The following is a 56,257-nucleotide window of genomic DNA, read 5'->3' as shown; positions in this document are numbered from 1 at the left end:
TTCGGATGCCGACGTCGGGCTGCACGCGCTCACCGACGCCATCCTGGGCGCTCTCTGCGCCGGGGACATCGGCAGCCACTTCCCGCCCAGCGACCCGCAATGGCGCGGCGCCGACAGCGCGCTGTTCCTGAAACACGCGGCGGAGCTGGTGACGGCGCGCGGCGGGCGGATCGCCCATGTCGACGTGACGATCATCTGCGAGCGCCCGAAGGTCGGCCCGCACCGCGAGGCGATGACCGCGCGCGTTGCCGAAATTCTGGGCATGCCGGTGGACCGGGTCAGCGTGAAGGCGACGACGACGGAGCGGCTGGGCTTCACCGGGCGCGGCGAGGGCATCGCGGCGCAGGCGGTGGCGACGGTCCGCCTTCCGGGATAGGTGTTCTCAACCCTCATCCCTCTGGGGAGAGGGGATTCCGCAAGACGACGAAAGGGACCCCGCATGTTTCCCGATCACATCCGCGAACTCGCCGCCAAGCTCCTCGCCGAGTATGAACTGGCCGGCTACACGGTGGCGACCGCCGAGTCCTGCACGGGCGGCCTCATCGCCGGGGCGCTGACCGACATCGCGGGGTCGTCCAAGGTCGTTGACCGCGGCTTCGTCACCTACTCCAACGTCGCCAAGTCCGAGATGCTCGGCGTGCCGCCCAGCCTGATCTATGCCCACGGCGCGGTCAGCCCGGAGGTGGCGGTCGCGATGGCGGTGGGCGCCCTGGCGAAGTCGAAGGCCGACGTGACGGTGGCGGTGACCGGTGTCGCCGGTCCCGGTGGCGGGACGCCGGAGAAGCCGGTCGGACGCGTCTACATCGCCACCGCGGTCCGCCGCGGGGCCGCCAAGCACAAGGAATACACCTTCCCCGGCGACCGCGAGGCGGTGCGGCTGGCGACCGTGCAGACCGCGTTGGAGCGGCTGCGCACCGCCCGCCCGGAAACCGCGATTCGCTGAGGGAGCGCCGGCCTCAGGCCGTCCGCGCCGCGGCGGGCCGGGTGGCGCCCGCACCGTAGAGCTGGTTGGCGCGGGTCTCGAAGGCCTGCACCATGCGGCGCACCGCCTCGTTGAACAGAACGCCCATGATCTTCTGCAGCATCTTCGAACGGAACTCGAAGTCCACGTAGAAGTCGACGCAGACGCCGCCCTCGTGCGGGGTGAAGATCCAGTGGTTGTTCAGATACTGGAACGGCCCCTCGGTGTACTGGACGTTGATGCGGCGGTTCGCCTCGTCCAGTTCCACGCGCGAGGTGAAGCGTTCGCGGACCATCTTGAAGCCGATCACGAGGTCCGCGAACATCACGTCGCCTTCGCGGCGGCGGATGCGGGCGGCGAGGCACCAGGGCAGGAATTCCGGGTACTTCTCCACATCGGCGACCAGCCGGTACATCTGCTCCGGCGTGTAGGGAAGAACCTTCTTTTCCGCGTGCGTCGGCATACCCGCTCCGTTTCTCTTTCGGCCGCCTCTCAGCCCGCCGCCCTTCAGCCCGCCGCCTTTCAGCCCGCCGTTGCCGCGAGCTTGCGGAGGCGAGCCTCCCGCAGCTTCGCGAAGTCCGCCCCCGCGTGATAGCTGGAGCGGGTCAGCGGCGTCGAGGCCACCATCAGGAAACCCTTGCCGCGGCCAAGTGTTGCGTAGCTCTGGAATTCTTCCGGAGTCACGAACCGGTCCACCGCCGCGTGCTTGGGCGTCGGCTGGAGGTACTGGCCGATCGTCATGAAGTCAACATCGGCGGCGCGCAGGTCGTCCATCACCTGCCCGACCTCCTCGCGCGTCTCGCCCAGGCCCACCATGATTCCCGACTTGGTGAACATCGACGGGTCCAGCTCCTTCACCCGCGCCAGCAGCTGCAGCGAGGTGAAGTAACGGGCGCCCGGACGGATCGTCGGGTAGAGGCGCGGTGCGGTTTCCAGATTGTGGTTGAAGACGTCCGGCTTCGCCTCGACCACCACCTCCACGGCGCCCTTCTTCTTCTGGAAGTCGGGGGTCAGGATCTCGATGGTGGTGTCCGGCGACGCGGCGCGGATGGCGCGGATGGTCCGGGCGAAATGCTCGGCCCCGCCGTCCTCCAGGTCATCGCGGTCCACCGAGGTGACGACGACGTGGCTCAGCTTCAGCTGGGCCACTGCCTCCCCCACATTGTCCGGCTCGTGCGGGTCGAGCTGGTCGGGACGCCCGGTACCGACGTTGCAGAAGGCGCAGCCGCGGGTGCAGACGGAACCGAGGATCATGAAGGTCGCGTGCTTGTGCTTCCAGCACTCCCCGATGTTCGGGCAGGCGGCCTCCTCGCACACGGTGTTGAGCTTGAGCCCGCGCATCAGGTTGCGCGTCTCGTTGTATTCCTGGCTGGTCGGCGCCTTGACGCGAATCCAGCCCGGTTTGCGCTGGATCGGGTTGTCGGGCTTGTGGGCCTTTTCGGGATGGCGAAGCTTCTCGGGGTGATCGGCCACGGTCATGGTCTGAAGTGCTCCCACGGGCTGCCCGGTGGCAGCGCCGATGCTGAACGGTAACGCGCCGCCAACCGCACAAGGGGCGGCGCCGGGGACGGCGCTGGGCCGGCGGACGCGGTCCCGCCGGATAGGCCGGAATGACCGACCGGTCAAGTCTGATTATCGGCCGAAACGAAACAACACCGCCAAAAGGATGACGGAGTCGGAATCGTTGCTCCCCCGCCCCGGAGGGCGAGGGAGGAAACGACCGTCGATCAGACTCCACCCGGTCGATCAGGCCGGCCACTTAGAAGTGGATGGCCCGGCCGTAGGCATCAAGAACCGACTCGTGCATCATTTCCGACAGGGTCGGATGCGGGAACACGGTCTGCATCAGCTCCTGCTCGGTGGTCTCCATGGTCTTGGCGACCGTGTAGCCCTGGATCAGCTCCGTCACCTCGGCGCCGACCATGTGGGCACCCAGCAGCTCGCCGGTCTTGGCGTCGAACACGGTCTTCACCATGCCGTCCGCCTCGCCCAGCGCGATGGCCTTGCCGTTGCCGATGAAGGGGAAGCGGCCGACGCGGACTTCGTAGCCCGCCTCCTTCGCCTTCTTCTCGGTCAGACCGACCGACGCGATCTGCGGGTGCGAGTAGGTGCAGCCCGGGATGTTGCGGACGTCCAGCGCGTGCGGGTGCTTGCCGGCGATGTGCTCGACGGCGATGACGCCCTCGTGGCTGGCCTTGTGGGCGAGCCAGGGAGCCCCCGTCACGTCGCCGATGGCGTAGACGCCCGGCTCGTCGGTCTGGCAGTTGGCGTTGGTCTTGATGTGGCCGCGGTCGGTCTGGACCTTGGTGTTCTCCAGGCCCAGATTTTCCGTGTTCGGCGCGATGCCGACGGCGAGGATCACGCGGTCGACCGTGATGTCCTCGGTCTTGCCGTTGGCTTCCACCGCCACCGTCACGCTGTCGGCCCCCTTGCGCAGGTTGCCGGCCTTGCCGTTGGTGATGATGCGCATGCCCTGCTTTTCGAACTGCTTGCGGGCGAAGGTCGAGATTTCCTCGTCCTCGACCGGCAGGATGCGGTCCATCACCTCGACCACCGTCACCTTGGCGCCCAGCTCGTTGTAGAAGCTGGCGAACTCGATGCCGATGGCGCCGGAGCCGATGACCAGCAGCGACTTCGGCGTCGTGTTCGGGGTCATCGCCTTGCGGTAGGTCCAGACGAGGTTGCCGTCGTCCTCCAGACCCGGCAGGGTGCGGGCGCGGGCGCCCGTGGCGATGATGATGTTCTTCGCCCCGAAGGTGCCGACCGCAGCACCGCCCTTGGTCACGGCCACCTGCCCCTTGCCGAGCAGCTTGGCCTCGCCCTCGATGACGGCGACCTTGTTCTTCTTCAGCAGGTGCTTGACGCCGCCGTTGAGCTGCCCCGCCACCTTGCGGGACCGCTGAACGACCTTGTCCAGGTCGAAGGACGGGTTCTGGATGACCAGCCCGTACTCCGCGGCGTGCTTGGCGTTGCGCAGCACCTCGGCGGAGCGCAGGAGCGCCTTGGTCGGGATGCAGCCCCAGTTGAGGCAGATGCCGCCGAGGTTCTCACGCTCCACCACCGCGGTGCTGAGGCCGAGCTGGGCGGCGCGGATCGCCGCCACATAGCCGCCCGGACCGCCGCCGATGACGATGAGATCGTAGTTCATGTCAGCCATGGTCCGCGCCCCCTTACAGCAGCATGCTCAGCGGGTCCTCGATCAGCTTCTTGAAAGCCGCGAGGAATTCCGCACCCTGCGCGCCGTCGGCGACGCGGTGGTCCACGGTGACCGAGACGGTCATCACGGTGGCGATGGCGAGCGCGCCGTTCTTCACGACCGGACGCTGCTCGCCGGCGCCGACCGCCATGATGCAGGCCTGCGGCGGGTTGATGATCGCCGCGAACTCCCGGATGCCGTACATGCCGAGGTTGGAGATCGAGAAGGTGCCGCCCTGATACTCCTCCGGCTTCAGCTTGCCGTCGCGGGCGCGCTCCGCCAGACCCTTCATCTCGTTGGAGATCTCGGCCAGACCCTTGGTCTCCGCCTTCTTGACGATGGGCGTGATCAGGCCGGTCGGGGTGGCCACGGCGACCGAGATGTCGACGTGGTCATAACGGAGGATGGCCTCCTCCGACCAGGCGGCGTTGATGTTCGGGAACTTCTTCAGCGTCAGCGCGGCGGCGCGGATGATGAAGTCGTTGACCGACAGCTTGTAGTCCTTGGAGCGGGCGTTAAGGTCGGAGCGGACCTTCAGCAGCGCGTCCAGCTCGCAGTCGATGGCCAGGAAGTAGTCCGGCACCGTCTGCTGCACCTCGGTCAGACGACGGGAGATCGTCTTGCGCATGGAGCTGTTCGGCTGCGCCTTGTAGCGCATGCCCAGCTTGTCCGACAGGTCCTTGGCGTCGATGCCCGCGGCCTTCGGGGTCGGAGCGGCGGCGGCCGGAGCAGCCGCCGGGGCCGCGGCGGGAGCCTGGGCGGCGGCCTGCGGAGCGGCCTTGGCGGTGCCGCCGGCCTTCGCGGCCTCGATGTCGGCCTTGACGATGCGGCCGTTCGGGCCGGTGCCCTTGACGGCCTTCAGGTCGAGACCGGCCTGCTCGGCCAGACGGCGGGCCAGCGGGCTGGCGAACACGCGGCCACCGCCATGGGCGGGAGCGGCGGCCTGCGGAGCCGGGGCCGGGGCGGCCGCCGGAGCGGAGGCGGCCGGGGCCGGAGCCGCGGCGGCCGCCGCCGCCGGGGCGGGAGCCGGGGCAGCGGCCTTGCTCAGCGCGCTGTCGTCCTCGCCCTCTTCCAGCAGCACGGCGATCGGGGTGTTCACCGCGACGCCCTGCGTGCCGGCCTGCACGAGGATCTTGCCGAGACGGCCTTCGTCGGCCGCCTCGACTTCCATGGTGGCCTTGTCGGTTTCGATCTCGGCGATCACGTCGCCGGACTTCACCGCGTCGCCTTCCTTCTTCAGCCACTTGGCGAGGTTGCCCTCGGTCATGGTCGGAGAGAGGGCGGGCATGAGAATCTGGATGGTCATTCGCTCGCCCTCCTTACTTGCGGTAGCAGGCCTTCTTCGCCGCTTCCGCAATGCGGTCGGGCGAAGGAAGGACGAGCTTTTCCAGGTTCGCCGCGTACGGCATCGGCACGTCGAGGCCGGTCACGCGGATCACCGGGGCGTCCAGATAGTCGAAGGCCTGCTCCATCATCAGGGCCGACAGCTCGGCGCCGATGCCGCAGGTCGGCCAGGCCTCCTCGACGGTGACGAGGCGGTTGGTCTTCTTGACCGAGTTGACGATGGTCTCGGTGTCGAGCGGACGGATCGTGCGCAGGTCGATGACCTCGGCGCTGATCCCGTCCTTCTCCAGCAGCTCGGCGGCGGCGAGGGCGTAGCTGACCATCAGCGAATGGGCGGTGATGGTCACGTCCGTGCCGGCGCGGCGGATCTTGGCGCGGCCGATCGGAACGATGAAGTCCTCGCTCTCCGGCACCTCGAAGGACTGGCCGTAGAGGATCTCGTTCTCGAGGAAGATGACCGGGTTCGGATCGCGGATGGCCGACTTCATCAGGCCCTTGAAGTCCGACGCGCTGTAGGGGGCGACGACCTTCAGGCCAGGCACGCTGGCGTACCAGGGGGTGAAGTCCTGGCTGTGCTGCGCGGCGACGCGGGCGGCCGCACCGTTCGGGCCGCGGAACACGATCGGGCAGCCCATCTGGCCGCCGGACATGTACAGCGTCTTGGCGGCGGAGTTCACGATGTGGTCGATCGCCTGCATCGCGAAGTTGAAGGTCATGAACTCGACGATCGGGCGCAGGCCGCGGAAGGCCGCACCGACGCCCAGGCCGGCGAAGCCGATCTCGGTGATCGGCGTGTCGATGACGCGGTCGGCGCCGAACTCCTGGAGCAGGCCCTGCGACACCTTGTAGGCGCCCTGGTACTGCGCGACCTCCTCACCCATCAGGAAGACGGTCGGGTCGCGGCGCATCTCCTCGGCCATGGCGTCGCGCAGCGCTTCGCGGACGGTCTTCTTCACCGTCTTGTCGAAGAACTTGTCCTCGTCCGAGGCCGGCGGCGCGGCGGCCGGACCCGAGGCCGGACCGACCGGCAGGGTGGCCGGGGCGTGCGCGCCCGTGTCCTGCACCACCGGCTCGGCGGCGACCTTCGGCGCCGGCGCCGGGGAGCCGGACACGGCGTCGGTCACGCTCTCGCCCTCGCCGAGGATCACGGCGATGGGGGTGTTCACGGCGACGTTCTCGGTGCCCTCGGCGACCAGGATCTTGCCGATGCGGCCTTCGTCGACCGCCTCGACCTCCATGGTCGCCTTGTCGGTCTCGATCTCGGCGAGCACGTCGCCGGACTTGACCTCGTCACCTTCTTTTTTGACCCATTTCGCCAGCTTGCCCTCGGTCATGGTGGGCGACAGCGCCGGCATCAGCACTTCGATCGGCATTCCTCAACCTCCGGCGGCGCGGGTTCACCGGGAGGCGAAGCCTCCGGCCCTCGGCGCCGCTCCTGCTTATCGTTGTCGTCAGGCTTCGACCAGGACGTCCGTCCACAGCTCCGCCGGATCGGGCTCGGGGCTCTGCTGCGCGAATTCGGCAGCCTCGGTCACCACGGCCTTGACCTCGCGGTCGATCTCTTTGAGCTGGTCCTCGGTCACGTAAGCGCCTTCCAGCAGGACGCGCTTCAGGTTGTCGATCGGATCGGACTCGCTCCGCATCTTCTCGACCTCCTCCTTAGTCCGGTACTTGGCCGGGTCGGACATCGAGTGGCCGCGGTAGCGGTAGGTCTTCATCTCGAGGATGACCGGGCCGTTGCCGGCGCGGATGTACTCCACCCACTTGTCGGCGGCCTCGCGGACCTCGAGGACGTCCATGCCGTTGACCTGATGGCCGGGAATGCCATAGGCCGCGCCGCGCTGGTGCAGCTCGCCCGCCGAGGCGCGCTCCTGCGAGGTGCCCATGGCGTACTTGTTGTTCTCGATCACGTAGAGCACCGGCAGCTTCCACAGAGCCGCCATGTTGAAGCTCTCGTAAACCTGACCCTGGTTGATGGCGCCGTCGCCGCAATAGACCGCGGACAGGCCGTCATCCTTGTTGTACTTGTGCGAGAAGGCGAGGCCGGTGCCCAGCGGGACCTGCGCGCCGACGATGCCGTGGCCGCCGTAGAAGTTCTTCTCGCGGCTGAACATGTGCATCGAGCCGCCCTTGCCCTTGGAGTAGCCTCCACGGCGGCCGGTCAGCTCGGCCATCACACCCTTCGGGTCCATGCCGCAGGCCAGCATGTGGCCATGGTCACGGTAGCTGGTGATGACGTCGTCGTTGTCCTTCAGCGCGGCCTGGATGCCGACCACGACGGCTTCCTGGCCGATGTAGAGGTGGCAGAAACCGCCGATGAGGCCCATGCCGTACAGCTGGCCCGCCTTCTCCTCGAAGCGGCGGATCAGCAGCATCTCGCGGTAGTACTTGATCAAGTCCTCGGTCGAAGCGGCCTGCTTCGAAGCGGAGTCAGTCTGCGCCTTCGGACGGCGTCGTGACGCGGCCATGTTTCCTCCCCAGGGTTTATGCAGCGACGGCAAGCGAACAGCCAGGGCTGCAGCACGTTGCGAGGGTACATCCCACTTATGAGGGTGCATCCCCCTCGCACCGGAAGCGGATGCGGGGCGCACAGTACACGACAAGCGCACGAGACGCAAATATCTGTTTTTAAACGCGAAATTCGGCGTTAACCGGCTTTCGGTTAATTCACTGATATGACCTACTTCTCAGCGCTAGCATCACCTTCGGCCTGCGCCGGAGGGAGTGCGATTATGACGTCGCGGGGGCCGGAAAGGTTCAACATCGTGCGCGCACGCTCGTCCAGCATGTCGCGGTCCAGGTGGTCGCTGCGCATCAGTTGCGCGCGGCGGTCCATCCGCTCGCGCTCCGCCTTCACCTGATCCAGGACGGATTCCGCCGTGGCGATCTCCGCCTTCAGGTGGTTCATGGCGAGCAGCCCGCGGTCCCCCTGGACGGCGTAATAGACGAAGTAGGCGACGACGCAGGAGCCGATGGCCGGCCCGATGGCCTGGCGAAGGGCGCTTTTCGCGGCGCGTTTCAGCGAGTCGGTGAGGTTCTGGAGCATGGTCATGGCGGCATGATGGAATCACACGCGATTCCTTCGGTCAAACGGAAAAGAAGCAATCCGAAAGAATTCACCGCGCCATGCTCTTTGTACCGCCGAGTAATAGGCGGCTTACACCCCCAAAGGAAGGTGACACAGGGCGCAACCTTCGAAAGAAGGCGGATTGCGCTTCACTCCGGCGGAACCTCGCGCGGGCGGCGGTCCTCGCCGATGGCGACGTAGGTGAAGACGCCCTCGGTCACCTTGATCGCCTCCCCCGCGCTTCGCTGGCGGCGCACCCAGGTCTCGACCCGCACGCGGATGGAGGTTCGGCCCACCTTCGTCACATGGGCGAAGCAGCTCACCTCGTCGCCGACATAGACCGGCTTGTGGAAGGTCATCGCCTCGATCCCCACCGTCGCCACGCGCCCGCCGGCCCGCCGCAGGGCGGCGACGCCGCCGGCCAGATCCATCTGGGACAGCAGCCAGCCGCCGAAGATGTCGCCGTTGGGGTTGGTGTCCGCCGGCATGGCGATGGTGCGCAACGCCGGACCACCCTCCATGTCGGGGTGAGCCGGGATCTGCTCGGTGGGAGTGCTGTCGCTCATCGTGCCTCCGCCCTCGTTCATTCAGGGGTCGAAAAAGCGCATCACAAAATATGGTGCGGGGAGTATATAGGAGCCACCGCATGCGCTTGCGCAGCCCTGACGAAATTCCTATAACTGGGGCCATGAGCGATCTTTTCGAGAACACGGCGCGCAAGGCCGAGACCTACTCCGCCCAGGACATCGAGGTTCTGGAGGGGCTTGAGCCCGTCCGCCGGCGCCCCGGCATGTACATCGGCGGCACCGACGACCGTGCGCTGCATCATCTGGTGGCCGAGGTTCTGGACAACGCCATGGACGAGGCGGTGGCCGGACACGCCAGCCGCATCGACCTGGAGCTGACCGCCGACGGCACGGTGGTGGTGCGCGACAACGGGCGCGGCATCCCGATCGACGACCACCCGAAATACCCGGGCAAGTCGGCGCTGGAGGTCATCCTCACCACCCTGCATTCGGGCGGCAAATTCTCCAACAAGGTCTACCAGACCTCCGGCGGCCTGCACGGCGTCGGCCTGTCGGTGGTGAACGCCCTGTCCGACCGGCTGGCGGTCGAGGTGGCGCGCGACCGCCAGCTCTACGTGCAGCACTACAGCCGCGGCCTGCCCCAGGGACCGCTGACCCGCCAGGGCGCGGCCAATCGCCGCGGCACGACCATCCGCTTCCACGCCGACCCCGAGATCTTCGGCGAGACCGCCCATTTCGAGCCGCACCGGCTCTACCGGCTGGCCCGCTCCAAGGCCTACCTGTACCGGGGCGTGGAGATCCGCTGGAGCTGCGACCCGACGCTGCTGGCGCCGGACAGCACCACCCCGGCGCAGGAGACGCTGCATTTCCCCGGCGGCCTGCTCGACTATCTCAACGCCGCCCTGAAGGAACGCCGGACGCTGACCCGCCTGCCCTTCTCGGGCGCGCTGGACTTCCCGAACCAGCAGGGCCGCGTGGAATGGGCCATCGCCTGGCCGGAGGATGACGAGGGCTTCTCGCACACCTACTGCAACACCGTGCCCACCCCGCAGGGCGGCACCCACGAGGCCGGCCTGCGCGCCGCGCTGACCCGCGGCCTGAAGGGCTATGGCGAGCTGACCAGCAACAAGCGCGCCGCCCAGGTCACCGCGGACGACGTGATGGGCGACGCCTGCATCCTGCTGTCGGTGTTCATCCGCGAGCCGCATTTCCAGGGCCAGACCAAGGAGAAGCTGGTGACGGCGGAAGCCCACCGGCTGGTCGAGGCGGCGATCAAGGACCATTTCGACCACTGGCTGTCCGGCGACCCCTCCTCGTCCAAGGCCCTGCTGGAACGGCTGATCGAGAAGGCGGAGGAGCGCGCCAAGCGCAAGCAGTCCAAGGAGTTGGGACGCAAGTCCGCGACCCGCCGCCTGCGTTTGCCCGGCAAGCTGGCCGACTGCTCCCGCAACTCGCCGGAGGGCACGGAAATCTTCCTGGTCGAGGGCGACTCCGCGGGCGGCTCCGCCAAGCAGGCGCGCAACCGCGAGACCCAGGCCATCCTGCCGCTGCGCGGCAAGATCCTGAACGTCGCCTCGGCCTCCTCCGACAAGATGAAGGCCAACCAGGAACTCAACGACCTCACCCAGGCGCTGGGCTGCGGGATCGGGAAGGACTTCTCCAGCGACAAGCTGCGCTACGAGCGGGTCATCATCATGACCGACGCCGACGTGGACGGCGCGCACATCGCCTCGCTGCTGATGACCTTCTTCTACCGGGAGATGGGCGGGCTGATCCAGAACGGACACCTGTATCTGGCCCTGCCGCCGCTCTACCGCATCAGCCACGGCGCCAAGTCGGTCTACGCCCGCGACGACGCGCACAAGGACCAGCTCCTGAACAAGACCTTCAAGGGCAAGAAGGTGGAGATCAGCCGGTTCAAGGGCCTGGGCGAGATGATGCCGGCCCAGCTCCGCGAGACGACCATGGACCCGGCCAAGCGCACGCTGCTGCGCGTCGTCGTGCCCAACAGCGCCGACCCGGAGCAGGCGGAGGACGTGAAGGCCACGAAGACCCGCGTGGAGGAGCTGATGGGCCGCCGTCCGGAGCTGCGCTTCCAGTTCATCCAGGAAAACGCGAAGTTCGTCCGGGTCGACGACATCGACGTGTAACCCGTGGCGCTGTACGCTCGTCGGCGTGCACACCAACGCCGCGGGACCCCGGACGAATGACCTCGACGCTCGCCCTGTACCAGACGGACCTCTTCCGCCCGACCTACCGCCCGTGGAAGGGCGAGCGCTGGGAGCTTCTGCTCGCCCCGATGCTGATCTGCAAGGGCTACTGGAGCGAGGCGATGCTGGTCACCGACATGGCCGGGCTGATCCGCCATGACGGGCCGGCGTCACGCACCTGGATGTCGATGACCCCCATGGAAATCGAAAGCCAGGAAATCGGCTGCCGCTTCGCGACGGGGCACACGGTGGTGATGGGCCTCGGCATGGGCTGGGCCGCCGCCAACGCCGCCCTGCGGCCGGAAGTCACGCGCGTCACCGTCGTCGAACTCGACCCCGAAGTGATCGCGGTGAACGCCACCATGGACGTGTTCGGCCAGCTTCCGCCGGAGGCCGCCGCCAAGGTGACGGTGGTCCTGGGCGACGCCCTCGCCCACACGCCCGACGAACCGGCGGACACCCTCATGGCCGACATCTGGCAGCCGCTCTATGGGGACGACCGGTTGGAGCAGGTCCGCCGCATGCGGGCCAACACCGGCGCCGCCCGGGTCTATTACTGGGGCCAGGAGATGGACATCGCCCACCGCGCCCGCCGGCTCGGCCTGCCTCTGGACGCCGCCTCGGTGGCCCGCATCGTCGGGGAAATGGGCCTGCCGCTGATCGGCCCGGCGGAGGTCGCCAATTATCCGGACCTGATCGAGCGCGCCGCCAGCAACTGGCTGCGCACCGATTGGACGCCGCCGGGATACGCCGTCGGCTGAGCCGTGGCTCTTCCGGGGGCGCGGGCTTGCCGGTGCCGAAGCGGCATCCCATCATTGCTCACCCCACGTCCACTCAGCAGCCCAGGCGAGCCATGACCTTCCTGTCCCGTGCCAGCGTTCTCGCCCTCTGCGCGATGGCGGCGGCCTGCACCAACGAACGCGTGGTGGCCGACCTGCCCGTCCCCGCCTACACGCTGAGCGAGGTGTCCTACGCGGCCTCCAACCGCGACCTGCGGGTGGTGATCCTCGGCAACCCCTTTGGCATGGACCCGCAGACCTTCGGGCCGCTGGTGACCGCCAACATGCAGAACCGCATTTCCGGCGTGCGCACCAACTTCACCACCACGCCGAACCAGACGGCGCGGCCGGACTACCGGGTCGTCCTGGCCTTCAACCCCGCCGAGACGACCCTGAACTCGTACCTGTGCAGCGGCCAGCCCCTGCGCACCAGCCCGCCGGGCGGCCCCATCGTGGTCCAGGGGGCCTTCTGCCGCGGCGGCGGTGCGCTGTCCTCGGCCACCGGCTGGCTCGACCGGCCGCAGGGACCGAACGACCCGGATTTCCGGTCGCTCATCAGCGACATGACCTTCGCCCTTTTTCCGGCCCGCCGCGCCGACCTGGACGGCTGCGGCGGGGGTCCTGACTGCTGAGGCGGGGGTCCTGACTGCTGAGGCGGGGGGCGGCGCTCAGGCGTAGAGAAGCCACTGCCGCAGGAGGGCGGTGACCGCCTGCGGCTGTTCCATGGCCGACAGATGGCCGCAATCCTCGATCAGGGCGAGGCGGGCGCCGGGGATGCCTTCGGCGATCTCCTCGTGCAGCGCGGGTGGCGTGATGGCGTCCTGCCGCCCGCACAGCACCAGCGTCGGGCAGGCGATGGCCCCCAGACCAGGGCGGCTGTCCGGGCGGTTCATGATGGCGGTCTGCTGGCGCGCATAGCCGTCCGGCCCGACCCGTTGGGCCTGGGCCTGCACCGACTCGACCAGGGCGGTTTCCGAGCTGCGGTCGGGATGGACGAGGCGCGGCATGCCGGCGGCCACCACCTGTCGCAACCGCCCCTGCCCCACCAGACGAACGGCGTCCTGGCGCGTGGCGGTCTGTTCCGGCGTGTCCGGACGCGCGCTGGTGTCGAGCAGGGCGAGCTTCGCCACCCGCTGCGGCGCCTGCCGCAGAATCTCGAAGGCGACGTAGCCCCCCATCGACAATCCGGCGAGGGCGAACCGGTCGGGCGCCCGCGCCAGCACGGCGGCTGCCAGGGCGGACATGGAGTCATGACCGGTCAGGTCGCCGACGGTCGGCTCCGCCACCTCGGCGAGATGGCGGCTCTGGTGCTCCCACAGCGCGGCGTCCAGCGGCATGCCGGGCAGCAGGATCAGGGGAATCCGGTCGCTCATCCCTCTTCCTCTCCTCATTTGGTTTTCAGTTCTGGTTTTCTTGTCCGGATCAGCGAATCAGCTCCAGCACCGTCTTGAAGGCGGGAATGTCCGACCGCTCCATCCATTCGAACAGGACCATCTCCGTGCTGACGATGGTCGCCCCGGCGGCGCGCATGCGGGCGATGCCGAGCTCCGCGTTGGCGGGCGTGCGGGACGACACGGCGTCGGCCACCAGCACCACCTCGAACCCCAGACCGACCAGCGAGAGCGCCGTCTGCATCACGCAGACATGGGCCTCCGACCCGGCCAGAACGACCTGCCGGCGGCCGATCCGCTCCAGCCGTTCCAGGAAAGCCGGCTCCCGCGCGGCGGAGAAGCTGATCTTCTCCACCACCCCGTCCGCCGGCAGCAAGGCACGCAGGGAGGCGGCGGTCGGGCCGAGCCCCTTGGGATACTGTTCGGTGGCGAAGGCGGGGACGCCAAGCAGCGCGGCGGCCTTCAGCAGGGTGGCCGCGTTGCGCTCCACCCGCGCGGACTCGGCGATGGCCGGCATCAGTTTCTCCTGGATATCGACCACCACCAGGACGGAACTTGCGGAGGACAGTAGCATCGGAGGGCTGCCTTTTTTCTTGGTCCGGTTCGGACGGCGAAGAGGCCGAAACCGGCCTCCCAGCCGCCGCGGACCCCGGATTTCCGCGGTTTTCGCGGGCTTTTCACAGCCTAGCCGAGCGGACGCGACCCGCCAAGCGGCCCGTCCGGAGCCACGCGATGCGTGATTTCATCACAAGGTCTATTGACAGCGCCCTTTGACTTCATATTCTGCCGCACCATCTACTCGTCGGGCCGTATCGGCACGATTTTCGCACTCCAGACAGAAACAGGTTGGATGCTCTTTTCGGAACTTGGGCTTGGACCTGACGTCCTGCGGGCAATCGAGGACAAAGGTTACACCCAGCCGACGCCAATTCAGGAACAGGCCATTCCCTGGGTCCTGCAAGGCCGCGACGTGCTCGGCTGCGCGCAAACCGGCACCGGGAAGACGGCCAGCTTCACCTTGCCGATGATCAGCATCCTGGCCTCGGGCCGGGCCCGGGCGCGCATGCCCCGGTCGCTCATCCTCGAGCCGACTCGGGAGCTGGCTGCCCAGGTCGCCGAGAGCTTCGAGACCTACGGCAAGCACCACAAGCTCAGCATGGCGCTCCTGATCGGCGGCGAGACCTTCACCGAGCAGGTGAAGCGGCTGGACCGCGGGGTGGACGTGCTGATCGCGACGCCGGGCCGCCTGATCGACCTGTTCGAGCGCGGCAACATCATGCTCAACGACATCAAGGTCTTCGTCATCGACGAGGCGGACCGGATGCTCGACATGGGCTTCATCCCGGACATCGAGCGGATCGTCAGCAAGCTGCCCAAGCTGCGGCAGACGCTGTTCTTCTCCGCCACCATGCCGCCGGAGATCCGCCGTCTGGCCGACGCCTTCCTGTCGAACCCGAAGGAAGTGACCGTCGCCCCGCCCGCCTCCCCGTCGGAGACGGTGACCCAGGCCATGGTCCTGGTGCACGAGGAGGACAAGCGCAAGGCGCTGCGCCACCTGCTGCGCACCGAGGACGTCAAGAACGCCTTCATCTTCTGCAACCGCAAGCGCGACGTCGCCATCCTGCAGAAGTCGCTGGAGAGCCACGGCTTCAACGCCGGCGCGCTGCACGGCGACATGGTGCAGTCGAAGCGGATGGAGACGCTGGAGGCCTTCAAGAAGGGCGAGATCACGCTGCTCGTCTGTTCCGACGTGGCTGCTCGCGGCCTGGACGTTCAGGGGCTCAGCCACGTCTTCAATTTCGACGTGCCGATCAGCGCCGAAGACTATGTCCACCGCATCGGACGCACCGGCCGGGCCGGTCGCTCGGGACGTGCCTTCACGCTCGCCAGCCCGCTGGACGGCAAGCAGGTTTCGGCCATCGGCCGTCTCATCAAGCGGGAGATTCCGTTGATCGCGATTGACGGCCTCGAGTCGGCCGAGTTCCTCAGCGAGGACGAGGCGCGCCGTGGCCGCAGCCGTGGCCGTGGCAAGGACAAGGAGCGCGGCGACCGCGCGCCGCGCGAGCAGCGCGCCGAGCGCCCGGAACGCGAGGACCGGGCGCCCCGTGAGGAGCGTCAGGCCCGCGAAGAGCGGCAGCCGCGTGAGGAGCGTCAACCGCGCGAGGAGCGGCCAAGCCGCGACGATCGCCCGGTCCGCGAGGAGCGGCAGCCCCGTGAGGAGCGTCAGCCGCGCGAGTCGCTGGCCGCTGCCGAGAGCCGCCGCCAGGAGCCGCGTCGCGATCGTGACCGCGATCGCCGCCGTCGCCGCGACGAGGACGAGGACGACACACCCGTGATCGGCTTCGGCGATCATATGCCGGCCTTCATGCTCCGCTCCGCGCGGCGCCCCGCCCCGGCCGAATCCGCCGAGCAATCCTCGCAGGAGGGCTGACCGCCATGCAGACCATCTTCGTCATGGTCAAGTGCGAGCTGGGCAAGGCCTATCAGGTGGCCGATCAGGCCGTTCAGGACATCGAGCAGGTGTCGGAGGTCCACTCGATCTCCGGCCAGTATGATCTGCTGATGAAGTGCTATCTGCCCCAGGATCTGGACATCGGCCGATTCGTGACCGAAAACATCCAGACCCTGACCGGGGTGCGCGACACCTTCACGCTCATCGCCTACAAGGCGTTCGCCTGAGGGTCGGGCGGCCGGACGGCCGCCTGGAAAGGGCTCGAACAAGGGGCTGTCCGCCTGTCGCGGGCGGTCCCTTTTTTCATGATTTATCCAGCCGGCAACAGACGTCGGACAATTCGCGAGACATGCCGCGAAACCGTTGACTTGGCCGGTTGGTTACCTCAAACGTTCCGCATGTCCCAGCTCCCGTCCCGACATGCCCGGCGCGCCCGCGCCACCAGCCCGAAGATGCACCGCCCGTTGGACCGCCGGTCGCTGGTCCTGCGATCCGGCATCGTCGCCCTGATGGCCGCCTGCGGCGTCGTCCTGGCCGATCTGGCCGACGCGCAGCAGCCTCCCCCTCCGGCCGCGCAGGCGAACGCCGCGCCGCCCGCCGGGGCGGAGCAGGGAGGACGCCTCGAAGTCGTCGTTCCGTCGCCGGGACCGTCGAACGGCAAGCCGCAGGACCCTCCGGTCCTTCTGGGAGCGGACACGGTCACCTTCGACGAGGCGAACAGCCTCGTGACGGCCTCGGGCAACGTCGAGCTGTCGCAGGGCGCGCGGACGGTCCACGCCGACGCCATCACCTACAACCAGAAGACCAAGGTGGTGATCGCCTCCGGCAACGTCCGTCTGGTCGAGCCCTCGGGCGACATCCTGTTCTCCAACTACGCGGAACTGACCGACGACATGCGCGATGCGTTCGTCGAGAACGTCCGCGTGCTGATGACCGACAACAGCCGCATGGCCGGCACCGAGGGCGAGCGGCGCGGCGGGCGGCTGATCCGCCTGAACCGCGCCGTCTACAGCCCCTGCGAACTCTGCCAGTCCGATCCGACCCGCGCGCCGGTCTGGCAGATCCGCGCCGCCCGCGTGGTGCAGGACAACGAGGACCACGAGGTCCGCTACCGCGACGCCTTCATGGAAATGTTCGGCGTCCCGTTCTTCTACACCCCTTACCTCTCCCACCCCGATCCGACGGTGGACCGGCGCTCGGGCTTCCTGACGCCCAGCTTCCGGAACAACTCGACCCTCGGTTTCGGCGTCATTTCCCACTATTACTGGGACATCGCGCCGGATCAGGATGCGACGTTCGACGTCGGCGGCTACTCCAACCAAGGCCTCTTCCTGGGCGGCCAGTACCGCAAGCGCTTCGAGAACGGACGGCTGCAGCTCGACGTGTCGGGCACGCAGGGGGAGATCCCCAACGGCACGCTGAAGGGCGCCGACGACCGGCGCTGGCGCGGCCACGCCTTCGCCAGCGGCCTGTTCGACATCGACGAGACGTGGCGCTGGGGCTTCAATCTAAAGCGGGCCAGCGACGAGCTGTATCTGCGCCGCTACTTCAACATCCGCGACGAGGTGCTGACCAGCCGGGCCTTCGTCGAAGGCTTCAACGGGCGCAACTACGCGGCGGTCAACGCCTACAGCTTCCAGGACCTGCGCTGGGGCAACCCGGTGCAGGAGCCCTACGTGCTGCCCGAGGCGCGCTACAACGCGCTGGGCGAGCCGGGCAGCCTGATGGGCGGGCGCTGGTCTCTGGACAGCAGCCTGCTGGCGATCGCCCGGCCGGGCAGCGGCGGTCCCGACACCCAGCGGCTGGCCATGCAGCCGGGATGGCAGCGGGACATCTATTCCAACCTCGGCTTCGTCACCACGGTCGAAGGCAGCGTCCTGCTGGCCGGCTACACCGCCCAGCGGTTCGACCCGAACGATCCGGCAGGCACCGGCAACGACAGCGTGCAGCGCCTGCGCTTCTTCCCGCAGGCCACGACGACGGTCCGCTACCCCTTCGTCCGCTATGGCGAGAACAACTTCCAGACCATCGAGCCCATCGGGCAGGTCAGCCTGTCGCCGAAGGTGGACAATGATCCGGCCTTCCCGAACGAGGACAGCCTCGACGTCGAGTTCGACGAGATCAACCTGCTGATGCCCAACCGCTTTACCGGCATCGATCGTCTGGATGGCGGCCTGCGCGCCACCTATGGCCTGCGCACCACGTTCCAGGGCTACAAGACGGGGTCGGCAAGCCTGTTCGTCGGCCAGAGCTTCCGCGCCGACGATACCGAGAACTTCCGCGGCGGGTCGGGCCTCGACAAGAAGTCGTCGGATTATGTCGGCCGTCTCGATCTGCGCCCGGCGGACTGGCTGGACCTGAACTACGGCTTCCGCATCGACCACGACACGCTGAAGCCGCGCCGCCATTCGGTCAACGCATCGGCCGGCGTGCCGCTGCTGCGGCTCTACAGCACCTACACCTACGTCGACCAGACGGAAAACCCCTACGTCGTGGAACGGAACGAGGTCGAGCAGGCCAGCCTCACCCTGGCGTCGCAGTTCTCGCAGCACTGGTCGCTCAGCCTGTCCCACTCCCAGGCGTTCCGCCCCGATGCTGGGCCGCGCTCCAGCGCCGGCGTCATCCGCTATCAGGACGAATGCCTGATCTTCGAGACCATCGCCCAGCGCGACTACACCACCATCCAGAACGGCGAACAGGAAGGAAACACCATCTTCTTCCGCTTCGTGTTCAAGAACGTGGGCGAGTTCCGCACGCCGGGGATCAGCGCCGGATTCCTCGGCCCGTCCGGGGCCAGCAACTGACCGGGGGCGGCGTCTGCCGCCAAGGTCAAGGGGTTGCATCGGGCGTCCGATCTGGGTAGCCATAGCACCCTCTTCTTCCGCTCGGGTTTGCTGCACATGGCCTTGGGACGCTACGACTACGAACGCCGTTATCGCCGCCGCTTCTGGGCGGGGTTTGCGAAGTTCGGTCTGTTCGCCGCCGTTCTCCTCGGTGTCGGTCTGTTCGCCTACCAGATGGGCATCGAGCAGTTGAAGGGCCGCGACGTCACCTTGCGGGAGGAAATCTCCACCCTGTCGCGCCAGAAGGCGGAGTTGGAGCTGCTGGCCAGCCAGATGCAGCACGCCGCCCGCACGGCGGAGGCCCGCGCGGCGGAGCTGGAGGGCCGGCTCCAGCGCGAGGTGCCGTCGGGCGATCTCGCGCGGCTGGCCGGACTGGTGTCGGAACGGCTGAAGGGGGGCATGGACCCCAACCGCCTCGCCTTCGTGATCGCCCAGGTCCAGGCGGTGCGCAACTGCCAGCCGGCGGAAACCAAGCGATTCGCCCTGGCCACCCCCCTCCTGAAATCGGGCAACCGCAGCACCAGCTTCAACAACGGCGCGGTGACCGTCAGCGGCGAGGGCCAATCCTCGCGCAACGCCCAGGGCAACGCCGAGAGCTGGTTCGACCCGGCGCAGCCGGTGACCATCAAGATCGCCGGCATGGGCGGCAAGGAAACGGTCGCCAAGGGCGTTCTGCCCCTGCACCAGACGGTGGTGCTCGACAACACCGAGTATCGATTCACCTTCGCGCCCGGCGCCCGCTCCTTCGTGGAGGTGACCGCCGACCGCTGCCCCTTCCCTTAATCCTCGTCCGGAACGGCAAAGGCGCGGGGCGGCTTTCCGGCGGTATGGATGTGCCACATCGTTGCGTAGGCGCTCTCCAGGGCGCGGGCGAGGCGGTCGGTGTCGAACAGCGGCGCGCGGCCCCGTTCCGCGGCGAGACGCGCTTTCAACCGGGCGAGGCCGTCCGGATCGTGGGCCAGCCGCAGGGCCATGGCCTCGTAATCGGCAAGGGACCGGACGGCCAGTTCGGGCAGTCCGGCGGCGCGCAGCAGGCTCGCTCCGACACGGGACGCGAATCCCTCCCCCGGCGCCGTCAGAACCGGCAGGCCTGCCCACAGCGCGTCGCTGGCCGTGGTGTGGGCGCCGACCGGCGTGGTGTCCAGGAACAGGTCGGCCAGACGGTAGCGCGCCAGATGCTCCGCCGGAGGGCGCCGGGGGGCGAAGGCCAGCCGGTCCGCCGCAACGCCCCGGTTTGCCGCCTCCCGCCGCAGGTTCGCGCTCGCCTCCGGGTGGCTGTCGAGCAGCCAGAGCACGCTGTCCGGCACGGCGTGCAGCAGGCGGCACCACAGGTCGAACAGGGCGGGCGTGATCTTGTAGGCGGCGTTGAAGCAGCAGAAGACCATGGCCCGCTCCGGCAGGCCGCAGGCGGCGCGGGAGGGAGGCGGGCCGATCGGCCGGTTGCGGTCGTTTGGCTGGTAGCAGACCGGAAGCTGGACGATGCGCTCCGCGTAGAAGGGCTGATGGTCGAGCGGCGTGACCAGCGGGTCGCCGATCACGTAATCGATGAACCCCGCTCCCATCGTCCCGGGATAGCCCAGCCACTGCACTTGCACCGGAGCGGGCCGGTGGGCGGCGATCTCCGGCCGGGCGTGCTGGGTGTAGCCCTTGAGGTCCACCAGGATGTCGACTCCGTCCGCCCGGATGCGCGCCGCAGCGTCGGCGTGGGAGCAGCCGGTGAGGTCCACGAAACGGTCGAATCCGGCGGCCAGCCGGCGCCGCATCGGGCCCCCGTCGTCCGGGCCATAGCTGTAGCCGATGACCTCCACCCGGCTCCGGTCGTGACGCTCGATCAACTCGGCGATGAGGGCGGCGGTGGCGTGCTCGTGATAGTCGGCGGACAGATAGCCGACGCGCAGGCGGGTGCGCGGTCCGGAGTCGTGGCGGACCGGCGTAGGGGCGATGGCCCGGGTCCGCCAGTCCGCGTAGCGTCGGGCGCAGGCCAGTTCCGCCGCCGGACCGGCCCCCTCGCCGAGGAAGATCCAGGGATGGACCTGCCGCGTCGCGCCATCGCGCACCAGGGCGGCCAGTTGCGCGGAGCGCTCCGCCAGGCCGTCCCACCGGCAGAGATGCCGCATCTGCTGGACGAGCTGGGCCAGCACGCCGCCCGCGTCGGGCAAACCGAGCGCCAAAGCGCGTGCGAAGGCCGGCAGACTGTCCGCCGGACGTCCGGCCTCCTTCACCACCAGCGCGAGATTCGCGTGGGCCTCAGCCAGATCGGGACGCAGGACCAGGGCGTTGCGGTAACAGCCGGCGGCGGCCTCCGCCTGCCCCCGCTCCTGAACCACCGCACCGAGGTTGAGCCAGCCGGGAACCAGCGTGGGGTCGAGCGACACGGCGCGGCGCAGCGCCGTCTCCGCCGCTTCCCGGCGGCCCAGCGCGCGGAGCAGGACGCCCTGGTTGCAGGGGGCCGGGGCGAAGCGCGGCATCAGCCTCGCGGCCTCGCCATAGGCCTCCGCCGCCTCCGCGATGCGGCCCAGCGCCTGGAGCGTCAGGCCCAGATTGAACTGGTTGCCGCCGAAATCCGGCAGCCAGGACAGGGCGGCGCGGTGGTGCGCCTCGGCGTCGGCCGCCCGCCCCTGCCGCCGCAGCGCCTCACCGAAGGCGGAGCGGGCCACCGCCTCCTCCGGCGTGCCGGGCTCGCCCAGTACGTCGAGCGCGGCGAACAGGCCGGCCAGAGCCGTGGAATCGCCGGGCGTGGCGGCCAGCGCCCTGCGGAACTCCCCGATCCGGGCGCGGAGGTCGGCGGTCATGCCCCTTGGCAGCCTACTTGCGGACCCAACGCCCGCCCGACAGCACATACTGGCCGGCGGGGGTCCGCTCGATCAGCTGCTTTCCGGCCAGGGCCTGGACCTGATCCACCGAGGTGCCGTTGCTTCCGGCGATCTCGCGGTAGCGGGCGATGCGCTGCGCGTTGACCTGCTCCGCGAGTTGGGCCGCGGCGGCCGGCGCGCCGGGGACCGCCCCGACCAGCCCGTCCGGACGTTCGCCGATCTGCCCGGCGGCCTTGGCGGCGCCCAGGGCGTCCTGGGCCGGCGCCATCGCCGGAGCCGACAGGGCAAACGCCAGGACCAGCCCGGCGGCGGCAAACATGCGCTTCATGGCTTCCTCCCTCCCTTCGCACCACCCGAGGCGTCCTGGGCCGGCGGCAGGCCGAACAGCGCCGGATCGTCCGCGATGGCCTTCTCCAGGTCGCGTTCGACCTTCACCCGGACTTCCTGTTCGATGCGGATGTTCAGGTTGATCTCGATGGGCTTGTCGGGCGCCTCGACCTTGACGGTCGGGGTGCAGGCGCCCAGTCCGGCCCCCAACCCAGCGATCAGTGCGGCGGTCAGGACGCGCCGGCTTCGAACCGTGTGTCTCATGGATTCTTTCGTTGGAACTCCGTCATGCGGTCGCGCACCGTCTCGGGAATGCGGTAGGTGTCCAGGCTCTGCCGCAGAATCCGGTCGAGCGCGCCGCTCACCTTAAGGTTAAGCGCGACCGGATAGCCATCGTAGAATGCCGGGTTGGACCCGCGGATGGCGATTCCGACCGCCAGCTCTCCGCCGGCCTGCCCCTCGACGGTGGCGCTCAGCGTGTCGTAGCGGAAATCGGTCAGCGCGCCCATCAGGAGCGACGTCGGGCTGCCCTCCTCCCCCTTCAGGAAGCCCGGCGGGTTCGCGGGGTCGTAGCGCAGCGTGCCGGGACCATCGGCCTCCAGCAGCCCGCCGTCCAGATGGACGGAGTTCGCCTCGATGCGCACCGGCAGGCGTCCGCTGACCGTTCCGCTCGCCTCCAGCCCGTCCACCGCGACCATCGCCAGCATGGGGCCGAGATGGACGCCCTCCGCCCGCAGCGTCACCGTCCCCCGCGGCGCCGTCGGGTCGATGGCGAAGGGGTCCGCCCGCAGCACCCCGCCGGCCCAATGCCATTCGGCGCGCTCCACGCTCAGCCGGCCCTTCGTCCCGTAGCCGAAGCGGAGGGTGCCGTCGGTCAGCGGCAGCCCGACGTCGAGCAGCTTCACCGCCAGCGTCTGGCCGGGCGCGATCACCGGCGGAAACAGGCTGGGAAGGGACAGCACCCCGTTGATCCCGCTGGCCGAGACCGGCCCGAATTGCCCGGCGAGGTCGGCGAGCAGCAGATCGCCCTGGGCTTTCAGCGCCGTGCCGTCCCAGGTGAGACGGGCCTTGGCCGTCAGGCTGCCCACCGTCTCGGCGATGGTGCCGGCGCCGGTCCAGTGGGTCAGGACCGGCAGCCCCTTGGCCGGCGCGGTCAGCGTCGCCTGCCCGCGGTGGAGCGCGCCATCGCGGGTCATGGTCAGGCGCAGCGTTCCGCCGGCCGTGCCCTTCGGTGTCGCCAAGGTCACCGCGGCGTCGCCGAGCTGGATGGTGTCGATGGGGATCGCGACCGCGTCTTGGCCCGCGTTTTGGCTGGCCGCGCCTCCGTTGCCCGCCGTCCCTGCGGAGCCGGTCACCGGGTAGCCGGCGATGCGCGGGCCGCCGTCCTTGGCCACGTCCAGCCTCAAACGGACATCCGCAAGGTCGAGGCGCTCGATTCGCCTTTCCAGAAGGGCATCCAGAGGGTGACGGACGATAACGGTTCCCCCAACCGTCCCCTGGCGGTCCAGACGGACCAGGGCGCGGGTCCGCTCCATTGACAGATCGGTCACCGTCACGGCGGCGTCCGGAAAGCCGGCGCGGCGCAGCGCCTGCGTGGCGGCGGTGCCGGCCAGATCGGTCCGGTGCTCGACGAGCAGGGCGACAGCCCCGCCGATCAGCGCCAGCTTGACCAGCACCAGACATCGCCTCAACCACCGCAAGCTTCGCTGCCGCACGCCCCGCCCCTCGCCGTCGAATTCGCCATCGGTCTCTTTCGGGTATGAACACCCGAAGGGCAGTCTATCGTCCATCGCGGGCGCGGCGCGACCGTGCAGAGCTGCGATAACGGTTGGTCGGCGGTTGGTCGGCGGTGGGCCAAGAGTCGAATATCCGCCGATGAAGGCAGCCCCGCAGGGCGTCTTTGCATCCGCGTCGGTTTCCCCTATGGTCGCGTCCGCGGAATCGGCACATCGGAGTGTTTCGCATGTTGCGGTGGACGCGCATTCTCATGGCGGCACTGTTCGCCACTTTCATCTTCGCTCAGGGGGAGGCCAAGGCCTTGGATCCGGAAAACACCCTCTATCTCGACGTCAAGGACGGCCGCGTGGTCATCGAACTGCGCCCCGACCTGGCACCGAACCATGTCGCCCGCATCAAGGAACTGACCCGTCAGGGCTTCTACAACGGCGTCGTCTTCCACCGCGTGATCGACGGCTTCATGGCCCAGACCGGCGATCCGACCGGCACCGGCACCGGCGGCTCCGGCAAGAAGCTGAAGGCCGAGTTCAGCAACGAGCCGCATGTCCGCGGCACGCTGTCGATGGCCCGCACGCCGGACCCGGACAGCGCCGACAGCCAGTTCTTCATCTGCTTCGCCCCGGCCCCGTTCCTGGACAAGCAGTACACCGTCTGGGGCAAGGTCGTCGAAGGCATGGAATTCGTCGACAAGATCAAGAAGGGCAGCCAGTCCCGCAACGGGCAGGTCAGCGACCCGGACAAGATCGTCAAGATGCAGGTTGCCGCCGACGCCAAGTAACGGCGGCGGGGCGGGATCGCCGATCGCGGCGGTCCCGTTCAGGCGATTGGGGCGGTGAAACCGCGCGCCGCCCCGTTTCCTGCCGCACCGCTTCCGGCCTTCACGGCCCGTTCATCGCCGCGGTCAGCGCCACCAGGAGATCCCGCATGCTGCGGGGCCGATCCTGCCAGCGCATCGACAGGCCGCCCAGCAGCACCTTCTCGAATCCCGGCGGCACCGTGGCGCCGCCTTCGGCCAGACGGGGCACCCGGTCGTTCATGAAGCGGCTGGTCGCGTCGGGCGGTGTCTTACCGGTCAGGGCGTAGTAGACGGTGGCGCACAGCGCGTAGACGTCCGTCCAAGGCCCCTGCTTCCCATCCGGCGCGTACTGCTCGGGCGGCGCATAGCCCGGCTTCAGGATCACCGTCAGGTCGGCGCTCTTGCCCGCGGCGTGGCGCGCGGCCCCGAAATCCAGCAGCTTGCGCTCACCGGAGCTGGTGAGGAAGATGTTGTCCGGGCTGATGTCGCGGTGGATCAGTCCCTGTTCGTGCACGGCGTGCAGCGCCTTGATGATCGGCGACAGCAGCGTCAGCGTCTGCCGCGCCACGAGCCGCCCGCCGCTTTCGGCGACATGCCGCTTCAGGGTCCGTCCGTCGAGCAGTTCCATGACAAGGTAGGCGGTCTCGTTCTCCTCGAAGAAATCCTGAACGCTGACGATCTCCTTCACCTCGCGCAGGCGGGCGAGCATCCGCGCCTCCTCCAGGAACTTCGCCAGTCCGGCGGCAAAGCCCCGCGCGTGCTCGTCGGAAAAGGGAACGACTCCCGGCGATCCCGGGACGCGGGACACCAGATTGGCCGGATAGAACTCCTTCACCGCCACCTTGATCTGAAGCCGTTCGTCCCAGCCGAGGTAGGTGGCTCCGAATCCCCCCTGCCCCAGGATCCGGCCGACAAGATAGCGCCCCAGCAGCCGCGTTCCCGGAAGGAGATGGATGCCGGCCCGGTTCTGGACGCGGACCGGATACCCGCAATCCCGGCACGTCTCACGCGGAGCCTTCGGCCCGAAGCAGGCCGGGCACAGGCCCGACGCGGCCGCGATCACCGGCGCCTCCACCGTCACCGCGGCGGCACCGACCGGAGGAGCGATGCCGCGGGCCGGCGGCGCGACGACGGTCGGCAGCGCCGTCGCACCACAGGGTTGGAAGGCGGCGCCCGGCCCCGACTGGCCGGCCAGCGCCTGAGGAACCGGTGACGGCTTGGCCGGGGGCAACGGCATCTGGCTCAGCCGGTCCAGCAGTTCGTAGAGGCGCCGGACCTCCGCCTGGGCGATGTCGTCGCTTTGGGCGGCGGCCAGCTCGGCCTGGAACTGCGGCTGTCGGACCGTCTCCAGGATATGCTGACGCAGGACCGAAAGCGCCCCGTCATCGCCGACCAGACCGCAGCAGGCCAGTTCCGCCAGCCGGATGATGCGGCGGCGCGGCAGCGGCTCGATCTGGCGCAGCCGCTGGACGAGCCGGCCCCGGCGGACGAATTCGTCGACCACCGAGGCCGCTCGGGCGGCGATCCGCTCCCGGTCGTGGTCCGGCAGGGCCGACCCCCGAATGGCCTCCACGGCGCCGGTCAGGGCCTGCCGGACCAGCGCCGTGTCGGGCGTCTGGAGCACCATGTTCTCCACCAGCAGCTCGTTCTTGAGCGCGGCGTCCAGCGCGTCCACGATCTCGCCCTTGTGCCGCTCCGCGGCGGCCACCGCGGAGACCGCGGTCAGATAATGGATTCGGCAGATCAGGTCCGCCTGCGTTTCGCTGAGCCCGACGATGGAGCGGCGGTAGGCGCTCGCCCCGCCCTGCTCCAGCCGGCGGGAGTAGCGGACGGTCAGGGCGTCGGCCATGGCGCCCCCGCCGGTCAGCCCCGCCGGGGACAGCAGATGTCCCATCAGCGTGCGCAGCAGGTCGGATTCCTGCTCCGCCGTGCCGCGGCCGAGCGCTTGCGGCGCGCGGAGCTGGCGCCGGATGCGCTCCAGCACCATGCCGCGCGCGGCGGGCAGACGGCCCTGGCGGAACAGGCCGTTGAGGACGCCCAGCCGGTTCGGCCCGAACGCGTCCATCGGCACGCGCCCGAACAGAAGGTTGCACAGCGTCACCATCGGCGCCCCGCCGGCCGGCGTGTTCCCGAACAGCTCCTGGGTGGCGGCGGGCGAGGCCAGCACGTCGCCGATCAGCTCATCCAGAGCCACGGACAGCGCATCCTGCCGCTCCGCCGGGAAAAGCTGGATCAGCGCGTCGAGCTTCGACGTCCAGGTCCGGCATTCCTCCAGCTCCATGGAGAGCGCCGCCCGCAGGTCGAACCCGGCGTCGCCGGTCGGCGACTTTCCCGGCGCGGCGCGCAGGATCGAGTCGATGAGGGCCCGCCCCCGCGCCTGCCCGGAAAAGGCGGTCTGGGCGGCGCGCGCCTTCGCCGATGTTTCGGCAACCGCGTTGTCCAGCGCGCGGCGGCGGGCCTTGGCCTCCTGACCGGGAAGGCGGGCCTGCACGGTGGCGATCCGCCCCAGGGCGGATTCCATCAGCGTGGTCTTGACCTGAAGCGCCTTCAGATGCCGGCTGTTGTGGATCAGCTCGGTCGGGGTCAGCACGAGTCCGTCGAGATGCGCACGCAGGACGACGCCGATGACCATCCGCGCCGGCCCCCCATGATGGTCGGCGAGCGTGTGGCACAGCGCCGCCTCGTCGAGCGTGCCGACGGGGCCGGGTGCCCCTGCGGAGGCGGGCGTCCTGGAGGCGGGCATTGACACGGGCGGCCTTTGGGCGGGATCGGCACGGCGGCGGATGGCGTGGACGGTCCGCCATGATCAGGGCGATCCGGTAAACAGCCGGTATACGGGGGGAAAAATGGCCGAACGGTCCGGTTGCGCGACGATCCGGACCGCTTGCGCAAAGGTGGGACAAGGGCCCATCGGGCGTGGTTCGTGACACACTTTTGCGCGCAGCACCGCCCTTCCCTTCCCCTGCGGGCTGTGCGATACCCAAACCGATCCGGCGTCCGACACCGTCGGCGGGAAACCCAGATGGAGCAGGTCGAGTTGGACCAGGGAGTCGGCGCCCCCACCCTCACGCTGCGTCGCAGCGCTGCGAACGGTTCCCTGGAGTGCAGGCTGTGCCCTGGGCGCGGCGGCGTCGTGACCAGCCTCGCCTGGCAGGGCGCGGACGGCACCATCGACCTCCTGCGCCCGGCCTCCGACTGGGCGCTGCGGCACGGCTCGGCCAACGATATGGGCTGCTTTCCCCTGGTGCCTTTTTCCAACCGCATCGCCGGGGGCGAGTTCGCCTTCGACGGGCGGCGGGTGCGGCTGCCGCTCGACGGGGACGGCAACCCTCACGTCATCCACGGCCATGGCTGGCGCGCCGACTGGACGATTGAGGAGGCCACCGACTCGGCCGCGCGCATGGTTTTCCGGCACCGCGCCGACGCTTGGCCCTGGCGCTACCGCGCGACCCAGACCGTGGCGCTGGAGGAGGATGGGGCCAGCCTGACCCTGTCCCTCGCCAACGAGGACGACCGGCCGATGCCCGCCGGCATCGGACTGCACCCCTACTTCCCGAAGCCGCCGGGCACCCGGCTGACCGCCCGCGTCGGCGGCGTCTGGCTGAACGGCCCGACCATCCTTCCGGTGGAGCGGGCCGCGGTGCCGCCCCGCTGGGACTTCACGGACGGGATCGTCATGGACCGGACCGTCCTGGACAACGGCTTCACCGGCTGGGATGGAGCGGCGGCGCTGGATTGGCCGACACTCGGCCGGCGGCTGTCGATCGAGACGGAGGGGCCGTTCGGTCATCTCATCGTCTACGCCCCGCCGGACGCGGACTATCTCTGCGTCGAGCCGGTGTCCCACATGACCGACGCGGTCAACCGCCCGGAGGAGTCCGACGCCGGCCTGCGCCGTCTCGAACCGGGCGAGGAACTGAGCGGAACCCTGCGCCTGCGCCTGGAACCGCTCGCCCGTTGAAAACCGTCAGCTGAAAACCGGAAGCTGACAGCCGGAATCCGGCGTTACCGGCAGCGGACGAAGGTGGCGCCGAAGTCCGGTTGATCCAGGGTCAGGAACAGACGGTCCAGCCGCGGCGCGTCGGCGGCGTCAAGACGCAGCGTGCCCTCCGGCAACCCTTCCTCTCCGCCGAAGGACAGCCCCTCCGCCACGTCGCCCTCGCCGGGCGCCAGCGGGCCTTCCAGGGGAAAGGCGGCGATGCGCGGATCATGCAGGCTGAAGGCACCGTCGCTGGTGATCTCCAGGTAGGAGGTCCGGCAATCGTCGATCGGCGTGCGGGTGGCCGGATCGGCCTTGGCCCAGCGGCCGGTCAGCGCCGGCACATTCGCCTTGCGCTTCGCCGCGCCCGGCTTCGTCTGGCCCTGGCCGCTGGCTGGAACCGGGCGTTGCGGGGCGGCCGCCGAAATGGTCAGGGGCTCGTCGGCCACCGGGACGCGGCGGGCGGCCAGTTCCAATTCCAGCGCCTTGGTGCGCTCGGCCATCTGGCGTGCCAGACAGGCGGCGCGCTCCTTGACCTTCTTCGCGTCGGCGAGATCGGCCTCCGCCACCGGACAGGCGCCGTCCCGCCGTTGGACCCAGGCGCGCTGGCCAGCGGCGACCGCCTCCTCCCCGGCCTTCCCGGCCTCGTCGGTCAGCATCCGCAACGCCGATTCGAGCTTCTCGGCGGTGGCGGCCAGGGATGCATCCCGGCAGAGCAGCAGGGCGATGGGGGTTTCACCGGCGCAGTCCGCAGGCTTGGCGTCCTCCCCGCTGGTGTCCGCCGCCATGGCCGTTCCGGCCATCAGCATGCCCGCCAGAAGAATCGCTGCCCGCATCGCACAAATCCCTTACGCCGGAAACGCTTCCAGGACGGCCTTCACCTGCCGCTGGAAATCCTGGTCGCTGCGATAGCGCGTAAGGACCGTCTTGTCACGCTGAACCAGGAAAAAGATGTCCTCCCGGCTGGGCAGGGACCGCGGGTTGGGCTTGTCCAGCAGTTCCCCGTTCCAGCCGATCCGCGCCATGAAGTAGACGGCACGGGAATTCAGCATGAACAGCTTGTTGTCCGGCGCCAGCTTCTCCCGGCGCAGCAGCGCATACAGGTAATAGTTTCGCCCGTGAAAATAGTTGACGTAGATTGCCTGCAGCGCGGCGAAGCGCTCGTCGGGGCTGGTGTATTTCTTGATCTGCCGTTCCAGCTTGAATCCTGCAAAGAAGTACTCCCGCGCCTCGTTCTCGAAAGAGAAGGCGGAGCCGCGGATCTGGGTGAGTTGCTCCCCGTACTTGCGCAGGACGCGCCCCATCAGCAGTTCGAGGAATCGCCGTTCCGCCGCAAGCTCGTCCGGAGTCTGCAGGATCATCTCGAAGACATGACGCAGGTGATAGGGGTGCCGGACCACGATGACCGGAACGCTCGACGCCGGACGCTTTTCCGATCCCCCCCGTTCGCCGAGAAGGGTCGCCGACGGCGACACCGACGCGATCACCGAGGAGATGGTGTCCTGCATCTTCCAGCGCCGCTTCACCTGCGCGGATTGCTTGCCGATGTGAAAGCGGGCCAGCCGGCGCTGCCACCGGCTGCGCCACGTCTCCTTCGGCGCCTTGTGAGTCGGCAGGTTGGCGACGACCAGCGGGTTGCCGAGAATATCCGGCGGAGGCGGCAGCGGGTTGAAGTTGAAGTATTTTCCGGTGACGACGCCGCGCGTGGCACCGCCGGGCGCTCCATCGCCCGCCGGAGCACCGCCACCCATCGACAGGCCCGCCAGCGTCGCCATTTCCGATGCACACCCTGCCTGCGTCGCTCCCTTCCGGCGGACGGTGCCGGCGGACAGGGATCGGGTCTTTATAAAGCGGGCGGAGCGGTGATGAAAGACGCAACCGATCCACTCTGACATTGCATGTTTTTTGTGCAACCAGTTCGTGCCGCGTTTGCGAAGGCGCTCTGGTCTGCGCGAACTCTTCGATGGTACTATGCCCTTGTCCGTGCGGCGGAGAGCCGCAGGGGACCGGCCAGCGCAGACAACGGGTGGAACTTCATGGCGATCCACGTCGCTCTCAACCACAAGACCGTCTACCGTTACGACCGTTTGGTCAATCTGGGACCACAGATCGTCCGGCTCCGCCCGGCCCCCCACTGCCGCACCCCGATCCTCAGCTATTCGCTGCGCGTCACCCCGAAGCATCATTTCCTGAACTGGCAGCAGGACCCGCAGTCCAATTATCAGGCCCGCTTCGTCTTCCCGGAAAAGACCCGCGAATTCGTGGTCGAGGTCGACCTCGTCGCGGAGATCGCGGCGATCAACCCCTTCGACTTCTTCCTGGAGGAGAAGGCCCAGACGATCCCCTTCGCCTACGAACCCTGGCTGGAGCGCGAGCTGCGCCCCTACCTGGAGGTGGAGGAACCGGGGCCGCTGCTGGCCGACTACATGACCGGCATTTCGCGGGAGCCGGCGGCGTCCATCAACTTCCTGGTGGACGTCAACCAGCGGCTCCAGAAGGACATCGGCTACGTCATCCGCCTGGAGCCCGGCATCCAGACCTGCGAGGAGACGCTGGGCAAGCGCACCGGCTCCTGCCGCGATTCGGCGTGGCTGCTGGTGCAGATCCTGCGTCACCTGGGCCTCGCCGCGCGGTTCGTCTCCGGCTACCTGATCCAGCTCACCGCCGACCAGAAGGCGCTCGACGGCCCGTCCGGTCCCGAGGAGGACTTCACCGACCTGCACGCCTGGACCGAGGTGTTCCTGCCCGGTGCCGGCTGGGTCGGCCTCGACCCCACCTCCGGCCTGCTGGCCGGCGAAGGGCACATCCCGCTGGCCTGCACGCCGGACGCCTCCTCCGCCGCCCCCATCTCCGGCCTCATCGACGAGTGCGAGGTGGAGTTCGGGCATGAGATGTCGGTCACCCGCATCTACGAGGCGCCGCGAGTCACCAAGCCCTACACCCCCCGGCAGTGGGCGGAGATCGAGGCGCTGGGCCACCGCGTCGACGAGGAGCTGACCGCCCGCGACGTCCGCCTGACCATGGGCGGCGAGCCGACCTTCGTGTCCATCGACGACATGGACGGGGCGGAGTGGAACACCACGGCGCTCGGGCCCAACAAGCGCAAGATGGCCGCCGACCTCGTGCACCGGCTGGCCAACCGCTTCGCGCCGGGCGGGCTGCTGCATTTCGGCCAAGGAAAATGGTATCCGGGCGAATCGCTGCCGCGCTGGGCGATGACCGTCTACTGGCGCCGCGACGGCGAGGCGCTGTGGGCGAACAGCGACCTGCTGGCCCGCGAGGACACCGACTACGGCCACACGGCGGAGGACGCCGGCGCCTTCCTGGTCACGCTGGCCAAGAAGCTGGGGCTCGACCCGGCGCTGGTCCTCGCCGCCTACGAGGACCCGTGGCACTACCTGCGCCGCGAATCGCTGCTGCCGGTCAACGTCGATCCGCTGGACAGCAAGCTGGAGGACAAGGAGGAGCGCGCGCGCCTCGCCCATGTCTTCACCCGCGGCCTGAACGAGCCGGTGGGCTTCGCCCTTCCGATCAACCGCAAGGTGACCCAGCAGGGGCCGGTGTGGCTGTCCAGCGCGTGGCCGCTGCGCCAGGAACGGCTGCTGCTGATGCCGGGCGACAGCCCGGTCGGCTTCCGCCTGCCGCTCGGTTCCCTGCCTTGGGTGTCGCCGCAGGACTATCCCTATTCCTGGGAGACCGACCCGTTCGAGGAGCGGGCGCCGCTGCCGCCGAACCGGGTGCCGCTGCGCCAGCACGCCTTGCGCGAGGAGGCCGAACGCCACGACTCCTCCCGGCGGAACGAGCGCGTCCAGCGCGCCATGGCCGAGGTGCGCAGCGAGATGCCGGAGCACGGCAAGTCGGCGTGGTGGGTGGTCCGCACCGCCCTGACCTGCGAGGCGCGCAACGGCCGCATCCACCTGTTCCTGCCGCCGATGAACACGCTGGAGGACTATCTGGCGATGCTCGCGGAGATCGAGGCGACGGCGCTCGAACTGGACATGCCGGTGGTGATCGAGGGCTACCAGCCGCCGAAGGACCCGCGCCTGAACTCGCTGGCCGTCACCCCCGACCCCGGCGTGATCGAGGTGAACATCCACCCCTCCCACACTTGGGACGAGCTGGTCCGCAACACGCTGGAGCTTTACGAGGACGCCCGCCAGTCGCGGCTGGGCGCCGAGAAGTTCATGATCGACGGGCGCCACTGCGGCACCGGCGGCGGCAACCATGTGGTGATGGGCGGCGCCACCGCGGCGGACAGCCCCTTCCTGCGGCGGCCCGACATGCTGCGCAGCCTGATCACCTTCTGGCAGAATCACCCGTCGCTGTCCTACGCCTTCTCCGGCCTGTTCGTCGGCCCGACCAGCCAGGCGCCGCGGGTGGACGAGGCCCGCGACGACGCGCTCTACGAGCTGGAGATCGCCTTCAACCAGATCGACAAGGCCGCCGCGACGGGCAACTGCCCGCCCTGGATGGTCGACCGCGTGCTGCGCAACCTGCTGACCGACGTGCAGGGCAACACCCACCGCGCCGAGTTCTGCATCGACAAGCTCTATTCCCCGGACAGCTCCACCGGGCGGCTCGGGCTGGTCGAGTTCCGCGCCTTCGAGATGCCGCCCCACGCGGAGATGAGCCTGACCCAGCAGCTTCTGCTGCGCGCCCTGGTCGCGCGCTTCTGGAAGGCCCCCTACAAGGGCAAGCTGGTGCGCTGGGGGACGGAGCTTCACGACCGCTTCATGCTGCCCTACTTCGTGCAGCAGGATCTGGCGGACGTCGTCGCCGACCTGCGCGACCACGGCTATCCCATCGAGGAGCGCTGGTTCGACCCGCACATGAACTTCCGCTTCCCGGTCTACGGCCACGTCAACCAGCGCGGCATCGCGCTGGAGCTGCGCATGGCGCTGGAGCCCTGGAACGTGCTGGGCGAGGAGCCGGGCGGCGGCGGCACCGTGCGCTACGTCGACAGCTCGGTCGAGCGGGTGCAGGTGCGGGTCACCGGCCTGACCGACGCGCGCTACGCCATCACCTGCAACGGCCGCCGCGTGCCGCTGATCCCCACCGGGACGGAGGGCGAATTCGTGGCCGGCGTGCGATACCGGGCGTGGCAGCCGCCGTCCTGCCTGCACCCGACCATCCCGGTGCACACGCCGCTGGTCTTCGACATCCTGGACCAGTGGGCGGGCCGCTCCATCGGCGGCTGCACCTACCACGTCATGCATCCGGGCGGGCGCAACTACGACACCTTCCCGGTCAACGCCAACGAGGCGGAGGGCCGGCGCCTCGCCCGCTTCTTCCCCTTCGGCCACACACCCGGCCCGATGGACACGCCGGCGGAGGAGCGCAACCCGCAGTTCCCGATGACTCTGGACCTGCGGCGGGGCTGAACCGGCATCACCGCCACCCGGCCGGAATACGCCTTTCGGCCGGGTGGCGCCGATGCGCCGCTTGCATCGGCGGGACCGGGCGTTCACACTCGCTGTGCATTGCACCGCTGTGAACCCACGATCCGACCTTGGCCGACCGCGAATCCCCCTTTCTTGACCCTGGCGCGCCCCCTCTTCCGGGGCTGCGTCCGGTGCCGTTCCTCCAGGGATCGCTGTTCGGCGAGGCTGACGCCATGGGCTATGGCCGCGGCGAGGTCTATGACGAGATGGTCACCGGGCAGGGCCGCCTGCGCCCGCACTGGCAGACCTTCATGGGCACGCTGGGCCCCCTCGACCCGGAGCTGATGGCCGAGCGGTGGGAGGAGGCGCGGCGCCTGCTGCACCAGAACGGCGTCACCTACAACATCTACGGCGATCCCAAGGGAATGGAGCGGCCCTGGCCGCTCGACATGGTGCCGCTGCTGATCCCCTCGCACGAGTGGAAGGCGGTCGAATCGGGTCTGATCCAGCGCGCCACGCTGCTGAACGCGGTGCTGGCCGACATCTACGGGCCGCAGACCCTGACGCGCGGCGGCCGGCTGTCCCCGGCGGTGATCCACGCCGATCCCGGATTCCGCCGCGCCGTGCACGGCATTCCGGTGCCCAACGACATCCACCTGCATTTCTACGCGGCGGATCTCGCCCGCGCGCCGGACGGGCGCTGGTGGGTGCTGTCCGACCGCACCCAGGCGCCGAGCGGCAGCGGCTACGCGCTGGAGAACCGGGCGGTGCTGGCGAAGGTCCTGCCGGACAGCTTCCGCCATTGCCAGGTGGAGCATCTGTCGCCCTTCTTCGAGGCGTACAAGGAAACGCTGCTGTCGCTGAGCCCGCGCCGCGACCAGCCGCGCATCGTCCTGCTGACGCCCGGCCCCTACAACGAAACCTATTTCGAGCACGTCTATCTGGCCCGCTATCTCGGCATCACGCTGGTGGAGGGTGCGGACCTGACCGTGCGCGACCGTCAGGTCTATCTGAAGACCCTGTCGGGGCTGGAGCCGGTGGACGTCATCCTGCGCCGCCTGGACGCCGACTTCGCCGACCCGCTGGAGCTGCGCGCCGACAGCTCGCTGGGCGTGGCGGGGCTGATCGAGGCGGTGCGCGCCGGCAACGTGGTGGTCGCCAACTCCCTCGGCTCCGGATTCCTGGAATCCATGGCGGTCAAGCCGTCGCTGCCCATGCTCTGCCGCCATCTGCTCGGCGAGGAGCTGAAGATGCCGGGCGTCGCCGTCTGGTGGTGCGGCAACGACGACGAGCGCGCCTACGTCATCGAGCATCTGGACGGGCTGGTGGTCAAGCCGGCCTTCCCGTCCCTGTCCTTCGAGCCGATCTTCGGCGCCGACCTGTCGTCGGCGGACCGCGCCGCCCTGGTCGAGCGCATCAAGGCCCGCCCCTGGTGCTACGTCGCGCAGGAGCGTCTGGCCCTGTCCACCGCGCCGGTCTGGCAGGGCGGGCGGCTGCAGCCGCGCCCGCTGGTGCTGCGCGTCTTCCTCTGCGCCCGTCCGGACGGCAGCTACACCGTCATGCCCGGCGGGCTCACCCGCGTGTCCACCGAATCCGGCAAGCTGGTCGTCTCCATGCAGCGGGGCGGCGGCAGCAAGGACACCTGGATCCTGTCCGGACGCCGGGCCGAAACCACACCGGCGATGCCGCGCCCGCAACCGGCCCAGGAGCCCCAGCCGGCGCCCAAGGCGGCCTCCGCCGACCTGCCCAGCCGGGTGGCCGACAGCCTCTATTGGCTGGGCCGTTACGCGGAGCGGTCGGAGGGCACGGTGCGCCTGCTGCGCTCCACCCATTCCCGCCTGACCGACGGCAACGTGCCGGGCGCGTCGCTGCAGCTCCGCCCGCTGCTCCATCTGATGGCCTGGGAGGGCATGATCCCCTGGGACCTGACGCGCGTCACCGCGCTCGGCGGCGGGCGGGCGCTGCGGACGGCGCTCTACAGCTCCGTCGTCGACCCGGACCACCCCAACAGCCTGCGCGCCCAGGTGCAGCGGGTGCACCGCACCGCCTACTCGGTGCGCGACCGCCTGTCGCTCGACATGTGGCGGGTGGTCACGATGCTGGAGCGGCAGAGCCAGCCGCCGGCGCACAAGCTCGACGCCGCCGCCATGCTGCTGCGGCTGGACGACCTGATGACCAGCCTCGCCGCCATCGCCGGGCTGGAGCAGGAGAGCATGACGCGCGGCCAGGGCTGGCGCTTCCTCGACATCGGGCGCCGCATCGAACGGGCGCTCCACATCATTTCCGTGATGCGCGGCACCCAGGTCCACGCGCTCGACCGCCAGGACGAGCCCGTCCAGGTGGCGACGCTGAGCGTGCTGCTGGAGCTGGGGGAAAGCGTGATGACCTACCGGTCGCGCTACCTGACCAGCGTGCGCCGCCGCCCGGTGCTGGAGCTGCTGCTGGCCGACGAGTCGAATCCACGCGCCCTGGATTTCCAACTGGCGGCGCTGGAACGGCATGTGGCGGCCCTGCCCGGCGGTTCGCAGGCCGTGCCGGGCGACACGGCGACCTCGGCGCGCTCGATTCTCGGCGCCGCCCGCGCCTCGCTCCGCGCCTCGGACGCTCTGGACTCCGGGGCCACCCTGCACACGCTGCTCGACTCGCTCGCCCTGTCGCTGCCCGAGATTTCCAACCTCCTGACCCACGCCTATTTCAGCCATGCCTTTGCCCGACCGGCCTGACCTCTCCCCGGCCGTGGCCGGCGCGGCCCCCGCTGACGATCCCTCCGGCGACCGTTTCGGCGTGCGCTTCCGCGTGCGCCACACGACCCGCTACGACTATGCGGAGGACGTGTCGGTGTCGCACCATCTGCTGCACCTGACGGCCCGTCCGCACCCGCGGCAGCGCGTCCACCACAGCGCGCTGACCATCCTGCCGGCGCCGGCGGTGCAGTCGTCCCACACCGACTATTTCGGCAACACCGTGACCTACGTCGCGATGCAGGAGCCGCACCGGCAGCTGGTCGTCACCGCGGAGAGCGAGGTCGAGGTCGGCCCGCCGCCGCTGCTGGACGCCACCGCGACGCCGTCCTGGGAGCATGTGCGGGATTCGCTGGGCGGTCTGAGCGGGCCGGAGGACGGGGCGGAGGTGGTCCAGTACCGCTTCGACAGCACGCTGGCGGCGGCCAGCCCGACGCTGCACGATTACGCCGCGCGGTCCTTCACGCCCGGCCGGCCGGCGGCGGAGGCCGCGCTGGACCTGATGCGGCGCATCCACGACGACTTCACCTTCGACCCCGCCGCGACGACGATCGCCACCCCGCTGGCCGAGGTGATGCGGCACCGCCGCGGCGTCTGCCAGGACTTCGCCCACATCGTGGTCGGCTGCGTCCGGGCGATGGGGCTGCCGGCCCGCTACGTCTCCGGCTATCTGCGCACCCTGCCCCCGCCGGGCCGGCCGCGGCTGATCGGCGCCGACGTCAGCCACGCCTGGGCCTCCGTCTGGTGCGGCGCCGAGGCCGGCTGGATCGACGTCTGCCCGACCAACGCGCGCCGCGCCGACCAGGACTTCATCACCATCGCCTGGGGCCGCGACTACGACGACGTCAGCCCCGCCCGCGGCGTCCTGATGGGGGCCGCCGGCCACACATTGTCCGTCAGCGTCGATGTCGAGCCGCTGAACGGGTTCGGGGCGCCTTCCTTCCCCTGACAGGGATCGAGTCCTCGCGTTGAGCCCCCACCCCGGCCCTCCCCCGCTTTTGCAGGGGAGGGTGCCTTCTGTGAAGCGGCGGCAGTCCCCTCCCCTGCGTTAGCGGGGGAGGGTTAGGGTGGGGGCACAACGCAACCACTCGCCAAGCACCTCTGCCTTCCCGTCCGGTTGGTCACTCCGCCGGCTGGGGATGGCCCGTCGGGTGGCTGGCGGAGCCGTCCATCGCCGGTAGGGGTTTCTTCTTGGCGATGTAGCTGTAGACCGTCGGCACCACGAACAGCGTCAGGAAGGTGCCCAGCAGCATGCCGCCGACGATCACCGCGCCGATGGCCTGACGGCTCTCCGCGCCCGCCCCGTGGGCGTTGGCGAGCGGCACGGCGCCCAGCACCATGGCGCCCGTGGTCATCAGGATCGGGCGCAGGCGCAGCACGGCGGCCTCCTCCACCGCCTTGCGGATGTCCACCCCCTCGCGCTGGAGCTGGTTGGCGAACTCCACGATCAGGATGCCGTGCTTGGTGATCAGGCCGACGAGCGTCACCAAGCCGATCTGGCTGTAGACGTTCATCGTCCCGCCGGTGAAATGCAGGGCGGCCAGCGCGCCGGTCATCGACAGCGGCACCGTCAGCATGATCACGAAGGGGTCGATGAAGCTCTCGAACTGCGCCGCCAGCACCAGATAGATGAAGGCCAGCGCCAGGATGAAGACGAAGTACAGGCCCGTCGCCGATTCCCGGAACTCGCGGCTCTGTCCCGCGTAGTCGGTCTGGGCGGTGGCCGGCAGCACGCGGTTCGCCGCGGCCTGGAGGTAGCCCAGCGCCTCGCCCAGCGAGGTGCCCGGCGCCAGCGTGGCGGTGATGGTGACGGAGCGCAGCTTGTTGAAGTGGTTCAGCTCCTTGGGCGCCACCCGCTCCTCGATGTGGACGAGGTTGGCGAGCGAGATCATCGCCCCGGCGCTGGTGGCGACCCCGGCCTCCGCCGCCGCGGTCGGCGTGCCGCGCACGTAGATGGAGGCGATGTCGTCCGGGTTGCGGCGGTCGACGTCGCCGACCTGGACCACCACGTCGTACTGCTTGCCCTCCTTCTTGAAGCGGGTGACCTGCCGCCCGCCGAGCAGGGTTTCCAGCGTGCGGCCCACCGTCTCCACATCCACGCCGAGGTCGGCGGCCTTGTCGCGGTCGATGGTGATGCGCAGCTCCGGCTTGTTCAGCTTCAGGTCGGTGTCGAGGTTGGTCAGGCCGGGGAACTTGCGCGCCTCCGCCATCAGCCCGTCGACCATCTTCTGAAGCTCGTCGTAGGGCAGCGAGCTTTGGATGACGAAGTTGACCGGCTTGTCCACCGGGCTCTGGCCCAGCGACGGCGGATTGGTGACGAAGGCCAGGATGCCGGGAATGCCGAACATCTTGGGGAAGAGCTGGGCGGTGATCGCCTGCTGCTTCACGTCGCGCTCGTCCCAGTCGATCAGGCGGACGAAGGAAATGCCCTGGTTGACCACCGGGAAGCCGACCACGACGAAGAACTTCTCGACGATGGGGATCTGGCGGAACAGGTCCTCCATGCGCTTGGCGTAGCTTTCCGTGTAGTCGAGCGTCGAGCCTTCCGGGGCGATGGCGATGCCGACGATGGTGCCGCGGTCCTCGACCGGCGCCAGCTCCGATTTCAGCCCGGTGAACAGCGTGTAGCTGAGCCCAGCGACCACGGCGCCGACCAGCAGCACCAGCGGGCGCGCCTTCAGCGACAGCCGCAGGATGGCCCGATAGCCGTTGGTCAGCCCGTTCAGCAGCCGTTCGATGGCGTTGTAGAGCGCGTTGTGCTTCGTCTGGTGCTTCAGCAGCTTGGAGCACATCATCGGCGACAGGGTCAGGGCGACGAAGCCCGACACGATCACCGCCCCGGCCAGCGTCAGAGCGAATTCGGAGAAGAGGCGGCCGGTGCGCCCGGTCATGAAGCCGATGGGCGCGTAGACCGCGGCCAGCGTGATGGTCATCGCGATGACGGCGAAGCCGATCTCCTTCGACCCCTGCAACGCCGCCTGGAAAGGCGGCACGCCCTCCTCGATGTGGCGGTAGATGTTCTCCAGCATCACGATGGCGTCGTCCACGACGAGGCCGATGGCCAGCACCATGGAGAGCAGCGTCAGCGTGTTGACCGAGAAGCCGAAGGCGTACATCAGCGCGAAGCCGCCGATCAGCGACACCGGGATGGTCACCAGTGGCACCAGCGTGGCGCGGAAGCTGCGCAGGAAGACGAAGATGACCAGCACCACCAGGACGATGGCTTCGAAGATCGTGCTGAACACCGCATCGATGGACTTGGCGATGAAGACGGAGCTGTCATAGCCGACATCCACCCCCATGCCCTCCGGCAGAGCGGCGCGGATCTTCGGCAACGCCTCGTTCACCGCCTTGGAGACGTCCAGCGGGTTGGCAGTGGACTGCTTCACCACGCCGATGGCGACGGCGCCGCGCCCGTTGAAGCGGGCGCTGACCCGCTCGTCCCGCGCCCCCAGCTCGGCCCGGCCGACGTCCTTCAGCCGGACGAGATAGCCGCCGTCGTCGCGCAGGATGATGCGGTCGAACTCCTCCGGCGTGCGCAGGTCTGTCTCGGAGACGACGGTGAACTCCCGCGCCTTGCTCTCCACGCGGCCCGCCGGAATCTCGACGTTCTGCTTGCGCAGCGCGTTCTCCACGTCCTGCGGGGTGACGCGGTAGGCGGCCATGCGCTGCGGGTCGAGCCACAGGCGCATCGCGAAACGCCGCTCGCCGAAGATGCGCACCTGGGCCACGCCGGGCAGGTTCTGCAAGCGGTCCTTGACGTAGCGGTCGGCGAAGTCCGTCACGTCCAGCGGCGAATGGCGGTCGGAGGAGAAGGCCAGATAGATGATCGGCTGCGCGTCGGCCTCCACCTTCGCGATCACCGGCTCGTCGATCTCGTTGGGAAGCTGGGCGCGCACCCGGCCGACGCGGTCGCGCACGTCGCTGGCCGCCGTGTCGACGTTGCGGTCCAGCCGGAAGCGCAGGGTGATCTGGCTCTTCTCCGCGCGGCTGATCGAGGACATCACGTCGATGCCCTCGATGCCCGACAGCGAGTCCTCCAGGATCTGGGTGACCTGGCTTTCGATGATCTCGGCCGACGCGCCCTTGTAGGTGGTCTCCACCGTGACGACGGGCTCGTCGATCTTCGGATACTCGCGCACGGACAGGCGCTGGTAGGACACGATGCCGATCAGCATGAGCGCGAGGCTCATGACCGTCGCCAGGACGGGCCGGCGGATGGAGATGTCGGAGAGGACCATCGGCTCAGCTCCCCGCCGGCTTGTTGTTGACGACCACCACCGGGGCGCCGTCGCGGATCTTCAGCTGGCCGGCGGTCACCACCACGTCGCCGGGCTGCAGGCCGGCGGTGATCTCCACCTCCGCGTTGCGGCGCTCGCCCAGCGTGACCGTGGTCTGCACCGCCTTGCCCTCCACCACCTTGAAGACGAATTGCCGGTTGCCGAAGGCGCTCACCGCCTGCTCGGGCACCAGCACGGCGTTCGGGGTCTGGTCCAGCGTCAGGGCCACCCGGGCGAACAGTCCGGGGCGCAGCGTGCCGTCCCTGTTGGGGACGCGGGCGCGGATCACCACCGCGCGGCCGTTCACGTCCACCAGCGGGTCGATGGCGTAGACCGTGCCGTCGAAGGTCCGCCCGCCGAAGGAATCCACGGCGACCTTCAGGGTCTGGCCGGTGCGGACGGTCGGCAGATACAGCTCCGGCACCCGGAAATCGAGCTTCAGCGTGTCGATGGCCTCCAGGTTCACGATGTCCTTGCCGGCCGCCACCACATCACCCACCGAGACCTTGCGCAGGCCCAGCACGCCGTCGAAGGGCGCGGTCAGGGTCAGCTTCTCCAACTGCGCCTTGGCGAGCTGCACCGCCGCCTCGTCGGACTGGAGCTTGGCGAGCGCCTGTTCGCGGTTGCGGGCCGGGCCGGTGCGCTGGCGGTACAGCTCCTCGGCGCGGGACAGCTCGGCGCGGGAAAAGGCGATGCTCGCCTGCGCCTGGGCCAGCGTGGCGCGGGCGATGGAATCGTCCAGCCGGATCAGCACCGATCCCTTCTTCACCGCCTGCCCTTCCTGGAAGGCGATCTCGGAGACCTTGCCCGCCACCTCGGGCCGGATGACCACCGATTCGCTGGACAGCAGCGAGCCGACCGCGGTGACCTGGCGCGACACGGTGCCGACCTTGACCGGCGAGGCCTCCACCGGCATCGGCGGCGTGCCGCCCGCCGCGGGAGCGCCGGCGGACGAGCCGCCGGGGGACGGAACCTTGCCGGCGAGCAGCGTGTTGATGGTTCCGCCCTGCTTGACGAAGTACCAGTAGGCGCCGCCGCCGAGAGCGACCAGGACCAGAAGGGCGACGATGCGAAGCGTGTGACGCATGGATACGGAACCCGCACAGGCCCGCCGGCCCGCCGGACGGGCGCGCGGGGCGTTTCGTGTCAACCGGGCCGCTGTGAAGGGCGGACGGTAAACTGAACTATATCGTTCAGTTCAGTTCCGGAGTCGAGACGGTTGCAAGGGTTCAGGAGCGGGACGGCGGCGGTTCGGGTTGCACAACCCGGCCCTTTTCCATGTCCAGCCGCGCGCCATCGGGAAGAATCACCGTCAAATCAGCGGGTTGACCGGGACCGACCGTGCCGCAGCCACCGCGCGGACGGACCGGCCCGCCATCGAGGCAGAGGCCCGGTGCGCAACAGGGCGACTCGCCCGCCGGTAGAACCGCCCGAATCCGATCGCCTTCGATGCGAAGATCGGCCAGCAGGGCGCCATCCGCGCCGGGCGGCGGTGTGCCCTCGCCGAGGTCCGGGGATTCGATGCGGGCGCGCTTCAGCCAGAACTTCCCGGACGCCAGCAAACGTGCGAGCAGGCAGGAGGAGGTGGACGCGCTCATTCCCCGATCCGATGCTGTGGCGGCAAGGCTGTCGTTCGGCCGATGATCCAGCCTGTCACGGAAGCGTAAAGGAAGTTTTGCTCCTGTTGGACTCTTGAAGACATCCGGGAAATCGGCGATGTGACAATCCTTGGTCCTACGACCCTCGCGTCCCAAGGGGTGCCCGATGCTGATCGCCCAGATGTCCGACCTGCATGTGACGGCCCCCGGCACCGCCCCGACGACCGGTTACGACACGAACGCCCGGCTCGCCGCCGCGGTGGCCCATCTGAACGCGCTGGTTCCGCGCCCCGATCTCGTCCTCATCACCGGCGACCTCGTCAACGGGCCGAAGCCCGGCGAGTACGAGGCGCTGTCCGCTCTGCTGCAACCGCTCGCCATTCCCGTCCGCGTTCTGCCGGGCAACCATGACGACCGTGAGGGGCTGCGCCGGGCCTTCGCCGGCGCCGGCTGGATGCCCTTGGAGGGACCCTTCATCCAGCACGCGGTGGAGGAGTTTCCGGTCCGCATCCTGATGCTCGACTCGGTCATTCCCGGCCGGGCGCTGGGTGGCCTGTGTGCCGACCGGCTGTCCTGGCTGGCGGAGCGTCTGGCCGAGCAGCCGGAGCGGCCGACCGTTCTGGCGCTGCACCACCCGCCCTTCGACACCGGGCTGGCCTTCCTGGACACGCTGCGCTGCCTGGAGGGCGCGGAGGAACTGGGGTGGCTGGTGCAGAGCCGTCCCAATGTGCGGGCCGTGCTGTGCGGCCACACCCACCGCCAGACCGCCGTCGCCTGGAACGGGGCGCACGGCTATGTCGCCCCGTCCGTCGCCTATCAGATCGCGCTCGATCTGGCGCCGGAACCGCCCTACCGCTGGACCGACGAGCCGTCCGCGCTCGCCCTTCACATGTTCCGCCCGGACGGCACGGTCGTCACGCATCTCAGCGTGATCGGCGACTATCCGGGCAGGGAGTTTTCCCGCAAGGCCAGGAATTCCTGAAAGTTGGCGCAGCGTCCGGCGGCCTGAGCGGCCATGTAGGCGGCGTTGAGGGCGCGCTTGGCGTCCAGGGCGGCGGCGAAGCGACGGCGCAGCGCCGCGTCGGCGATCCGCAGCCCGTCGCCGCCCAAACGGTCGAGAACATGGCGGTAGCAGAGGTCCGCCCGCGCGCCGCTGTCGGCGGAGCAGGTGATCGACCCCTCGCGCTGCCGGTATTCGTACAGCGGCTCCAGCACGAGCGGCAGACGGCCCACCCGGTCGAGGACCTGGACGTTGAAGACCACGTCGTCGCAGAAATCGACGCCCTGCTCCCAACCGGGGACGAGGTCGCGGCGGACCACGAAGAACATCGGGATGGAGGTTTCCAGGAAGGCCGCCGCGTCCAGCGTGGCAGTCCCGGCGCCGGGCGGGAACAGGGTGGAGAGCGGCGAACCGTCGCCATCGCGCATAACCGCCACATTGTCCGCCGCCGCCCCCTGCGCCGCCGCCAGCGGGGCCAGCCGCGCCAGCCGGTCGGGTTCGAACCGGTCGTCGGCGTCCAGCGGCGCGATCAGCGGCCGACGCGCGCAGCGCAGACCGGCGTTGCGCGCCGCCGGTGCGCCGGACCCGACGCGGCCGGTTCCGGTGAAGGTCAGGCGCGAATCGGCGATGCCCGCACCCTCCAGAAGCGCGCGGTAGTCGGTGCCGTCGTCGCTGACCACCACCGCCTCCCAATCGGGAACGCTCTGCGCCAGGAGGCTGGACACGGCGCGGACGATGGTGTCCTGCGCCCGGTAGGCCGGAATGATGACCGAGACGCCGATCCCGCTGCCCTCGTCCATGCACCGCCCTCCGATTGTGCAAGGGTCAGTGTGCCGCTCCTTTCCGGAAGTGCGCAAGCGGCGATCCGCACCGATGCGGCCAGCCTGAGCGTGACTATGACGGCGCCGGGGTGGGATTTGGCGTCGCGGCCCGTTGAACAAGGAACCGATACGGGCTATGTGGAGAAACGAGTGGCGTGGTTCGGTCCCCATCCGACATCCCAGGCCCCCGCAAGCCAAAGCCCCCCGGTAGACACGCCGACCTCAGGGAGTTCAAAAACGATGGCGCAAGACGGATACACCCGCTTCGACGACGAACCCGAGCAGGAGCCGGACGAGAAGTCGAAGGAAAGCGCCCCGCCGCCGTTCGCTGCCGTGCAGTCGAACCTGTTCAAGGCGCGCACGGTGCTGATCTTCGGGCAGATCGACATGAAGCTGGCGCAGGCCGTCTCGGCCCAGCTGCTGGCGCTGGCCCACGAGAGCAACGACGACATCACGGTCGTGGTGAACTCCCCCGGCGGCCACGTCGAGGCGGGCGACACCATTCACGACATGATCCGCTTCGTGAAGCCGCGCGTGAAGATGCTGGGCACCGGCTGGGTCGCCAGCGCCGGCTGCCACATCTTCCTGGCCGCGAAGAAGGAAGACCGCTACTGCCTGCCGAACACCCGCTTCCTGATCCACCAGCCGCTGGGCGGCACCGGTGGCCGGGCGACGGACATCGCCATCGAGGCGAAGGAAATCATCCGCATGCGTGAGCGGCTGAACCGCATCATCGCGCGCGAGACCGGCCAGCCGGTGGAGAAGGTGTCCAAGGACACCGACCGGAACTACTGGATGCTGGCCGACGAAGCCCGCGAGTACGGCATCGTCAGCCACATCATCGACACCTTCGACGAGCTGAAGTAAGCGGTCCTCCGGAACGCACAAAGCCCCTCTCCAGCGAGAGGGGCTTTTTTTATGGCTGCGGTCCGGCCTGAGCGATCAAGCCATTCGGATCAGCCACTTACACGACGATGTTCAGATTCTGCCCACGCGTGGCCGTGACGTTGCCGCCGGCCGAGGAACCGTCCGAACCACCTTGCAGCAGCGTGGCGATCGCCTGATCCTGCTGCTGAGCGGTCTGGTTCAGCGTCTTCACGCCGAAATCGATCTGTCCCTGCGCCTGCCGCAAACCGATCGCGGCGCCAAGCGTGGAGGATGAAACATCGAGAGCCATCGAAGGATGCCTTCAAAAGAATCCGCGGTCGAACGGAAGCCCGCCCGCGTCGCGCCGGTCAGATGACCACGTTGACGGAAGCGGACCCCGCCGAGGGGGCTGCGGCCGCATGGGTCGTCATCGGCGTCGAGGCTACCACCGGCGACGCCTGCGGGGAAGGTCCCTGTGACGCGGTGGAGCGGCCCGCACCGCCCCCGGAATGGCCCGCGACCCAGCGGTGCAGGGGGGCCCCGTTGCTGGAGCTTCCACTCGCCCCGGCGCCGTTCTGCTGGTCCTGCCCGTCCGAACCGCCGACCAGAAGCTCAAGGGACGCCTTGCCGCTCTTCCGGTCCTTCTGCGCTTCGCGGTACTGCCGCAACGCCGCCTCGGTCGGAATCTGGTCGAGGGTCGCCCCATCCTCCGGGCTGCGGAACAGCAGCACCAGCCGCGACGCGTCGGCGTCGTAACGATACGCCGTCTTCGTGTAGCGTCCGGACAGGGGTTCGGACTGCCCGCTGACGGGGTCCTTCGCGGATGGAGTCCCGGTGTCGGCCCCGGTTTCAACAGCGTCGCTGTTGCGGGCCGTCATGAAGGCCAACGGCCTTGCAGCCGTTGCGGTGGCGATGGCCACGTTCATGACATTACACCGATGATTGGACAATCCAGATCATATATTGCAGCCGCACTCGTGCATTGTAAAGGGTTCGTTCACCTTTTTTCGGGCTATGCCAAAGGACGAAATCCCACAGGCTGTTTCCGGCACCAAAGCTTCGCATTCCAGGACCATCGGTGCCATCGCCCACCCTTCTCACAGCCGTGACGCTTGCGGAAGGACGCCGGGACGCTTAAGCCTGTATGCATGGTTACGATCGCGGAAGCGCTGACGCTCGCCCTGGACCATCATCTGGCCGGCCGACTGGACGAGGCCCAACAGCTCTACAACCGCATCCTGGATGTGGAACCGGATCAGCCGGACGCCCTGCATTTCCTGGGTGTCCTGGCTGGTCAGGTGGGAGAGCGGGCGCTCGGACTGCAGCTCATCGCCCGCGCCATCGCCCAGCGGCCCGAGGCGGCGGACATGCACGCCAACAGCGGCAACATCCGCCGTTCCTCCGGGCAACCGGCGGCGGCGGTGGAGCATTACCGGCGCGCCGTCTCCCTCCAGCCCGATTTCGCGGAAGCCTGGACCGACATGGCGAACGCGCTGCGCGGCCTGGGCCGCACCGCCGGGGCCATCACCGCCCTGGAGCGCGCCGTCGCCTCCGCGCCCGCCCTCACCATCGCGGTGGAGCGGTTGGGCGCGCTGCGGCACGAGGAGGGCCGTCTTCTGGTCGAGCAGGGGCGCGGCACCGAATCCCTCCGCCCGCTGGCCCGGGCCGCGGACCTGCTGCCGCTGGACGCCGACGTGGCCTTTCTCTACGGCAACGCCCTGTTCGCGATGGGACTGCGGGAGGATTCCACCCTCGCCTACCGCAACGCCCTGTCCATCACGCCGGATTTCCCGTCCGCCGCCTTCAATCTGGGTGTCGCTCTGGGGGGCGTGGACCGGCTGGAGGACTCCGCCCGCGCGCTGGAACGGGCCGCCCGCCTGGACCCCCGCCATCTCGACGCCATCGACCGGCTGGTCGTCGCCCTCGCCCTTCTCGGCCGGGACGACGAGGCCGCCGTCTGGGGCGAGCGCGCGTTGGACCTGAAGGACCGGACGGCCATGGACACGGCCCCCGCCCTGCCGCCTCTGCCCGCCCAGCCGCGCGGGGCGGAACGGCGACGGCGCAACATCATCGCCTTCAGCCTGTGGAGCGGCCAGCCGGCCGGCGCCCACGACCCGGTGGAGATTCTGCGGCAAACCCTGGCGCTGCATCCGGGCTGGACCTGCCGGGTTCATCACGACGGCACCCTTGCCGCCGACCGGTTGGCCGAACTGGCCGCGACGGGGGCGGACCTCGTGGCGGTGGCCTCCGACGCGCCGACCGGCGGTCCCTATTGGCGTCTGTCCGCCGCCGACGATCCCACGGTGGCGCGGTTCCTCTGCCGGGATTGGGACGCCCTGCCCTCCGCCGAGGGGAAGGCCGCCGTCGATGCCTGGGTCGGCTCCGGCCTGCCCTTCCACGTCTTGCGCGACGGGGTGCTGCACACCGAGGTGATGTCGGGCGGGCACTGGGGCGGTGTCGCCGGGCTGCTGCCCGACCTGCTGCCGCTCGCCGAGCGCCACGCCGCCGCCGAGGCGGACCGGGCGCAGGACCACCGGTTCCTGCGCCGCATCGTCTGGCCGATGATCCGCGACCGCGCCCTGATCCACGACCGCGCCCACCCGCGGCACGGCCTGCCCCTCCCCACGGTGTGAGCGGCTACAGCACCTGCTTCGGCAGGGACAGCAGTTCCTTGCGGATCTGGCCCATGCTGGGACGGTTGTCGGGGCCGAAGGCGATGGGGCGGCACAGATGCATGGCGGTCAGCCCGACCCGCGCGGTCAGCAGCCCGTTGATCACCCCCTGTCCCATGCGGGTGGAGATGGCCGCGGCGATGGAGCCGCCCAGCGCCTCGACGGCGACATGGTGGGCGCTTTCCGCCACCCCGGCGACGGCGAGGTTGGCGAGCATCCGCCGCAACAGCCGCAGCGACCCGACATAGCCGGGCCTTGCCCCGTAGAGCGCCGCGATCTCCCGCACCAGCTTCAGGTTCCGCCACAGCACCACGGCGAGGTCGACGACCGCCGCCGGGCTGAGCGCCGTCGCCACCGCGGTGTCGCGCGACGCCCGCAGGACGGTCTGGTAGGCGCGGCGGTCCAGCGGCCCCATCACCTCGCGGTCGAGCAGGCGCAGGATCTCCGCATCGCCGTGGGCGTCGGTCACATGGTCGCGCACCCGCTCCAGCGCGGGCGCCAGATCGGCACGCCCCTCATAGAGGCGGGTCAGCGACCCGGCGAAGCGTTCGGCGTGGCCCGGCTCCCCGGCCTTCGTCACGATCTCCGTGGACAGGCGCCCGGCCTCGCCGCGCAGTTCCTCGATCTTGCGCAGGCGGCGCAGCGCGCGCAGCTCGCGCAGCAGCATCGCCAGCGCCGCCCCGCCCGCCACCGTCACGGCGGCGGCCACCAGGACGCCCAGCGCGGCGCTGGTGGCGAAGGCGCGGTTGAACAGGTCCCAGGTGTCGAAGCCCAGCGCGATCAGCACCAGCGCGGCGACCGACCCGGCGAGCCAGCGGCCGAGCCGGCTGCGCGGCCGGCCCTCCGCCAGCAGAGCGGGCAGGCGCTCCGCCGCCGAACCGGACAGGGGGCCGGCCAGGGGGCCGGCGATGATCGCCTCCTCCTCCGCCGCGGGGACGGCGGCGGCGCGGGTGGGGTCCAGCTCCATCGGCGGGACCCATTGGCGGTCGCGCGTGCGCTCGCTCATTCCAGATAATCCCCCAGCAGGAACTGCATGGCCTGGTCCAGGCGGATGTGCGGCAGGCCGCGCGCCTCGCGGGCGAGGTCGGCGGGCGGCTGGAAGGCCATGAAGTTGTAGGGCCGCTCCTGCCCCGGCGGGAAGTCGGCGTCCTCGGGAATCTCGCCGGGGAACAGCACGGTCGGACGGTCGCGCCCGAGCGGCACGCCGCGCACGCAGCGCAGTTGCCGCCCCTCATGCTCGGTCACCACCGTCTCGGTCGATTTCAGGGCGGCGATGGCCATGGTCTCCACCTGCGCCCCTTCGAAGCGGATGCCGGCGCGGGCGTCGGAGACCAGCCGGTCCAGCAGGTGGCGCAGGCTGTTGTGCTGGTGCGAGGCGACATGGTCGGCCTTGGTCGCGGCGAACAGCACGCGGTCGATCCGGCGCCCCAGCAGCCAATCCAGCCAACTGCTGGGGCCGTGACGGAACGGCTCCAGGCTCAGTTCCAGGGCGCGCTTCATGTCGGCCATGCCCGCCGGGCCGGAGTTCAGCGCGCCCAGCACGTCGATCAGGACGATCTGCCGGTCGAGCCGGGCGAAATGCTCGGCGAAGAAGCGGCGGACGACCTTGGACTTGTACGCCTCGTACCGGTCCTCCATCAGCGCCCACAGGCTGCCCCGTGCGCGCGGGCGATCGCCCGGCAGCGGGCAGAAGGTCAGCAAAGGCGCGTTGGCCATATCGCCCGGTTCGACGAAGCGCCCCGGCTGGATCAGGCTCAGCAGGTTGTCGGAGCGGCGGCAGGCGTGCAGGTAGTCGGTGAACAGCGCCGCGCCGCGCCGCGCCTGCTCCTCCTCCGCCGGGGCCGCCGTGTCGACGGTGGCGAGCCAACCGCGCCAGGACACCGACAGCTCGTCGCGCGGCGCCCGCCCGGCCAGTTCCAGGGTCAGCGCGCTCCATTCCGCGAAGGACTGGTGCAGCAGCGGCAGGTCGAGCAACCATTCGCCGGGATAGTCGACGATGTCCAGGTTCAGCGTGGCGACCGGCTGCACGGTCCGCTTCAGCACCGCGTTCGGGCGGTAGCGCATGGACAGGCGGAGCTGGCTGATGCCCTGCGTCTCCTTGGGCCAGCGGGGAATTGGCCCGGTCAGCTCGGCCAGCCGCTGCTCGACCTCGAAACGGGGAACCTGGGCGTCGGGCTGGGGGCGCAGGCGCGACGCCTGGAACCGCCCGGACGACACCACGTCCAGGAAGGGAAGCCGCCCGGCCTTCAGCAGGTTGTCGACCAGCGAGGTGACGAACACGGTCTTGCCGGCCCGCCGCAGTCCGGTGACGCCGAGACGGACGTCCTGTTCGAGGATGCCGCCGGAAACGAGATCGCCGGCCCGCCCCAACAGGCGCGAGCCGGCGTCGTACAGGTCGTTGAAAATGGGCACGCGCACGGTCAGCCGGTCAGTGGAAGGAACGATCGCCCCTCTATATGGGGGACCGTCCGTCCACGCCTATACCCTGACCGGTGCTTTAGGACGCCCCGAAGTCGAGGTTCCAGGCCTCGTAGCGCTCCGGATCGTTCTCCCAGTCCTCGCGCACCTTGACGAACAGCATCAGGTGGACGCGCTGCTCCAGCATCTCCTCCAGCTCGGTGCGGGCGGCCTGCCCCAGCGCCTTGATGCGGGAGCCCTGCTTGCCGAGCACGATGGCCTTCTGGCTGTCGCGCTGGACATACACGACCTGGGAGATCTTGACCGACCCGTTCTCGAACTCCTCCCACTGCTCGGTCTCGACCGTCGCCGCGTAGGGAAGTTCCTGGTGAAGCTGCTGGAACAGCTTCTCGCGGGTGATCTCCGCCGCCAGGAGGCGCATCGGCATGTCGGAGATCTGGTCCTCCGGATAGTGCCAGGGGCCTTCCGGCATGCGGGCGGCCAGGAAGCCGCGCAGATGCTCCACCCCGTCGCCGGTCGAGGCGGACAGCATGAAGATGTCGGTGAAGATGCCTTCCTGGTTGAAGCTGTCGGCGAGGCCCAGCAGCTTCTCGCGCGGCACGAGGTCGATCTTGTTGAGGATCAGGATGGCCTTGCGCCCCTGCTCCTTCAGCCGGGTGATGATGCCCTGGGTGTCCTGGTCGATGCCGCGGCGCGACACGTCGAACAGCACGCCGACCAGATCGGCGTCCTCCGCCCCCTGCCAGGCAGCCGCCACCATGGCGCGGTCGAGCCGGCGCTTCGGCTTGAAGATGCCGGGCGTGTCCACGAAGATGATCTGGCTGTCGCCGGCGATGGTGATGCCGAGCACGCGCGTGCGGGTGGTCTGCACCTTGGAGCTGACGATCGACACCTTGGAGCCGACCATCGCGTTCAGCAACGTGGACTTGCCGGCGTTCGGCGCGCCGACCAGGGCGACGAATCCGCAGCGCGGATTCTCGGGCACATAGGCCGCCTCTTCGGCGCCTTCTTCAATGCCCTCGTCGGCACCCTCTTCCAGACCCTCGTCCACGCTCTCGCTCACGCCCTCGTCCTTATCGTCGTCTTCAAACTTGTCGCGGCCGTCAGTCATCGACCTGCACTCCCAATTGGCGCAGCAAAGCGCTGGCCGCTTTCCGTTCGGCGACCCGCTTGGAGGGGCCGGTGGCCGTCACCGGCTCCATGCCCTTCAGCCGGACCGCGATGCGGAACACCGGCTCGTGCGCCGGGCCGCTCTGCTCGATCATTTCATAGGTGGGAAGGGGACGCCCGTTGCCCTGCGCCCATTCCTGCAACGCCGTCTTGGAATCCAGCGGCGGCGGCTCCGCGCGGTCGATCTGCCCGGCCCAGGCACGGCGGATGAAGTCCCGCGCCTTGTCCATGCCGCCGTCCAGATAGAGCGCCCCGATCACCGCCTCGCAGGCGTCGGCCAGGATGGTGTGGTTGCTGCGCCCGCCGCCCTGCGCCTCCGACGGGGACAGGCGCAGGTAGCGCCCGAGCTGGAGCGCGTCGGCGACGCGGCTCAGCGCCTCCCGCCGGACCAGCGAGACGTGCCGCTTGGCGAGCGCGCCCTCGCGTTCGTTGGGGAAACGCTCCAGCAGCCATTCCGCGATGACAAGGCCGAGCACCCGGTCGCCCAGGAACTCCAGCCGCTCATAGGCCAGCCCAGGCCCCTGCTCGGGCCGTCCGCCGCGGGCGTTGCGCTCCAGCCCCATCAGGCTGGGATGGGTGACCGCGTCGGCCAACCGCTGCGGGTCGGCGAAGCGATGGCCGATGGCCGCGGCCAGCTCCGCAAGGTCGGCGGAATCGGCGCTCACGTCCGCGTCGGACGCCATGGGGGTCCCCCGTTCTTCACGGCTCACAATAATCGGTCTCCGCGCCCCGGCGGGGCTCACTTCACGGCGTTGAACAGGCGGCTGAACCGCAGGTCCGCCGGCCAGCGCCACACCTCGAAGAAGCGCGTCCCGTCCTCCAGCGAGAAGAACAGGAATTCGGCGCGCCCGACCAGATTCTCCATCGGGACATACCCCACCTGCGACGGGACGCGGCTGTCCAGCGAGTTGTCGCGGTTGTCGCCCATCATGAACAGGTGGTTCGCCGGCACCTTGAAGGCCGGGGTGTTGTCGAGCGGACCGTTGTCCGACTCCTCGATGATGCGGTGGCTGCGCCCGCCCGGCAGGGTTTCCACATACTGGGCGATCCGGACCTCGCGGCCCAGCGCGTCGCGGGACACATAGTCCTCGATCCGCTCGCGCTTCACCGGCTGGCCGTTGATGTGCAGGACGCCGCCGGTCACCTGGACGGTGTCGCCCGGCAGGCCGATGACGCGCTTGATGTAATCGGTCTTGTTGTCGCGCGGCAGCTTGAAGACGGCGACGTCGCCGCGCTCCGGCGCGTGGCCCATGATGCGGCCCTCGAACAGCGGCAGCCCGAAGCCGACCGTGTACTTGCTGTATCCGTAGGAGAATTTGGACACGAACAGGTAGTCGCCGATCAGCAGCGTCGGGATCATCGACCCGGACGGGATGTTGAAGGGCTCGAAGGCGAAGGTCCGCACGCCGAAGGCGATGATGACCGCGTAGAAGACCGTCTTCACCGTCTCGGCAAAGCCGCCTGTCTCTTTGGATTTGCCGGTCAAGGCGGTCTCTCTGTTCATGGTCATGCGGGGGGTGCCGTGGAGGTGGTGATGGAAGTGTCGGCCGGCTCGGCGCTGATGATGACGAAGGCCTCGGCCATCGGATACTCGTCGGTCAGCGTCACGTGGATGCGCGCCTGCATGCCCGGCGGGGTGATCGCCTTCAGCCGCTCCAGCGCGCCGCCGGTCAGGCGCATGGTCGGCTGGCCGGAGGGCAGGTTCACCACCCCCATGTCGCGCCAGAACACGCCGTCGCGGAAACCGGTGCCCAGCGCCTTGGAGCAGGCCTCCTTGGCGGCGAAGCGCTTGGCGTAGGTGGAGGCCCGCGCGCTGTGCTTGCCGGCGGCGCCGGCGCGGCGCTCGGACTTGGCGCGCTCCACGTCGGTGAAGATGCGGGCGATGAAGCGGTCCCCGAAACGGTCCAGCGACTGCTCGATCCGGCGGATGTCGATCAGGTCGTTGCCGATGCCGAGGATCATGAGACGACTCCCGCCGCAGCGCGGGCGTCCTTCATGACGGCGCGCATGCGCTGGAGCGTGTTGCCCAGCCCGACGAAGATCGCCTCGCCGATCAGGAAATGGCCGATGTTCAGCTCGACGATGGTCGGAATGGCGGCGACCGCCCCGACCGTCTCGTAACTCAGCCCATGGCCGGCGTGGCACTCCAGCCCGATGGCCTCGGCGTGGGCCGCCGCCTTGACGATGCGCTCCAGCTCCGCCGCGCGCTCCGCCCCGGCGGGCGCGTCGCAATAGGCGCCGGTGTGCAGTTCGACCACCGGGGCGCCCAGCGCCTTGGCCGCGTCGAGCTGCGCCGGTTCCGGATCGATGAACAGCGAGACGCGGATGCCCGCGGCGCCAAGCTCGCCGACGGTGCGCTTCAGGTTGTCCATCTGCCCGGCGACGTCCAGCCCGCCTTCGGTGGTGACCTCCGTGCGCTTCTCCGGGACGAGACAGCAGGCGTGCGGCCTGTGGCGCAGCGCGATGGCGAGCATCTCGTCGGTCGCCGCCATCTCCAGGTTCAGCGGCAGCCGGATCTCCGCCATCAGCCGGTCGATGTCGGAATCGACGATGTGGCGGCGGTCTTCGCGCAGATGGGCGGTGATGCCGTCGGCCCCGGCCTCGGCGGCGAGCTTCGCGGCGCGCACGGGATCGGGGTGACGCCCGCCCCGCGCGTTGCGGACGGTCGCCACATGGTCGATGTTCACGCCGAGGCGCAGAGGGCGGGGCATAGGCTCGAAACTCCGGTGTCGCGCCGGTCCCGCATCCTGCATCCGGCGGGCACCGGTTCTCCCTGCTATATAGCGGCGGTGCAGCGTCGCGTCACGCCGTCATTCGACGACGATCCGCGCGGCGAGCGCCTTCAACTCCCCGATGGGCGGGTCGTGGCGCGGCCAGACCAGATCGGCGCCGTCGTTCTCGTAGCGCGGCACCACATGCACGTGGATGTGCGGCACGGTCTGCCAGCCCGCCGGCTTGTTCGTCTGGAGAAGCGTGATCCCCTCCGGCGAGAAGGCGGCCTGGACGGCGCGGGCGACCTTGTGCACGGTGCGGAACAGGGCCGCCGCCTCGTCCTCCGTCACGTCCAGGATGGTCGGCGCCGGGCGCTTCAGCGCGACCAGGACATGGCCGGGGTTGACCTGCCCGGCGTCCATGAAGGCGAAGGTCTCCGCATCCTCGTACACCACGGCGCAGGGCAGCTCCCCGGCGATCAGGCGGCTGAAGATGGTCGGGCTGGACATGCTTCCCTCGCTCCTGATGGGCGCTCCCGGTGGAGGCGGCCGCGTGGGCGCGCTCACCGCCCCCGCGCCCGCTCCACCGCGTTGATGGCGGGGGTGGCGCGCAGGGCCGCCATGATGTTGGTCAGGTGCTTGGCGTCCTTCACGTCGATGTCGATCAGCAGCTCGAAGAAGTCGGTGTTGCGGCTGGTGATCTTCAGGTTCGTGATGTTGCCGCCGTTCTTGCCGATCACCGTGGACAGCGTGCCGAGCGAGCCCGGCTCGTTGTTGACCACCAGCGAGATGCGCCCGACATGCTCCTCCGGGCTGTCCGGACCGATGTCCCAGGCGACGTCGATCCAGCGCTCCGGCGACTCGTGGAAACTCTCCAGCGTCTCGCAGTCGATGGTGTGGATGGTCACGCCCTTGCCGGTGGTCACGATGCCGACGATGCGGTCACCCGGCAGCGGGTGACAGCAGCGGGCGTAGTGAACCGCCATGCCGGGGATCAGCCCGCGGATCGGCAGCGGCGCGTTGTTGCCCTTCGCCTTCGGCTTGGGCTTGGGCACCGTGATGGAGTTCTTGTCGTCGCCTTCCTTCGGCGTCGCCACATGCGGCTTGTGGCCGGGGAAGACGGCGTGGAAGACCTCGCGGCCCGAATGCAGGCCCGACCCGACGCTGGCCAGCAGGTCGTCGGCGCTGGGCTGCTGGAAGATCTTGATGACGCCTTCGAGCGCCTTTTCCGAGAACTCGTAGCCTTCCGACTTGAACTGGCGCTGCAGGATGGCGCGGCCCAGCTCGATGTACTGGGTGCGCTGCTGGGTTCGCAGGAACTTGCGGATGCGCGCCCGCGCCTTGCCGGTGACGACGAAGCGCTCCCAGCCCGGAACCGGAGTCTGGGCCTTGGAGGTGATGATGTCGACCTGATCGCCGTTCTGCAGCTGCGTGCGCAGCGGCAGCATCCGCCCGTTGATCTTGGCGCCGACGCAGTGGTCGCCGACCTCCGAGTGGACGGCGTAGGCGAAGTCGACCGGAGTGGCGCCGCGCGGCAGCGCGATCAGGTCGCCCTTCGGCGTGAAGCAGAAGACCTGGTCCTGGAACAGCTCCAGCTTGGTGTGCTCCAGGAACTCCTCGGGCTTCTGGGCGTGCTCCAGGATGTCGAGAAGCTCGCGCAGCCAGCGGTATTCGCGCCCCTGCTGGGTGCGCGGCTCGCCCTGCTTGTAGGCCCAGTGGGCGGCGACGCCGAGTTCGCAGATCTCGTGCATGTCGCTGGTGCGGATCTGCACCTCGATCCGGTTGCGCTCCGGACCGATCACCCCGGTGTGGAGCGAGCGGTAGCCGTTGGGCTTGGGCGTCGAGATGTAATCCTTGAAGCGCCCCGGAACGACCGGATAGTGGGCGTGGATGACGCCCAGCGCCTGATAGCATTCCGGCACCGTGTCCACCATGATCCGGAAGGCCATGATGTCGGACAGCTGCTCGAAGCTGACGTTCTTGCGCTGCAGCTTGCGCCAGATCGAATAGGCGGTCTTCTCGCGCCCGGTGACCCCGGCGTTGGGCAGCCCCTCCTCCGCCAGCGTGCCGCGGAGTTCCTGGATGATCCGCTGGACGCGGTTCTCGCCCTCGGTGCGCAGGCGGGAGAGCTGGGCGAGGATGCTGTCGCGGGCGTCCGGATTCAGCTCCGCGAAGG

General features: G+C 69.3%; 49 protein-coding genes (2 of these 49 only partly in view). 17 read left to right on the top strand and 32 right to left on the bottom strand.

Annotated elements, in window-relative coordinates; all coding sequences use genetic code 11:
* Positions 1-376 carry the final stretch of a bifunctional 2-C-methyl-D-erythritol 4-phosphate cytidylyltransferase/2-C-methyl-D-erythritol 2,4-cyclodiphosphate synthase gene (locus TSH58p_RS30070; protein WP_109069449.1) on the top strand. Its footprint begins 833 nt before the window's first position, so only the last 376 of its 1,209 coding nucleotides appear in the window; the start codon falls outside the window, past its left edge; the stop codon is at positions 374-376.
* Positions 377-439: 63 nt separating this feature from the next.
* Positions 440-943: a CinA family protein gene (locus TSH58p_RS30065; RefSeq protein WP_109069448.1), complete on the top strand. Its 504-nt coding sequence runs from the start codon at positions 440-442 to the stop codon at positions 941-943.
* A gap of 13 nt (positions 944-956) precedes the next feature.
* Here the strand turns inward: TSH58p_RS30065 and TSH58p_RS30060 are convergent, their stop codons facing one another.
* From TSH58p_RS30060 to TSH58p_RS30025, 8 genes are all read right to left on the bottom strand, one after another.
* Positions 957-1,424 (bottom strand): type II toxin-antitoxin system RatA family toxin, encoded by a 468-nt coding sequence (locus tag TSH58p_RS30060; protein WP_109069447.1) that lies wholly within the window; start codon positions 1,422-1,424, stop codon positions 957-959.
* A 59-nt stretch (positions 1,425-1,483) separates the two neighbouring features.
* Complete coding sequence (gene lipA / locus TSH58p_RS30055; protein WP_040134125.1) at positions 1,484-2,440, bottom strand: lipoyl synthase; 957 nt, start codon at positions 2,438-2,440, stop codon at positions 1,484-1,486.
* A 280-nt stretch (positions 2,441-2,720) separates the two neighbouring features.
* Positions 2,721-4,118 carry a dihydrolipoyl dehydrogenase gene (gene lpdA, locus TSH58p_RS30050; protein ID WP_109069446.1) on the bottom strand — a complete coding sequence of 466 codons (1,398 nt, stop codon included), beginning with the start codon at positions 4,116-4,118 and terminating at the stop codon, positions 2,721-2,723.
* 13 nt (positions 4,119-4,131) lie between these two features.
* A complete protein-coding gene (locus TSH58p_RS30045) occupies positions 4,132-5,463 on the bottom strand; it encodes a pyruvate dehydrogenase complex dihydrolipoamide acetyltransferase (protein WP_109069445.1) in 1,332 nt (443 codons plus the stop codon).
* A gap of 13 nt (positions 5,464-5,476) precedes the next feature.
* Positions 5,477-6,874 carry a pyruvate dehydrogenase complex E1 component subunit beta gene (locus TSH58p_RS30040; protein ID WP_109069444.1) on the bottom strand — a complete coding sequence of 466 codons (1,398 nt, stop codon included), beginning with the start codon at positions 6,872-6,874 and terminating at the stop codon, positions 5,477-5,479.
* A 78-nt stretch (positions 6,875-6,952) separates the two neighbouring features.
* A complete protein-coding gene (pdhA, locus tag TSH58p_RS30035) occupies positions 6,953-7,969 on the bottom strand; it encodes a pyruvate dehydrogenase (acetyl-transferring) E1 component subunit alpha (protein ID WP_014198781.1) in 1,017 nt (338 codons plus the stop codon).
* Between the two features lie 212 nt (positions 7,970-8,181).
* A complete protein-coding gene (locus tag TSH58p_RS30030; protein ID WP_081863119.1) occupies positions 8,182-8,553 on the bottom strand; it encodes a septum formation initiator family protein in 372 nt (123 codons plus the stop codon).
* Positions 8,554-8,717: 164 nt separating this feature from the next.
* Positions 8,718-9,134 carry an acyl-CoA thioesterase gene (locus TSH58p_RS30025; RefSeq protein ID WP_199230089.1) on the bottom strand — a complete coding sequence of 139 codons (417 nt, stop codon included), beginning with the start codon at positions 9,132-9,134 and terminating at the stop codon, positions 8,718-8,720.
* A gap of 122 nt (positions 9,135-9,256) precedes the next feature.
* Between TSH58p_RS30025 and parE the strand changes: the two genes are divergently transcribed.
* From parE to TSH58p_RS30010, 3 genes are all read left to right on the top strand, one after another.
* Positions 9,257-11,245, top strand: coding sequence for a DNA topoisomerase IV subunit B (parE, locus tag TSH58p_RS30020; protein ID WP_109069443.1), 1,989 nt, complete (start codon positions 9,257-9,259; stop codon positions 11,243-11,245).
* Positions 11,246-11,301: 56 nt separating this feature from the next.
* Complete coding sequence (locus tag TSH58p_RS30015) at positions 11,302-12,066, top strand: hypothetical protein (protein WP_109069442.1); 765 nt, start codon at positions 11,302-11,304, stop codon at positions 12,064-12,066.
* A gap of 92 nt (positions 12,067-12,158) precedes the next feature.
* Positions 12,159-12,716, top strand: a complete 558-nt coding sequence (locus TSH58p_RS30010; RefSeq protein WP_109069441.1) for a hypothetical protein — start codon at positions 12,159-12,161, stop codon at positions 12,714-12,716.
* 36 nt (positions 12,717-12,752) lie between these two features.
* On the opposite strand, the gene TSH58p_RS30005 is transcribed toward TSH58p_RS30010, so the two are convergent.
* Together TSH58p_RS30005 and TSH58p_RS30000 are read right to left on the bottom strand one after the other, a co-directional pair.
* A complete protein-coding gene (locus TSH58p_RS30005) occupies positions 12,753-13,457 on the bottom strand; it encodes an alpha/beta fold hydrolase (RefSeq protein WP_109069440.1) in 705 nt (234 codons plus the stop codon).
* Positions 13,458-13,506: 49 nt separating this feature from the next.
* On the bottom strand, positions 13,507-14,049 hold the full coding sequence (locus TSH58p_RS30000; RefSeq protein WP_109069439.1) for a hydrolase: 543 nt from the start codon (positions 14,047-14,049) through the stop codon (positions 13,507-13,509).
* Positions 14,050-14,325: 276 nt separating this feature from the next.
* Here TSH58p_RS30000 and TSH58p_RS29995 point away from each other — a divergent pair, with 276 nt between their 5' ends.
* From TSH58p_RS29995 to TSH58p_RS29980, 4 genes are all read left to right on the top strand, one after another.
* On the top strand, positions 14,326-15,906 hold the full coding sequence (locus TSH58p_RS29995) for a DEAD/DEAH box helicase (protein WP_109069438.1): 1,581 nt from the start codon (positions 14,326-14,328) through the stop codon (positions 15,904-15,906).
* 5 nt (positions 15,907-15,911) lie between these two features.
* Positions 15,912-16,154, top strand: coding sequence for an Lrp/AsnC ligand binding domain-containing protein (locus tag TSH58p_RS29990; RefSeq protein WP_014198771.1), 243 nt, complete (start codon positions 15,912-15,914; stop codon positions 16,152-16,154).
* Between the two features lie 171 nt (positions 16,155-16,325).
* Complete coding sequence (locus TSH58p_RS29985) at positions 16,326-18,731, top strand: LPS-assembly protein LptD (protein ID WP_109069437.1); 2,406 nt, start codon at positions 16,326-16,328, stop codon at positions 18,729-18,731.
* A gap of 96 nt (positions 18,732-18,827) precedes the next feature.
* Positions 18,828-19,553 (top strand): hypothetical protein, encoded by a 726-nt coding sequence (locus TSH58p_RS29980; protein WP_109069436.1) that lies wholly within the window; start codon positions 18,828-18,830, stop codon positions 19,551-19,553.
* On the opposite strand, the gene TSH58p_RS29975 is transcribed toward TSH58p_RS29980, so the two are convergent.
* Genes TSH58p_RS29975 through TSH58p_RS29960 form a run of 4 tightly spaced genes read right to left on the bottom strand, consistent with a single transcriptional unit; the run spans position 19,550 to position 23,601 of the window.
* The gene (locus tag TSH58p_RS29975) at positions 19,550-21,562 is read right to left on the bottom strand and encodes a glycosyltransferase family 41 protein (RefSeq protein WP_109069435.1); all 2,013 of its coding nucleotides are present in this window, start codon (positions 21,560-21,562) and stop codon (positions 19,550-19,552) included. The two genes, TSH58p_RS29980 and TSH58p_RS29975, sit on opposite strands and share 4 nt — an antisense overlap.
* 13 nt (positions 21,563-21,575) lie before the next feature.
* On the bottom strand, positions 21,576-21,911 hold the full coding sequence (locus tag TSH58p_RS29970; RefSeq protein WP_109069434.1) for a YdbL family protein: 336 nt from the start codon (positions 21,909-21,911) through the stop codon (positions 21,576-21,578).
* The gene (locus TSH58p_RS29965; protein WP_109069433.1) at positions 21,908-22,174 is read right to left on the bottom strand and encodes a YnbE family lipoprotein; all 267 of its coding nucleotides are present in this window, start codon (positions 22,172-22,174) and stop codon (positions 21,908-21,910) included. The genes TSH58p_RS29970 and TSH58p_RS29965 overlap by 4 nt, the downstream gene beginning before the upstream one ends.
* Positions 22,171-23,601, bottom strand: a complete 1,431-nt coding sequence (locus tag TSH58p_RS29960) for a YdbH domain-containing protein (RefSeq protein ID WP_247895553.1) — start codon at positions 23,599-23,601, stop codon at positions 22,171-22,173. The genes TSH58p_RS29965 and TSH58p_RS29960 overlap by 4 nt, the downstream gene beginning before the upstream one ends.
* 296 nt (positions 23,602-23,897) lie before the next feature.
* Here TSH58p_RS29960 and TSH58p_RS29955 point away from each other — a divergent pair, with 296 nt between their 5' ends.
* Positions 23,898-24,425, top strand: a complete 528-nt coding sequence (locus tag TSH58p_RS29955) for a peptidylprolyl isomerase (RefSeq protein ID WP_247873963.1) — start codon at positions 23,898-23,900, stop codon at positions 24,423-24,425.
* A gap of 100 nt (positions 24,426-24,525) precedes the next feature.
* Here TSH58p_RS29955 and TSH58p_RS29950 read toward each other — a convergent pair whose 3' ends face one another.
* Positions 24,526-27,186 carry a serine/threonine-protein kinase gene (locus TSH58p_RS29950; RefSeq protein WP_109069430.1) on the bottom strand — a complete coding sequence of 887 codons (2,661 nt, stop codon included), beginning with the start codon at positions 27,184-27,186 and terminating at the stop codon, positions 24,526-24,528.
* Between the two features lie 279 nt (positions 27,187-27,465).
* Between TSH58p_RS29950 and TSH58p_RS29945 the strand changes: the two genes are divergently transcribed.
* On the top strand, positions 27,466-28,404 hold the full coding sequence (locus tag TSH58p_RS29945) for an aldose 1-epimerase (RefSeq protein WP_109069429.1): 939 nt from the start codon (positions 27,466-27,468) through the stop codon (positions 28,402-28,404).
* 44 nt (positions 28,405-28,448) lie between these two features.
* On the opposite strand, the gene TSH58p_RS29940 is transcribed toward TSH58p_RS29945, so the two are convergent.
* Both TSH58p_RS29940 and TSH58p_RS29935 read right to left on the bottom strand, forming a co-directional pair.
* Entirely contained in the window at positions 28,449-29,258 is an 810-nt protein-coding gene (locus TSH58p_RS29940; RefSeq protein ID WP_109069428.1) for a lysozyme inhibitor LprI family protein, read from the bottom strand.
* 12 nt (positions 29,259-29,270) lie between these two features.
* Entirely contained in the window at positions 29,271-30,317 is a 1,047-nt protein-coding gene (locus TSH58p_RS29935) for a hypothetical protein (protein ID WP_247873962.1), read from the bottom strand.
* A gap of 141 nt (positions 30,318-30,458) precedes the next feature.
* Between TSH58p_RS29935 and TSH58p_RS29930 the strand changes: the two genes are divergently transcribed.
* From TSH58p_RS29930 to TSH58p_RS29920, 3 genes are all read left to right on the top strand, one after another.
* Positions 30,459-33,803, top strand: a complete 3,345-nt coding sequence (locus TSH58p_RS29930) for a DUF2126 domain-containing protein (protein ID WP_109069426.1) — start codon at positions 30,459-30,461, stop codon at positions 33,801-33,803.
* A 191-nt stretch (positions 33,804-33,994) separates the two neighbouring features.
* A complete protein-coding gene (locus tag TSH58p_RS29925; protein WP_109069425.1) occupies positions 33,995-36,526 on the top strand; it encodes a circularly permuted type 2 ATP-grasp protein in 2,532 nt (843 codons plus the stop codon).
* Positions 36,504-37,493, top strand: a complete 990-nt coding sequence (locus tag TSH58p_RS29920) for a transglutaminase family protein (protein WP_247873961.1) — start codon at positions 36,504-36,506, stop codon at positions 37,491-37,493. The genes TSH58p_RS29925 and TSH58p_RS29920 overlap by 23 nt, the downstream gene beginning before the upstream one ends.
* Before the next feature lie 172 nt (positions 37,494-37,665).
* On the opposite strand, the gene TSH58p_RS29915 is transcribed toward TSH58p_RS29920, so the two are convergent.
* From TSH58p_RS29915 to TSH58p_RS33415, 3 genes are all read right to left on the bottom strand, one after another.
* On the bottom strand, positions 37,666-40,785 hold the full coding sequence (locus TSH58p_RS29915) for an efflux RND transporter permease subunit (protein ID WP_109069423.1): 3,120 nt from the start codon (positions 40,783-40,785) through the stop codon (positions 37,666-37,668).
* Positions 40,786-40,789: 4 nt separating this feature from the next.
* Complete coding sequence (locus tag TSH58p_RS29910; RefSeq protein ID WP_109069422.1) at positions 40,790-41,911, bottom strand: efflux RND transporter periplasmic adaptor subunit; 1,122 nt, start codon at positions 41,909-41,911, stop codon at positions 40,790-40,792.
* Between the two features lie 142 nt (positions 41,912-42,053).
* A complete protein-coding gene (locus tag TSH58p_RS33415; protein ID WP_158282583.1) occupies positions 42,054-42,422 on the bottom strand; it encodes a hypothetical protein in 369 nt (122 codons plus the stop codon).
* Between the two features lie 166 nt (positions 42,423-42,588).
* Here TSH58p_RS33415 and TSH58p_RS29905 point away from each other — a divergent pair, with 166 nt between their 5' ends.
* A complete protein-coding gene (locus tag TSH58p_RS29905; RefSeq protein ID WP_109069421.1) occupies positions 42,589-43,404 on the top strand; it encodes a phosphodiesterase in 816 nt (271 codons plus the stop codon).
* Here TSH58p_RS29905 and TSH58p_RS29900 read toward each other — a convergent pair.
* Positions 43,362-44,222: a glycosyltransferase family 2 protein gene (locus TSH58p_RS29900; RefSeq protein WP_109069420.1), complete on the bottom strand. Its 861-nt coding sequence runs from the start codon at positions 44,220-44,222 to the stop codon at positions 43,362-43,364. The two genes, TSH58p_RS29905 and TSH58p_RS29900, sit on opposite strands and share 43 nt — an antisense overlap.
* A gap of 261 nt (positions 44,223-44,483) precedes the next feature.
* On the opposite strand from TSH58p_RS29900, the gene TSH58p_RS29895 reads away from it, so the two are divergent.
* The gene (locus TSH58p_RS29895) at positions 44,484-45,110 is read left to right on the top strand and encodes an ATP-dependent Clp protease proteolytic subunit (RefSeq protein ID WP_109069419.1); all 627 of its coding nucleotides are present in this window, start codon (positions 44,484-44,486) and stop codon (positions 45,108-45,110) included.
* 97 nt (positions 45,111-45,207) lie between these two features.
* On the opposite strand, the gene TSH58p_RS33410 is transcribed toward TSH58p_RS29895, so the two are convergent.
* Positions 45,208-45,420 (bottom strand): hypothetical protein, encoded by a 213-nt coding sequence (locus tag TSH58p_RS33410; RefSeq protein WP_158282582.1) that lies wholly within the window; start codon positions 45,418-45,420, stop codon positions 45,208-45,210.
* A 58-nt stretch (positions 45,421-45,478) separates the two neighbouring features.
* Positions 45,479-46,036, bottom strand: a complete 558-nt coding sequence (locus TSH58p_RS29885) for a hypothetical protein (protein ID WP_109069418.1) — start codon at positions 46,034-46,036, stop codon at positions 45,479-45,481.
* Positions 46,037-46,258: 222 nt separating this feature from the next.
* Between TSH58p_RS29885 and TSH58p_RS29880 the strand changes: the two genes are divergently transcribed.
* Positions 46,259-47,743, top strand: a complete 1,485-nt coding sequence (locus TSH58p_RS29880; protein WP_109069417.1) for a lipopolysaccharide assembly protein LapB — start codon at positions 46,259-46,261, stop codon at positions 47,741-47,743.
* A 4-nt stretch (positions 47,744-47,747) separates the two neighbouring features.
* Here TSH58p_RS29880 and TSH58p_RS29875 read toward each other — a convergent pair whose 3' ends face one another.
* From TSH58p_RS29875 to TSH58p_RS29835, 9 genes are all read right to left on the bottom strand, one after another.
* Positions 47,748-48,788, bottom strand: coding sequence for a YcjF family protein (locus tag TSH58p_RS29875; protein ID WP_109069416.1), 1,041 nt, complete (start codon positions 48,786-48,788; stop codon positions 47,748-47,750).
* The gene (locus tag TSH58p_RS29870; protein WP_109069415.1) at positions 48,785-50,200 is read right to left on the bottom strand and encodes a YcjX family protein; all 1,416 of its coding nucleotides are present in this window, start codon (positions 50,198-50,200) and stop codon (positions 48,785-48,787) included. The genes TSH58p_RS29875 and TSH58p_RS29870 overlap by 4 nt, the downstream gene beginning before the upstream one ends.
* 79 nt (positions 50,201-50,279) lie before the next feature.
* Complete coding sequence (era, locus tag TSH58p_RS29865; RefSeq protein ID WP_109069414.1) at positions 50,280-51,311, bottom strand: GTPase Era; 1,032 nt, start codon at positions 51,309-51,311, stop codon at positions 50,280-50,282.
* A complete protein-coding gene (rnc, locus tag TSH58p_RS29860) occupies positions 51,304-52,053 on the bottom strand; it encodes a ribonuclease III (protein WP_109069413.1) in 750 nt (249 codons plus the stop codon). Before rnc ends, era begins: the two co-directional genes overlap by 8 nt.
* Before the next feature lie 56 nt (positions 52,054-52,109).
* Complete coding sequence (lepB, locus tag TSH58p_RS29855; protein WP_035679215.1) at positions 52,110-52,880, bottom strand: signal peptidase I; 771 nt, start codon at positions 52,878-52,880, stop codon at positions 52,110-52,112.
* Positions 52,877-53,332, bottom strand: a complete 456-nt coding sequence (acpS, locus tag TSH58p_RS29850) for a holo-ACP synthase (protein WP_109069412.1) — start codon at positions 53,330-53,332, stop codon at positions 52,877-52,879. The genes lepB and acpS overlap by 4 nt, the downstream gene beginning before the upstream one ends.
* Positions 53,329-54,081 carry a pyridoxine 5'-phosphate synthase gene (locus TSH58p_RS29845; RefSeq protein ID WP_109069411.1) on the bottom strand — a complete coding sequence of 251 codons (753 nt, stop codon included), beginning with the start codon at positions 54,079-54,081 and terminating at the stop codon, positions 53,329-53,331. The genes acpS and TSH58p_RS29845 overlap by 4 nt, the downstream gene beginning before the upstream one ends.
* Before the next feature lie 99 nt (positions 54,082-54,180).
* Complete coding sequence (locus tag TSH58p_RS29840) at positions 54,181-54,591, bottom strand: HIT family protein (protein WP_109069410.1); 411 nt, start codon at positions 54,589-54,591, stop codon at positions 54,181-54,183.
* Positions 54,592-54,644: 53 nt separating this feature from the next.
* On the bottom strand, positions 54,645-56,257 hold the 3' portion of the coding sequence (locus TSH58p_RS29835; protein WP_035679205.1) for a bifunctional (p)ppGpp synthetase/guanosine-3',5'-bis(diphosphate) 3'-pyrophosphohydrolase. Its footprint extends 559 nt past the window's final position; the window shows 1,613 of its 2,172 coding nt (coding positions 560-2,172); the start codon falls outside the window, past its right edge; it ends in the stop codon at positions 54,645-54,647.

It is taken from the genome of Azospirillum sp. TSH58 (assembly GCF_003119115.1).
Classification (GTDB): domain Bacteria; phylum Pseudomonadota; class Alphaproteobacteria; order Azospirillales; family Azospirillaceae; genus Azospirillum.
The sequence above is the reverse complement of the archived record's forward strand: the minus strand, read 5'-3'. Positions and strand labels throughout refer to the sequence as shown.

What these genes read in the sequence shown, in the direction of transcription:
- TSH58p_RS29840 (WP_109069410.1), bottom strand. Translation starts at nt 54,591, where the DNA reads ATGTCCAGCCCGACCATCTTCAGCCGCCTGATCGCCGGGGAGCTGCCC.
- TSH58p_RS29875 (WP_109069416.1), bottom strand. Translation starts at nt 48,788, where the DNA reads ATGAGCGAGCGCACGCGCGACCGCCAATGGGTCCCGCCGATGGAGCTG.
- TSH58p_RS30065 (WP_109069448.1), top strand. Translation starts at nt 440, where the DNA reads ATGTTTCCCGATCACATCCGCGAACTCGCCGCCAAGCTCCTCGCCGAG.
- TSH58p_RS30060 (WP_109069447.1), bottom strand. Translation starts at nt 1,424, where the DNA reads ATGCCGACGCACGCGGAAAAGAAGGTTCTTCCCTACACGCCGGAGCAG.
- TSH58p_RS29940 (WP_109069428.1), bottom strand. Translation starts at nt 29,258, where the DNA reads ATGCGGGCAGCGATTCTTCTGGCGGGCATGCTGATGGCCGGAACGGCC.
- TSH58p_RS30005 (WP_109069440.1), bottom strand. Translation starts at nt 13,457, where the DNA reads ATGAGCGACCGGATTCCCCTGATCCTGCTGCCCGGCATGCCGCTGGAC.
- TSH58p_RS29970 (WP_109069434.1), bottom strand. Translation starts at nt 21,911, where the DNA reads ATGAAGCGCATGTTTGCCGCCGCCGGGCTGGTCCTGGCGTTTGCCCTG.
- rnc (WP_109069413.1), bottom strand. Translation starts at nt 52,053, where the DNA reads ATGGCGTCCGACGCGGACGTGAGCGCCGATTCCGCCGACCTTGCGGAG.
- lipA (WP_040134125.1), bottom strand. Translation starts at nt 2,440, where the DNA reads ATGACCGTGGCCGATCACCCCGAGAAGCTTCGCCATCCCGAAAAGGCC.
- TSH58p_RS30000 (WP_109069439.1), bottom strand. Translation starts at nt 14,049, where the DNA reads ATGCTACTGTCCTCCGCAAGTTCCGTCCTGGTGGTGGTCGATATCCAG.
- TSH58p_RS29920 (WP_247873961.1), top strand. Translation starts at nt 36,504, where the DNA reads ATGCCTTTGCCCGACCGGCCTGACCTCTCCCCGGCCGTGGCCGGCGCG.
- TSH58p_RS29985 (WP_109069437.1), top strand. Translation starts at nt 16,326, where the DNA reads ATGTCCCAGCTCCCGTCCCGACATGCCCGGCGCGCCCGCGCCACCAGC.
- TSH58p_RS33415 (WP_158282583.1), bottom strand. Translation starts at nt 42,422, where the DNA reads ATGAGCGCGTCCACCTCCTCCTGCCTGCTCGCACGTTTGCTGGCGTCC.
- TSH58p_RS29975 (WP_109069435.1), bottom strand. Translation starts at nt 21,562, where the DNA reads ATGACCGCCGACCTCCGCGCCCGGATCGGGGAGTTCCGCAGGGCGCTG.
- parE (WP_109069443.1), top strand. Translation starts at nt 9,257, where the DNA reads ATGAGCGATCTTTTCGAGAACACGGCGCGCAAGGCCGAGACCTACTCC.
- era (WP_109069414.1), bottom strand. Translation starts at nt 51,311, where the DNA reads ATGACTGACGGCCGCGACAAGTTTGAAGACGACGATAAGGACGAGGGC.
- TSH58p_RS29930 (WP_109069426.1), top strand. Translation starts at nt 30,459, where the DNA reads ATGGCGATCCACGTCGCTCTCAACCACAAGACCGTCTACCGTTACGAC.
- TSH58p_RS30030 (WP_081863119.1), bottom strand. Translation starts at nt 8,553, where the DNA reads ATGACCATGCTCCAGAACCTCACCGACTCGCTGAAACGCGCCGCGAAA.
- TSH58p_RS33410 (WP_158282582.1), bottom strand. Translation starts at nt 45,420, where the DNA reads ATGGCTCTCGATGTTTCATCCTCCACGCTTGGCGCCGCGATCGGTTTG.
- TSH58p_RS29880 (WP_109069417.1), top strand. Translation starts at nt 46,259, where the DNA reads ATGGTTACGATCGCGGAAGCGCTGACGCTCGCCCTGGACCATCATCTG.
- TSH58p_RS29980 (WP_109069436.1), top strand. Translation starts at nt 18,828, where the DNA reads ATGGCCTTGGGACGCTACGACTACGAACGCCGTTATCGCCGCCGCTTC.
- pdhA (WP_014198781.1), bottom strand. Translation starts at nt 7,969, where the DNA reads ATGGCCGCGTCACGACGCCGTCCGAAGGCGCAGACTGACTCCGCTTCG.
- TSH58p_RS29900 (WP_109069420.1), bottom strand. Translation starts at nt 44,222, where the DNA reads ATGGACGAGGGCAGCGGGATCGGCGTCTCGGTCATCATTCCGGCCTAC.
- TSH58p_RS29950 (WP_109069430.1), bottom strand. Translation starts at nt 27,186, where the DNA reads ATGCCCGCCTCCAGGACGCCCGCCTCCGCAGGGGCACCCGGCCCCGTC.
- lpdA (WP_109069446.1), bottom strand. Translation starts at nt 4,118, where the DNA reads ATGGCTGACATGAACTACGATCTCATCGTCATCGGCGGCGGTCCGGGC.
- TSH58p_RS29845 (WP_109069411.1), bottom strand. Translation starts at nt 54,081, where the DNA reads ATGCCCCGCCCTCTGCGCCTCGGCGTGAACATCGACCATGTGGCGACC.
- TSH58p_RS29895 (WP_109069419.1), top strand. Translation starts at nt 44,484, where the DNA reads ATGGCGCAAGACGGATACACCCGCTTCGACGACGAACCCGAGCAGGAG.
- lepB (WP_035679215.1), bottom strand. Translation starts at nt 52,880, where the DNA reads ATGACCATGAACAGAGAGACCGCCTTGACCGGCAAATCCAAAGAGACA.
- TSH58p_RS30015 (WP_109069442.1), top strand. Translation starts at nt 11,302, where the DNA reads ATGACCTCGACGCTCGCCCTGTACCAGACGGACCTCTTCCGCCCGACC.
- TSH58p_RS29905 (WP_109069421.1), top strand. Translation starts at nt 42,589, where the DNA reads ATGCTGATCGCCCAGATGTCCGACCTGCATGTGACGGCCCCCGGCACC.
- TSH58p_RS29990 (WP_014198771.1), top strand. Translation starts at nt 15,912, where the DNA reads ATGCAGACCATCTTCGTCATGGTCAAGTGCGAGCTGGGCAAGGCCTAT.
- TSH58p_RS30025 (WP_199230089.1), bottom strand. Translation starts at nt 9,134, where the DNA reads ATGAGCGACAGCACTCCCACCGAGCAGATCCCGGCTCACCCCGACATG.
- TSH58p_RS29935 (WP_247873962.1), bottom strand. Translation starts at nt 30,317, where the DNA reads ATGTCAGAGTGGATCGGTTGCGTCTTTCATCACCGCTCCGCCCGCTTT.
- TSH58p_RS29955 (WP_247873963.1), top strand. Translation starts at nt 23,898, where the DNA reads ATGGCGGCACTGTTCGCCACTTTCATCTTCGCTCAGGGGGAGGCCAAG.
- TSH58p_RS29910 (WP_109069422.1), bottom strand. Translation starts at nt 41,911, where the DNA reads ATGCGTCACACGCTTCGCATCGTCGCCCTTCTGGTCCTGGTCGCTCTC.
- TSH58p_RS29885 (WP_109069418.1), bottom strand. Translation starts at nt 46,036, where the DNA reads ATGAACGTGGCCATCGCCACCGCAACGGCTGCAAGGCCGTTGGCCTTC.
- TSH58p_RS30010 (WP_109069441.1), top strand. Translation starts at nt 12,159, where the DNA reads ATGACCTTCCTGTCCCGTGCCAGCGTTCTCGCCCTCTGCGCGATGGCG.
- TSH58p_RS29915 (WP_109069423.1), bottom strand. Translation starts at nt 40,785, where the DNA reads ATGGTCCTCTCCGACATCTCCATCCGCCGGCCCGTCCTGGCGACGGTC.
- TSH58p_RS29995 (WP_109069438.1), top strand. Translation starts at nt 14,326, where the DNA reads ATGCTCTTTTCGGAACTTGGGCTTGGACCTGACGTCCTGCGGGCAATC.
- acpS (WP_109069412.1), bottom strand. Translation starts at nt 53,332, where the DNA reads ATGATCCTCGGCATCGGCAACGACCTGATCGACATCCGCCGGATCGAG.
- TSH58p_RS30040 (WP_109069444.1), bottom strand. Translation starts at nt 6,874, where the DNA reads ATGCCGATCGAAGTGCTGATGCCGGCGCTGTCGCCCACCATGACCGAG.
- TSH58p_RS30045 (WP_109069445.1), bottom strand. Translation starts at nt 5,463, where the DNA reads ATGACCATCCAGATTCTCATGCCCGCCCTCTCTCCGACCATGACCGAG.
- TSH58p_RS29965 (WP_109069433.1), bottom strand. Translation starts at nt 22,174, where the DNA reads ATGAGACACACGGTTCGAAGCCGGCGCGTCCTGACCGCCGCACTGATC.
- TSH58p_RS29945 (WP_109069429.1), top strand. Translation starts at nt 27,466, where the DNA reads ATGGAGCAGGTCGAGTTGGACCAGGGAGTCGGCGCCCCCACCCTCACG.